At 68.6% G+C, this 55,336-nt stretch carries 57 protein-coding genes (1 of these 57 cut by a window edge); 31 read left to right on the plus strand and 26 right to left on the minus strand.

Annotated features, from left to right (window positions below):
• The first annotated feature begins 126 nt into the window (after positions 1–126).
• From VHS75_RS02710 to VHS75_RS02725, 4 genes are all read left to right on the plus strand, one after another.
• Positions 127–1,113, plus strand: coding sequence for a hypothetical protein (locus VHS75_RS02710; RefSeq protein ID WP_329637066.1), 987 nt, complete (start codon positions 127–129; stop codon positions 1,111–1,113).
• Between the two features lie 74 nt (positions 1,114–1,187).
• Positions 1,188–1,535: a helix-turn-helix transcriptional regulator gene (locus VHS75_RS02715; RefSeq protein WP_329637067.1), complete on the plus strand. Its 348-nt coding sequence runs from the start codon at positions 1,188–1,190 to the stop codon at positions 1,533–1,535.
• Positions 1,532–2,068: a hypothetical protein gene (locus tag VHS75_RS02720; protein WP_329637068.1), complete on the plus strand. Its 537-nt coding sequence runs from the start codon at positions 1,532–1,534 to the stop codon at positions 2,066–2,068. The genes VHS75_RS02715 and VHS75_RS02720 overlap by 4 nt, the downstream gene beginning before the upstream one ends.
• 275 nt (positions 2,069–2,343) lie before the next feature.
• A complete protein-coding gene (locus VHS75_RS02725; RefSeq protein WP_329637069.1) occupies positions 2,344–3,012 on the plus strand; it encodes a hypothetical protein in 669 nt (222 codons plus the stop codon).
• A 123-nt stretch (positions 3,013–3,135) separates the two neighbouring features.
• Here the strand turns inward: VHS75_RS02725 and VHS75_RS02730 are convergent, their stop codons facing one another.
• Entirely contained in the window at positions 3,136–3,318 is a 183-nt protein-coding gene (locus VHS75_RS02730; RefSeq protein ID WP_329637070.1) for a hypothetical protein, read from the minus strand.
• A gap of 116 nt (positions 3,319–3,434) precedes the next feature.
• On the opposite strand from VHS75_RS02730, the gene VHS75_RS02735 reads away from it, so the two are divergent.
• From VHS75_RS02735 to folP, 4 genes are all read left to right on the plus strand, one after another.
• Positions 3,435–4,928: a recombinase family protein gene (locus VHS75_RS02735; protein WP_329637071.1), complete on the plus strand. Its 1,494-nt coding sequence runs from the start codon at positions 3,435–3,437 to the stop codon at positions 4,926–4,928.
• 143 nt (positions 4,929–5,071) lie between these two features.
• Positions 5,072–5,308, plus strand: a complete 237-nt coding sequence (rpsU, locus tag VHS75_RS02740; RefSeq protein WP_199622309.1) for a 30S ribosomal protein S21 — start codon at positions 5,072–5,074, stop codon at positions 5,306–5,308.
• A 213-nt stretch (positions 5,309–5,521) separates the two neighbouring features.
• Complete coding sequence (gene ftsH / locus VHS75_RS02745; RefSeq protein ID WP_329637072.1) at positions 5,522–7,402, plus strand: ATP-dependent zinc metalloprotease FtsH; 1,881 nt, start codon at positions 5,522–5,524, stop codon at positions 7,400–7,402.
• A 275-nt stretch (positions 7,403–7,677) separates the two neighbouring features.
• A complete protein-coding gene (gene folP / locus VHS75_RS02750) occupies positions 7,678–8,475 on the plus strand; it encodes a dihydropteroate synthase (protein ID WP_329637073.1) in 798 nt (265 codons plus the stop codon).
• Here folP and VHS75_RS02755 read toward each other — a convergent pair.
• Together VHS75_RS02755 and VHS75_RS02760 are read right to left on the minus strand one after the other, a co-directional pair.
• Entirely contained in the window at positions 8,454–8,972 is a 519-nt protein-coding gene (locus VHS75_RS02755) for an SRPBCC family protein (RefSeq protein WP_329637074.1), read from the minus strand. The genes folP and VHS75_RS02755 overlap by 22 nt on opposite strands.
• Complete coding sequence (locus VHS75_RS02760; RefSeq protein ID WP_329637075.1) at positions 8,969–9,271, minus strand: metalloregulator ArsR/SmtB family transcription factor; 303 nt, start codon at positions 9,269–9,271, stop codon at positions 8,969–8,971. Before VHS75_RS02760 ends, VHS75_RS02755 begins: the two co-directional genes overlap by 4 nt.
• A gap of 85 nt (positions 9,272–9,356) precedes the next feature.
• On the opposite strand from VHS75_RS02760, the gene thiD reads away from it, so the two are divergent.
• The 3 genes from thiD (at position 9,357) to VHS75_RS02775 (ending at position 11,623) form a co-directional block, all read left to right on the plus strand.
• Positions 9,357–10,160, plus strand: a complete 804-nt coding sequence (thiD, locus tag VHS75_RS02765) for a bifunctional hydroxymethylpyrimidine kinase/phosphomethylpyrimidine kinase (RefSeq protein WP_329637076.1) — start codon at positions 9,357–9,359, stop codon at positions 10,158–10,160.
• Positions 10,157–10,729, plus strand: a complete 573-nt coding sequence (locus VHS75_RS02770; RefSeq protein WP_329637077.1) for a nucleotidyltransferase family protein — start codon at positions 10,157–10,159, stop codon at positions 10,727–10,729. Before thiD ends, VHS75_RS02770 begins: the two co-directional genes overlap by 4 nt.
• A gap of 75 nt (positions 10,730–10,804) precedes the next feature.
• The gene (locus VHS75_RS02775; RefSeq protein ID WP_329637078.1) at positions 10,805–11,623 is read left to right on the plus strand and encodes a PhzF family phenazine biosynthesis protein; all 819 of its coding nucleotides are present in this window, start codon (positions 10,805–10,807) and stop codon (positions 11,621–11,623) included.
• A gap of 193 nt (positions 11,624–11,816) precedes the next feature.
• On the opposite strand, the gene VHS75_RS02780 is transcribed toward VHS75_RS02775, so the two are convergent.
• Positions 11,817–13,781: an ATP-binding protein gene (locus VHS75_RS02780; RefSeq protein ID WP_329637079.1), complete on the minus strand. Its 1,965-nt coding sequence runs from the start codon at positions 13,779–13,781 to the stop codon at positions 11,817–11,819.
• Between the two features lie 221 nt (positions 13,782–14,002).
• Between VHS75_RS02780 and VHS75_RS02785 the strand changes: the two genes are divergently transcribed.
• From VHS75_RS02785 to serA, 4 genes are all read left to right on the plus strand, one after another.
• Positions 14,003–14,335, plus strand: a complete 333-nt coding sequence (locus tag VHS75_RS02785; protein ID WP_329637080.1) for a hypothetical protein — start codon at positions 14,003–14,005, stop codon at positions 14,333–14,335.
• A 90-nt stretch (positions 14,336–14,425) separates the two neighbouring features.
• Positions 14,426–14,866, plus strand: coding sequence for a hypothetical protein (locus tag VHS75_RS02790; protein WP_329637081.1), 441 nt, complete (start codon positions 14,426–14,428; stop codon positions 14,864–14,866).
• 122 nt (positions 14,867–14,988) lie between these two features.
• A complete protein-coding gene (locus VHS75_RS02795; protein ID WP_329637082.1) occupies positions 14,989–16,170 on the plus strand; it encodes a phosphoserine transaminase in 1,182 nt (393 codons plus the stop codon).
• 127 nt (positions 16,171–16,297) lie between these two features.
• On the plus strand, positions 16,298–17,872 hold the full coding sequence (serA, locus tag VHS75_RS02800) for a phosphoglycerate dehydrogenase (protein WP_329637083.1): 1,575 nt from the start codon (positions 16,298–16,300) through the stop codon (positions 17,870–17,872).
• 627 nt (positions 17,873–18,499) lie between these two features.
• On the opposite strand, the gene VHS75_RS02805 is transcribed toward serA, so the two are convergent.
• Positions 18,500–21,289: a DUF3857 domain-containing protein gene (locus tag VHS75_RS02805; protein WP_329637084.1), complete on the minus strand. Its 2,790-nt coding sequence runs from the start codon at positions 21,287–21,289 to the stop codon at positions 18,500–18,502.
• A gap of 548 nt (positions 21,290–21,837) precedes the next feature.
• On the opposite strand from VHS75_RS02805, the gene VHS75_RS02810 reads away from it, so the two are divergent.
• Together VHS75_RS02810 and VHS75_RS02815 are read left to right on the plus strand one after the other, a co-directional pair.
• Positions 21,838–23,103: an MFS transporter gene (locus VHS75_RS02810; protein WP_329637085.1), complete on the plus strand. Its 1,266-nt coding sequence runs from the start codon at positions 21,838–21,840 to the stop codon at positions 23,101–23,103.
• A gap of 189 nt (positions 23,104–23,292) precedes the next feature.
• The gene (locus VHS75_RS02815) at positions 23,293–23,895 is read left to right on the plus strand and encodes a hypothetical protein (RefSeq protein WP_329637086.1); all 603 of its coding nucleotides are present in this window, start codon (positions 23,293–23,295) and stop codon (positions 23,893–23,895) included.
• A 40-nt stretch (positions 23,896–23,935) separates the two neighbouring features.
• Here VHS75_RS02815 and VHS75_RS02820 read toward each other — a convergent pair whose 3' ends face one another.
• The 8 genes from VHS75_RS02820 to VHS75_RS02855 form a co-directional block, all read right to left on the minus strand.
• The gene (locus VHS75_RS02820; RefSeq protein ID WP_329637087.1) at positions 23,936–24,199 is read right to left on the minus strand and encodes a MoaD/ThiS family protein; all 264 of its coding nucleotides are present in this window, start codon (positions 24,197–24,199) and stop codon (positions 23,936–23,938) included.
• 5 nt (positions 24,200–24,204) lie between these two features.
• Positions 24,205–25,326 carry a glycosyl hydrolase gene (locus VHS75_RS02825; RefSeq protein WP_329637088.1) on the minus strand — a complete coding sequence of 374 codons (1,122 nt, stop codon included), beginning with the start codon at positions 25,324–25,326 and terminating at the stop codon, positions 24,205–24,207.
• Positions 25,327–25,392: 66 nt separating this feature from the next.
• Complete coding sequence (locus VHS75_RS02830; RefSeq protein WP_329637089.1) at positions 25,393–27,081, minus strand: carboxylesterase/lipase family protein; 1,689 nt, start codon at positions 27,079–27,081, stop codon at positions 25,393–25,395.
• 15 nt (positions 27,082–27,096) lie between these two features.
• Entirely contained in the window at positions 27,097–28,755 is a 1,659-nt protein-coding gene (locus VHS75_RS02835; RefSeq protein WP_329637090.1) for a carboxylesterase/lipase family protein, read from the minus strand.
• A gap of 116 nt (positions 28,756–28,871) precedes the next feature.
• Positions 28,872–29,507 carry a TetR/AcrR family transcriptional regulator gene (locus tag VHS75_RS02840; protein WP_329637091.1) on the minus strand — a complete coding sequence of 212 codons (636 nt, stop codon included), beginning with the start codon at positions 29,505–29,507 and terminating at the stop codon, positions 28,872–28,874.
• 62 nt (positions 29,508–29,569) lie between these two features.
• A complete protein-coding gene (locus tag VHS75_RS02845) occupies positions 29,570–32,800 on the minus strand; it encodes an error-prone DNA polymerase (RefSeq protein WP_329637134.1) in 3,231 nt (1,076 codons plus the stop codon).
• Complete coding sequence (locus tag VHS75_RS02850; RefSeq protein WP_329637092.1) at positions 32,791–34,344, minus strand: DUF6504 family protein; 1,554 nt, start codon at positions 34,342–34,344, stop codon at positions 32,791–32,793. Before VHS75_RS02850 ends, VHS75_RS02845 begins: the two co-directional genes overlap by 10 nt.
• On the minus strand, positions 34,262–35,044 hold the full coding sequence (locus VHS75_RS02855; protein WP_329637093.1) for a protein imuA: 783 nt from the start codon (positions 35,042–35,044) through the stop codon (positions 34,262–34,264). The genes VHS75_RS02850 and VHS75_RS02855 overlap by 83 nt, the downstream gene beginning before the upstream one ends.
• Positions 35,045–35,207: 163 nt before the next feature.
• On the opposite strand from VHS75_RS02855, the gene VHS75_RS02860 reads away from it, so the two are divergent.
• The 3 genes from VHS75_RS02860 (at position 35,208) to VHS75_RS02870 (ending at position 37,591) form a co-directional block, all read left to right on the plus strand.
• Entirely contained in the window at positions 35,208–36,713 is a 1,506-nt protein-coding gene (locus VHS75_RS02860; protein WP_329637094.1) for a carboxylesterase/lipase family protein, read from the plus strand.
• A 38-nt stretch (positions 36,714–36,751) separates the two neighbouring features.
• Positions 36,752–37,129, plus strand: coding sequence for a hypothetical protein (locus VHS75_RS02865; RefSeq protein ID WP_329637095.1), 378 nt, complete (start codon positions 36,752–36,754; stop codon positions 37,127–37,129).
• A gap of 75 nt (positions 37,130–37,204) precedes the next feature.
• Entirely contained in the window at positions 37,205–37,591 is a 387-nt protein-coding gene (locus VHS75_RS02870; protein WP_329637096.1) for a hypothetical protein, read from the plus strand.
• On the opposite strand, the gene VHS75_RS02875 is transcribed toward VHS75_RS02870, so the two are convergent.
• Both VHS75_RS02875 and VHS75_RS02880 read right to left on the minus strand, forming a co-directional pair.
• Complete coding sequence (locus VHS75_RS02875) at positions 37,588–38,778, minus strand: serine hydrolase (RefSeq protein WP_329637097.1); 1,191 nt, start codon at positions 38,776–38,778, stop codon at positions 37,588–37,590. The two genes, VHS75_RS02870 and VHS75_RS02875, sit on opposite strands and share 4 nt — an antisense overlap.
• Positions 38,779–38,788: 10 nt before the next feature.
• Positions 38,789–39,703 carry a cation diffusion facilitator family transporter gene (locus VHS75_RS02880; protein ID WP_329637098.1) on the minus strand — a complete coding sequence of 305 codons (915 nt, stop codon included), beginning with the start codon at positions 39,701–39,703 and terminating at the stop codon, positions 38,789–38,791.
• Between the two features lie 116 nt (positions 39,704–39,819).
• Here VHS75_RS02880 and VHS75_RS02885 point away from each other — a divergent pair, with 116 nt between their 5' ends.
• From VHS75_RS02885 to VHS75_RS02895, 3 genes are read left to right on the plus strand one after another with little or no spacing between them, the layout of a single operon-like run.
• Positions 39,820–40,302, plus strand: a complete 483-nt coding sequence (locus VHS75_RS02885; protein ID WP_329637099.1) for a (2Fe-2S)-binding protein — start codon at positions 39,820–39,822, stop codon at positions 40,300–40,302.
• Positions 40,299–42,398, plus strand: coding sequence for a xanthine dehydrogenase family protein molybdopterin-binding subunit (locus VHS75_RS02890; protein WP_329637100.1), 2,100 nt, complete (start codon positions 40,299–40,301; stop codon positions 42,396–42,398). The genes VHS75_RS02885 and VHS75_RS02890 overlap by 4 nt, the downstream gene beginning before the upstream one ends.
• 20 nt (positions 42,399–42,418) lie before the next feature.
• Positions 42,419–43,453 (plus strand): GTP-binding protein, encoded by a 1,035-nt coding sequence (locus VHS75_RS02895; protein ID WP_329637101.1) that lies wholly within the window; start codon positions 42,419–42,421, stop codon positions 43,451–43,453.
• Here VHS75_RS02895 and VHS75_RS02900 read toward each other — a convergent pair whose 3' ends face one another.
• From VHS75_RS02900 to VHS75_RS02910, 3 genes are all read right to left on the minus strand, one after another.
• Complete coding sequence (locus VHS75_RS02900) at positions 43,454–43,642, minus strand: hypothetical protein (RefSeq protein WP_329637102.1); 189 nt, start codon at positions 43,640–43,642, stop codon at positions 43,454–43,456. It lies immediately after the preceding gene.
• A 119-nt stretch (positions 43,643–43,761) separates the two neighbouring features.
• The gene (locus tag VHS75_RS02905; RefSeq protein ID WP_329637103.1) at positions 43,762–44,205 is read right to left on the minus strand and encodes a biopolymer transporter ExbD; all 444 of its coding nucleotides are present in this window, start codon (positions 44,203–44,205) and stop codon (positions 43,762–43,764) included.
• A 165-nt stretch (positions 44,206–44,370) separates the two neighbouring features.
• Positions 44,371–44,814, minus strand: a complete 444-nt coding sequence (locus VHS75_RS02910; RefSeq protein WP_329637104.1) for a biopolymer transporter ExbD — start codon at positions 44,812–44,814, stop codon at positions 44,371–44,373.
• A gap of 112 nt (positions 44,815–44,926) precedes the next feature.
• Between VHS75_RS02910 and VHS75_RS02915 the strand changes: the two genes are divergently transcribed.
• Positions 44,927–45,895 (plus strand): WD40 repeat domain-containing protein, encoded by a 969-nt coding sequence (locus tag VHS75_RS02915; RefSeq protein ID WP_329637105.1) that lies wholly within the window; start codon positions 44,927–44,929, stop codon positions 45,893–45,895.
• Between the two features lie 18 nt (positions 45,896–45,913).
• On the opposite strand, the gene VHS75_RS02920 is transcribed toward VHS75_RS02915, so the two are convergent.
• Entirely contained in the window at positions 45,914–46,192 is a 279-nt protein-coding gene (locus VHS75_RS02920) for an RcnB family protein (protein ID WP_329637106.1), read from the minus strand.
• Between the two features lie 174 nt (positions 46,193–46,366).
• On the opposite strand from VHS75_RS02920, the gene VHS75_RS02925 reads away from it, so the two are divergent.
• Complete coding sequence (locus VHS75_RS02925) at positions 46,367–47,197, plus strand: enoyl-CoA hydratase/isomerase family protein (protein ID WP_329637107.1); 831 nt, start codon at positions 46,367–46,369, stop codon at positions 47,195–47,197.
• Here VHS75_RS02925 and VHS75_RS02930 read toward each other — a convergent pair.
• Positions 47,194–48,063: a sulfotransferase gene (locus VHS75_RS02930; RefSeq protein WP_329637108.1), complete on the minus strand. Its 870-nt coding sequence runs from the start codon at positions 48,061–48,063 to the stop codon at positions 47,194–47,196. The two genes, VHS75_RS02925 and VHS75_RS02930, sit on opposite strands and share 4 nt — an antisense overlap.
• Before the next feature lie 101 nt (positions 48,064–48,164).
• Positions 48,165–48,827, minus strand: coding sequence for a nitroreductase (locus tag VHS75_RS02935; RefSeq protein WP_329637109.1), 663 nt, complete (start codon positions 48,825–48,827; stop codon positions 48,165–48,167).
• 146 nt (positions 48,828–48,973) lie between these two features.
• Here VHS75_RS02935 and mtgA point away from each other — a divergent pair, with 146 nt between their 5' ends.
• The 4 genes from mtgA to ald all read left to right on the plus strand — a co-directional run bounded on the left by mtgA (position 48,974) and on the right by ald (position 51,626).
• Positions 48,974–49,657, plus strand: coding sequence for a monofunctional biosynthetic peptidoglycan transglycosylase (gene mtgA / locus VHS75_RS02940; RefSeq protein ID WP_414694240.1), 684 nt, complete (start codon positions 48,974–48,976; stop codon positions 49,655–49,657).
• A 118-nt stretch (positions 49,658–49,775) separates the two neighbouring features.
• Entirely contained in the window at positions 49,776–49,937 is a 162-nt protein-coding gene (locus tag VHS75_RS02945; RefSeq protein WP_329637110.1) for a hypothetical protein, read from the plus strand.
• 128 nt (positions 49,938–50,065) lie between these two features.
• Positions 50,066–50,413, plus strand: coding sequence for a hypothetical protein (locus VHS75_RS02950; RefSeq protein ID WP_329637111.1), 348 nt, complete (start codon positions 50,066–50,068; stop codon positions 50,411–50,413).
• A 100-nt stretch (positions 50,414–50,513) separates the two neighbouring features.
• Positions 50,514–51,626: an alanine dehydrogenase gene (gene ald, locus VHS75_RS02955; RefSeq protein ID WP_329637112.1), complete on the plus strand. Its 1,113-nt coding sequence runs from the start codon at positions 50,514–50,516 to the stop codon at positions 51,624–51,626.
• 3 nt (positions 51,627–51,629) lie between these two features.
• Here ald and VHS75_RS02960 read toward each other — a convergent pair whose 3' ends face one another.
• Together VHS75_RS02960 and VHS75_RS02965 are read right to left on the minus strand one after the other, a co-directional pair.
• On the minus strand, positions 51,630–51,992 hold the full coding sequence (locus tag VHS75_RS02960) for a hypothetical protein (protein WP_329637113.1): 363 nt from the start codon (positions 51,990–51,992) through the stop codon (positions 51,630–51,632).
• On the minus strand, positions 51,989–52,258 hold the full coding sequence (locus VHS75_RS02965) for a DUF2312 domain-containing protein (RefSeq protein WP_329637114.1): 270 nt from the start codon (positions 52,256–52,258) through the stop codon (positions 51,989–51,991). Before VHS75_RS02965 ends, VHS75_RS02960 begins: the two co-directional genes overlap by 4 nt.
• Positions 52,259–52,389: 131 nt before the next feature.
• Between VHS75_RS02965 and folE the strand changes: the two genes are divergently transcribed.
• Complete coding sequence (folE, locus tag VHS75_RS02970) at positions 52,390–52,977, plus strand: GTP cyclohydrolase I FolE (protein WP_329637115.1); 588 nt, start codon at positions 52,390–52,392, stop codon at positions 52,975–52,977.
• On the opposite strand, the gene VHS75_RS02975 is transcribed toward folE, so the two are convergent.
• Complete coding sequence (locus VHS75_RS02975) at positions 52,974–53,600, minus strand: HAD family phosphatase (RefSeq protein ID WP_329637116.1); 627 nt, start codon at positions 53,598–53,600, stop codon at positions 52,974–52,976. The genes folE and VHS75_RS02975 overlap by 4 nt on opposite strands.
• A gap of 10 nt (positions 53,601–53,610) precedes the next feature.
• Positions 53,611–53,736: a type B 50S ribosomal protein L36 gene (ykgO, locus tag VHS75_RS02980; RefSeq protein ID WP_111456358.1), complete on the minus strand. Its 126-nt coding sequence runs from the start codon at positions 53,734–53,736 to the stop codon at positions 53,611–53,613.
• Between the two features lie 153 nt (positions 53,737–53,889).
• Here ykgO and VHS75_RS02985 point away from each other — a divergent pair, with 153 nt between their 5' ends.
• Complete coding sequence (locus VHS75_RS02985) at positions 53,890–55,302, plus strand: lytic murein transglycosylase (RefSeq protein WP_329637117.1); 1,413 nt, start codon at positions 53,890–53,892, stop codon at positions 55,300–55,302.
• Positions 55,303–55,313: 11 nt separating this feature from the next.
• Here the strand turns inward: VHS75_RS02985 and VHS75_RS02990 are convergent, their stop codons facing one another.
• On the minus strand, positions 55,314–55,336 hold the 3' end of the coding sequence (locus tag VHS75_RS02990; protein WP_329637118.1) for an MFS transporter. The gene runs 1,303 nt beyond the window's last position; only the last 23 of its 1,326 coding nucleotides appear in the window; its start codon lies beyond the right edge, outside the window; its stop codon occupies positions 55,314–55,316.

Here is a 55,336-nt window from a genome sequence, read left to right on the forward strand (position 1 = left end):
AACGCCTCAACCTGATCGCCGCGCCGCGTCACACAAGGCCCCTTGCGCTCGTGTCGCGGCGCGTCAATCATCACTCCGCCGCGACTGTCATGTCTCATCCTGATTGACGCGCGAGTCTCATCCGGTTTGTCGCGCCACACCTTCACCGACCTGCCGTATCTCCGCCTGCGTGGCGACTACGGAAGCGGCAAGACCCGCGCCCTCCAGACCATCGGCTCCCTTTGCTACAAGCCGTTCTTCGCGAGCGGCGCCTCTACCGTCTCGCCGATCTTCCACATTCAAGACGCCTTCCAGGGCACGCTCATTCTGGACGAGGCGGACTTCCGCTTCTCGGACGCGAGCAGCGAACTGATCAAGGTGCTGAACAACGGCACCACGCGCGGCATGCCGGTGCTTCGGACGATGACCAACCGGAACCGGGAGCTGAACCCCCAAGCCTTCCGCGTCTTCGGGCCGAAGATCGTCGCCATGCGCGAGCACTACTCGGACCTGGCGCTTGAGAGCCGCTTCCTGACGTACGAGACCAGCGGCCGAAGCCTCCGCCCCGATGTCCCGGCGCACCTCCCCGAAGTCTTCACGTCCGAGGCTCGCGAGCTGCGGAACTCGCTCCTGGCTTGGCGATTCCGCTCGCGCTTCTCCGTCGGTCCCGATCCCTCGCGCCAGGCGCGCGGCGTAGCGCCGCGCTATCGTCAGTCCTCGCTCGCGCTTCTGTCGCTCGTTGACGACGAGGCCCTGCGCGGACGCATCACCCGCGAGCTTGCGGGCGAGGAGGCGCGCGTCCTCCAAGAGCGCGCCGACACCCTCGAAGCCGCAATGCTTCGCGCCATCGTCGAGACGTTCGAGCGCACCACCGGCCCACACGCATCCATCAACGACATCGCGACGCGCTTCAATGCGGCCGGCGGCGACGAGCCCGCTCGCGCCATGACGAACAAGTGGGTCGGGGGGTTCATCAGGCGAAAGCTGCGCCTTCCGACGCAGAAGAGCCGCGGTGTGTACGTTGTGTCCGCGACCGAGCGCGCGAAGGTCGTCGCGCTGGCTGAGCGCTTCGGCGTTGGTGCTCGTCGCAATCCCCAGAGTTATGAACAAGAACCGGGGCGGCAGGACGCATAGTCAGAAGCGGACGCCGTGCGCGTTTTGCGCGCGGCGTCGAAAATTGGAGTGTTATCAACTAATTACACGTTCATATGAAAGACTGTTCGTTCAACTATGTGCGGACTCATCGCGAGCGACATGCGCTTACCGTCGACGAGCTGGGCCACCTCACGGGCCATGCGTCGAGCGGCATAACGAAGATCGAAAGCGGGGATCGCCTCCCGTCGCTTGCGGTCGCCCTCGGGCTGCAAGTGATCTTCGGGCTCGCGCCGCGCGAGATGTTCCCGGACGTGTTCGGCTGCATCGAGGAGGCGGTGATGCGGCGCGCCAAATCGCTCTACGATGAGATGGAGGGGCGCGACGATCGCCGTTCCATTGCCAAGCGCGCGCTGTTTGACGAAATGGCGGCCCGAGCAGGCACTAGCGACATCGACCTATGACGGGAACGCCACTTGGTCGTTCACTGGTGCTGGCCATCCACCTTTCGGCGCGCGGCTTCGGCTGGGCGGTCTTCGAAAATCCGCTGTCGCATGTCGCCGCTGGCGTCTTTACCCCGACCCGGTGCAAGGACGACCGCTGCATCCAAAAGATCGACCGCCTCCTCGGGCGCTATCAGCCCGAGACGGTGATCTTGGAAGCGTTCGATCCTAAACGGTCGCGGCAGCAGGTGCGAAAGCAGGACCTCGGCCACCGGCTGGTTTCGCTGGTTAGGGGCCGCGCGCACGACCTGGCGATCCTCACCCATTCAGAGGTCCAGGCCGCGTTCGCCGATGTTGGCGCGCGGACGCGTGAAGAGATCGCGGACGCCATCCACCGAAGCGTGCCGGCCCTTGCGTACCGGTTGCCGAAGCCTCGGACGCCGGGCGACAGCGAGCGGAAGGCGCTCCCGATGTTCTCGGCCGCCGCGCTCGTGTTCACGCACTACCGAAACGGAGCGACCGCGCTCCTCGATGATTTGAGGGACGCGGCCTAGCTCCGAGACCTTGTGAAGTCTACGCCCCGCAGGTTAGCCTGCGGGGCGTCGGCTACTCTACCACAGTCCACTTAAATATTCACGGAAGCCACGTCTTGCGCTATTCTATGGTTCTGAAGTGGAGTGCAGCTACGTCCGGTGAAGCGGTTAGGTCTGTCGGGATTTGGATCAAGGGTTCAACCGGAGGCCAGGCGAGGGGAGAGAGCTCTGAGCACCACGCGGCGCGCGCCCGTGCATAAGCGCGTACCAACACAATCGCGAGGCTGTGGAGTCTGATGGAGAAATTCGCCGCTGGAAACCTCATGCCGGTCATCGCAAGCATGATGCAGCTTTCACAAGTAGCATCGACAGATCGGGCAAATCGCGAACTACCCGCCGATGCCAAGGCGCGAGCGGACGGTATCCTCTTTCAGGCCAGTTATATCTGTACTCAGGCCGGTCTTGCCGAGTCACTGGCGATGATTGTGCGCCTAAACGAGCAATTCCAGACGGCGGTGACGTGCGCCGAGCTTCAGCATACCTTCCACCAGCTCATGCGCCTGATCGAGAGCGAAATGGACAAAAAGCTGTTCCTCGTCGTTCAGCCCGACACTGCAGAGTATTTTGATCAAGAAGCGCTATTTGGGCCGGAGGTCTATGAAGCCTTCGTCACCCCGCGAGAGGACATCAGGGAAGCGGGAAGCTGCTACGCGCTTGGTCGATACACGGCTTGTGTTCACCACTGCATGCGCGCGCTTGAGCCCGCGCTTGAGGTCATGGCGTCCGACCTCAATGTGCCTTTCGGCGTGGATCACTGGAATGCGCTCATTGAGCAAATCGAGTCCCGGATTCGAGAGGCCGGAAAGGCCCTGCCACGGGCGTCGAGAAGAATGATCGCCTACAATTCCTCGCCGAAGCGGCGAAGGAATTCGTCTACTTCAAGGACGGCTGGCGCAACTACGTAGCTCACGCCAAGGCGTCCTATAGTGGGGATCAGGCATTGACCGGCATCACCCACACTCGCGCCTTCATGAAGGTGCTGGCGACGCGCCTTGTCGAGTGGACGGCACCGCCCGCTACCGCCTGAGCTAAGACCGGCGGCCGTCCTTTTCCTTCGCCACGCCCTTGAAGATTCCGCCGCTCGTCTTCACGGCCATGAACTTGCCGTCGCCATCGTTACGCTTCGTGTAGAGCCCGGTCTTCGGGTTCTGCACCTGGCTGCGGCCCGACACCGAGCCCTTACGGTAGTTGTCGTTCGTGTTCTTCGCCATGGCGGTTCCTTCCTAAGCTCAATCTCAGATGGGATTTCCGTCGCCAAAGCGCCAGTGTGGATTCACCAGTTAGTCACGTTGGTGTATCCTTTTTGTTCCAAAAGCGGAGCGCGCCCATGTCCGGTGAAGCGGTTAGGTCGGTCGGGATTTGGATCAGGGTTTCAACGGAAGACCAGGCGAAGGGCGAGAGCCCGGAACACCACGAGAAGCGCGCACGCGCATACTGCGAAGCCAAAGGCTGGCACGTCGCGGAGGTCTACCACCTCGAAGGGACGTCCGGAAAAACCGTCATGGGCCATCCAGAGGCCGCGCGCATGCTCGTGGACATTCGCCGCGGGACCATTTCCGCGCTCGTCTTCTCGAAGCTCGCGCGGCTGGCGCGCAACACCAAGGAGCTTCTCGAATTCGCGGAAATCTTCCGCACCTGTAGCGCGGACCTTGTGTCGCTTCAGGAAGCCATCGACACCTCGACGCCCGCGGGCCGCCTGTTCTTCACGATGATCGCCGCGATGGCGCAGTGGGAACGCGAGGAGATCGCGGACCGAGTGTCCGCTTCGGTGGCGATTCGCGCGAAGCTCGGTAAATCCACCGGCGGCGCAGCCCCTTACGGATACCGCTGGGTCGACAAGAAGCTAGAGCCGGATCCGGAGGAAGCTCCCGTGCGGGTCCTCATGCACGAGCTGTTTGCCGAGCACGGCAAGATCAAGCGTGTGGCCCGCATCCTCACGGAGCGTGGCTACCGCACCCGCAAAGGCGCGGCATTCACGGACAGCACCATCGCGCGGCTGCTCGAAGACCCGACCGCCAAAGGCCTTCACCGGGTGAACTACACGCGCACCGACGACAACCGGAAGGCCTGGGTCCGCAAGCCAGAGGAGGAGTGGCTGTACCACCCGGTGCCGGCCATCATTTCCGAAGAGCTGTGGGAGCGCTGCGCGAGCCGCCAGCGCAACACCGCGCCGGGGCGCGGCGCGGTGCATCTCTTCGCCGGCTTCGCGTACTGCGCCTGCGGGACGAAGATGTATGTCTGGACCCACTCGCCGAAATACATCTGCGCGGGCTGCCGCAATAAGATGCCGATCGACGACCTCGAAGAGGTCTTCCGCGCGCAGCTCACGCAGTTCCTCATCTCGCCGGACGAAGTCGCCGCGCACACCGAAGCGGCGAGCGAGGCGGTGAAGAGCAAGGAGGGGCTCGTCGCGAGCGCAGAGAGCGAGCTGCGCAAGATCGCCGCGGAGAGCGATAAGCTCTATCAGCTCTATCTTGCGGCCAGCCTCACGAAGGAAGACTTCGGACGCCTGCACCGACCGCTTGCGGCCCGCCGCAGCCAGCTCGAAGACGAACTGCCCCGTCTCCAGGCGGACCTTGCCGTGCTCCGGATCGGCATCGTGTCGCGTGAGGCAGCGCTCTCGGATGCACGAGACTTAGCCAGCCGCTGGGGAGCCATGCCGTTCCCCGAACGCCGGCAGATCGTGGAGACGATCACGGACCGGATCGTGATCGGAAAAGGCGAAGTCGAAATCACTTTACTCTACTCGCCTTCGCGAAATGACGGCGGAAAAGCAACGCACGCACTCAGCTGCGGCGTGGACATCTCGGGCCTCTTCTGATATCTCGCCGCGCTCAATCCCGAAGGCCACAAGCCTTGGGGACCCCAAATCGTTCTAAAATAGGCCTTTTTGTTCGCTCGCCGCCGCCCCCAAGCTAGGGAGCCAGGGGGCCGGGCGGATAGCGATCAACAGGAGAGAGAACCCTGGTTCAGATTTTCGTCCGCGACAACAACGTCGACCAAGCCTTGAAGGCGCTGAAGAAGAAGATGCAGCGCGAAGGCTCGTTCCGCGAAATGAAGCGGCACGTCCATTACGAAAAGCCCTCGGAAAAGCGCGCTCGCCAGAAGGCGGAAGCCGTGCGCCGGGCGCGCAAGCTGGCCCGCAAGCGCGCTCAGCGCGAAGGCCTGATCGCCGCGCCGAAGAAGCCGGCGCCGCGGTAGGCTTTCTTAAGGGCTTTCGGTAGCGCTTAATTCAGTAAATTCATGCCTATCTAGGGGCCGCGTCCATCAGGCGCGGCCCTTCGTATTTGGGATCGTAGTCACGGTTGAGGCGCGGTCTTAGGTCGCGCTTCGTCCGGCCAACTGGTGAAACCGGGTCAAGGCTCCTATCTTGGGAGTTTCGGCGCCAAGCCCTTTTTGAGGCGGTCCATACCTATGAACCTGCGCAATCTAGCCATCTGGGGCGTTATCGTCGTCGTCCTGATCGGCCTCTACTCGATGGTCACCGGCGGTGGCCAAAAGGGCGCCAACGCCGGCGAGATCACCTATTCGCAGCTGCTGCAGAAGGTGAACGCGGGCCAGGTGAAGGCCGCGGACATCCAGGGCGCGAAGGTGACCGTCACCGACGGGACCAACAAATCCTTTAGCGCGATGACGCCGAACAACCAGGATGACCTGGTGCGCCGCCTCGAAAGCCAGGGCGCGAACATCTCGGTGAAGTCGGCCGGCGGCTCGCCGCTGCTGAACTTCGTGCTGAGCAGCCTTCCGATCCTGCTGCTGGTGGGCGTGTGGATCTTCTTCATGCGCCAGATGCAGGGCGGCGCGCGCGGCGCGATGGGCTTCGGCAAGTCCAAGGCCCGCCTGCTGACCGAGAACAAGAACCGCGTCACCTTCGACGACGTGGCCGGCGTGGAAGAGGCCAAGGAAGAGGTCGTCGAGATCGTCGACTTCCTGAAGGACCCGCAGAAGTTCCAGCGCCTGGGCGGCAAGATCCCGAAGGGCGCCCTGCTGATCGGCCCTCCGGGCACCGGCAAGACCCTGCTGGCCCGCGCTATCGCCGGCGAGGCTGGCGTGCCGTTCTTCACGATCTCCGGTTCGGACTTCGTGGAAATGTTCGTGGGCGTCGGCGCGAGCCGCGTGCGCGACATGTTCGAGCAGGCCAAGAAGAACGCCCCCTGCATCATCTTCATCGACGAAATCGACGCCGTCGGCCGCCACCGTGGCGCGGGCCTGGGCGGCGGCAACGACGAGCGCGAGCAGACGCTGAACCAGCTGCTGGTCGAGATGGACGGCTTCGAGGCGAACGAAGGCATCATCCTGATCGCCGCCACCAACCGCCCCGACGTGCTGGATCCGGCGCTGCTGCGTCCCGGCCGCTTCGACCGCCAGGTCGTGGTGCCGAACCCCGACGTGAACGGCCGCGAGCGCATCCTGCGCGTGCACATGAAGAACGTGCCCCTGGCCGCCGACGTCGAGACCAAGGTCATCGCCCGCGGGACCCCCGGTTTCTCCGGCGCGGACCTGTCCAACCTGGTCAACGAAGCCGCGCTGATGGCCGCGCGGAAGAACCGCCGCATGGTGACCATGCGCGACTTCGAAGAGGCCAAGGACAAGGTCATGATGGGCGCCGAGCGCCGCTCGATGGTCATGACCGAGGACGAGAAGAAGAACACCGCCTACCACGAAGGCGGCCACGCCCTGGTGGCGCTGACGGTCCCCTCGGCGGACCCGGTGCACAAGGCGACGATCATCCCGCGCGGCCGGGCTCTGGGCATGGTGATGCAGCTGCCGGAAGGCGACCGCTACTCCATGAACTACGAGCAGATGACCTCGCGCCTGGCGATCATGATGGGTGGCCGCGTCGCCGAAGAGCTGATCTTCGGCAAGGACAAGGTGACCTCCGGCGCCTCCAGCGACATCCAGGCGGCCACGGGCCTGGCCCGCAACATGGTCACGCGCTGGGGCTACTCCGACAAGCTGGGCCTAGTGTCCTATGGCGACAACCAGGAAGAGGTCTTCCTCGGCCACTCGGTGTCCCGCACCCAGAACGTCTCCGAAGAGACCGCCAACATCATCGACGCCGAAGTGAAGCGCCTGGTGCAGAACGGCTATGACGAGGCCAAGCGGATCCTCACCGAAAAGCTCGAGGACCTGCACATCCTGGCCAAGGCCCTGCTCGAGTACGAGACGCTCAGCGGCGACGAGATCATCGGCGCGCTGAAGGGCGTGGCCCCGAACCGCGAAGACGCCGACGCCAAGCGGCCGATGGGTCCCGCCGTGGCGGTGCCGATCTCGCCCAAGCCCGAGCCGGCGTGAGCCGAGCGCAACTGAACTGACGACGAAGGGCGGCCACCGGCGACGGGGCCGCCCTTTTTCCTGGGCAACGTCCCGGAGGTTCCCCTCCCCCTTGCGGGGAGGGGTCAGGGGTGGGGATGCAAGCTGTGAGTCTGCCGCCCTGGCCCCGAAAAGCTAAGCCGATACCCCCATACCCAACCCTCTCCCCGCAAGGGGGAGAGGGCTCTGGCTCCAACCTGACGCGTGTTATCACCGGCCCAATGACCTCGATCTCCACCCTCCGGCCTGTGAAAGTCATGGGCGTGATCAACGTCACGCCAGACAGCTTCTCCGACGGCGGCCGGTTCGCTGCGCCTGAGGCGGCCCTGGCGCAGGCCCGGCGGCTGATCGCCGAGGGCGCCGACATCCTCGATATCGGCGGTGAGTCCACCCGACCGGGCGCCGCGCCGGTCGCGGAGGCGCAGGAAATCGACCGGATCGTCCCGCTGATCCGCGCCATCCGCGCCGAGAGCGCCGTCCCAATCTCCGTCGACACCATGAAGCCGGCGGTGGCCCGCGCGGCGGCCGAGGCCGGCGCCACGATGTGGAACGACGTCACCGCCCTGCGTCATTCGCCCGACAGTCTGGCCGTCGCGGCGGAGCTCGGCTGCGAGGTCGTGCTGATGCACATGCAGGGCGAGCCGGGGACCATGCAGGCCGAGCCGCACTACGACGACGTGGTGGAGGAGGTCGCGGCCTTCCTCGCCAAGCGCGCGGCCGAGGCCATGGCCGCCGGGGTGGCGCAGGACCGCATCTGGCTCGACCCCGGCGTGGGCTTTGGCAAGCACCGCATCCGGCACAACCTGCCGCTGATCGCGGGCCTCGACCGGATCGTGGCCCTGGGCTTTCCGGTCCTGCTGGGCGTCAGCCGCAAGAGCTTCATCGGCGCCCTCGACGAGGGCGCTGACGCCGATCACCGACTGGGCGGCTCCATCGCCGCCGCCCTGGCCGGGGCGGCGGCCGGCGTCGTGGCGGTGCGGGTCCACGACGTGCGAGAGACCGTGCAGGCCCTGCGCGTCTGGCGCGCCATCGCTCAGGCCGGCAGTTTGGGATAGGCGCCGGCCAGGGCGTCCTCGCGGGCGGTCTTGGTCTCCCAGGACGTGGCGCGGCCCTCGATGGCGTCGGGCAGGGCCTCCAGATGGGCGTGCCAGCCGGCGCGCACCCCAGCGCCGGGACCGGCGCGGGGGCTGAGGCCGGAGTGGGTGAGGGTCAGCGCGCAGCCGTCGCCGTCCGGTTCCAGATCGAAGCGCACCAGGGTGTCGCGCCCGCCGATCTCCCAGGTCCAGGCCAGGGCATAGGGCGGATCGCAGACCACGATCTTCATCTCGGCCCCGTGCACATCGTTCCAGTTGAGATGGATCGTCCCGCCGACCCGCAGGTCGACCTTTGCGGTGGCGAACCAGTCGGCGAGGCGCTCGGGGGTGGTGAGGGCGGCCCAGACCTTTTCGATGGGCTTTCGGTAGTAGCGGCGGAAGATCACCTGCAGGGTGTCGTCGCTGGCGGTGACCTCGCCCAAGGGGGCGTCGCTCAGCAGGGTCTGGGTCTCGCTCATTGTTCTTTCTCCAGATGGTCTTCCAGGGCGTCGAGGCGGTCGGCCCAGAAGGTGCGGAAGGGTTTCAGCCAGGCATCGAGCTCGGCCAGTTCGTCGGGTTCGAGGCGGTAGAGGCGGCGTTGGCCGTCCGGCCGCACGCTCACCAGGCCCGCCTCGCGCAGCAGTTTCAGGTGCTTGGAGACCCCGGGCTGGCTGAGGCCGGTGGCCTCCACCAGGTCGCCGGCCGGCCGCTCGCCGGTCCGCAGCAGGTCGAGGATGCGGCGTCGGCTGGGTTCGGCGATGGCTTCAAACGGCGTCATGAAGATATATTCCAAATTAGATATATAACTGTCAAGAGATATCTTTGGGCGGTGCAAATTCGCCGGCGTCGCGCTATCCGGAGCCATGACCTCCCTGGGCCGAGTCCTGATCATCGCCGGTTCGGACTCCGGCGGCGGGGCCGGAATCCAGGCGGACATCAAGACGGTCACCGCGCTGGGCGGCTATGCGGCGACGGCGATCACCGCCGTCACAGTGCAGAACACGCTCGGCGTCAGCGCGGTCCATCCGATCCCGGCGGAGGTCGTCGAGGCGCAGGGCCGCGCGGTGCTGGACGATATCGGCGCCGACGCCATCAAGACCGGCATGCTGGGCGACCTGGCGGTGGTTGAGGCGGTGGCCCGGCTGCTGGACTCCGCGCGTGGCGTTCCCGCCGTCATCGATCCGGTGATGATCGCCAAGGGCGGCGCGGCGCTGCTGTCCCCGGCCGCGACGGGCGCGGTGCGGGCGCTGCTGATCCCCCGCGCCGCCCTGCTCACGCCCAACGCGCCGGAGGCGCAGGTCCTGACCGGCGAGACGGTCGCCACGGCCGACGACCTGCGCCGCGCCGGCGAGGCGCTGCTGATGGCCGGCGCCAGGGCGGTGCTGATGAAGGGCGGCCACGTGCCGGGCAAGCGGGTGATCGACCTCCTGCTGACCCCTGACGGCGAAACGGTCTTCGAGGCCGAGCGCCAGGACACCCGCCACACCCACGGCACCGGCTGCACCCTGGCCTCGGCCTGCGCTACCGGCCTGGCCCAGGGCCTGTCCCTCACCGAGGCGGTCGCCCGCGCCTGGGCCTATGTGCAGGAGGCCATCGCCCGCGCGCCAGGCCTGGGCGCCGGCCACGGCCCGCTCGACCACGGCTGGCCGCTCCGGGGTAAGGCGTGAGCGAAAGCCTCGAACGGCGCCTGGAGGCCATCGTCCGCAGCGGGCCGCGCCTGATGCAGGTGCTCGAGTCGGCGCGCGACCTCGACCTGCCGGACTGGCTGATCTTCTCCGGCGCGGTCTACCAGCGGGTGCTGAACCACCTGACCGGCCGCGACCTGGACTACGGGATCAAGGACTACGACCTCGGCTACTATGACGCCGCCGACATCTCCTACGAGGCCGAGGACGCGGTGATCCGCCGCGCGGCGGCGGCCTTCGCGCCGCCGCTGAGCGAGCTCGTCGAAGTGCGCAACCAGGCCCGCGTGCACCTGTGGTTCGAGGCCAAGTTCGGCGAGGCCTACACGCCGTTGACCAATTCGGCCGAGGCGCTCAGCCGCTTCGTCAGTCCGCTGTTTGCGGTGGCCGTCCGGCTGGAAGGCGACGGACGCCTGACCGTCCTGGCCCCGTTCGGCCTGGACGATCTGTTCGCGCTGCGGCTACGGCCGAATCCCACGCGCCGGACCCATGGCTTCGCCCGCACCGCGGCCTCCGTGACCGCGCGATGGCCGGAGCTTAGCGTAGAGGCTTAGTCAACTGGCTAATTACCCCTTGCCAATCCCAACGCGGCCGCTATCTGCAAACTCCGCCTTTCAAGGGAGTCTCCCATGCGCCAGTGGACCATCGACGCCTTCGCCGCCGCCGCCTTCCGCGGCAACCAGGCCTGCGTGCTCGAGCCCATGGCCGCCTGGCCCGACGCGGCCTGGATGCAGGCCCTGGCCGCGGAGAACAACCAGGCCGAGACCGCCTTCCTGCTCCGCACCAACGACCCCGCCCGCTTCGGCCTGCGCTGGTTCACGCCGGCGCTGGAGGTGCCGCTCTGCGGCCACGCGACCCTGGCCTCGGGCCATGTGCTGTTCTCCGAGCTGGGCGCAGCCGCCGACAAGCTCACCTTCGACACCCAATCGGGCCCGCTCACCGTGCGCCGCGCGGGCGAGGGCTATGAGATGGATTTCCCCGCCCAGCCGCCGACCAAGGTCGCGATACCCACCGGCCTCGCCGACGCCCTGGGCGTCGAGCCCGTCGAGGTCTGGGCCTCGACCTATCTGGTCGCCGTCTTGAAGGACGAGGCCGCCGTCCACGCCTGCGCGCCGGATCTAGCGGCCCTGGAGGCGGTCTCCAGCGGCGCCACCGGCGGCCGCGGCAATGTCGGGATCGCCGCCCTGGCCGATCCGGGCCGGCCCTACGACGTAGTCGACCGCTTCTTCGCCCCCGGCTCCGGCATCCCGGAGGACCCGGCCACCGGCTCCCTGCACACCATCCTCACGCCCCTCTTCGCCGACAAACTCGGTCGCGCGTGGGTCAGGTTCCTGCAGGCCTACCCCGGCCGCGGCGGCGACCTCGACTGCGAACTGGCCGGCGACCGCGTCCTGCTCCGCGGCCAGGCGGTGACGGTGCTGGATGGGACGCTGCGGGTGGCGAGCTGACCGCACCCGAGAAAACGCCCCGAGGCCTCTATCCGACCCCGGGGCGCTCCCGCACTCCGGACCCGGTTCGGCGGTCGCATCGCGTGCGCCCGCCGGAGCCTTGGGCCGGGTATGGCGCTCCAGTCGCCATGGGGCCGATAAGATCATGCGGCGTCTGACGCGGACCTGAGGCCCGCGTTATCCGGCGTTCAGGTTAGGAGCCGACTCCGGCGGCCTGGCTCTCGGCCGCGGCCGGGGTGCGGCCGGAGGCGCCGGTGGCCGCGGCGGTCAGCGCGGCGCTGATCGCTTCATAGAGCTTGGCGATCTCGATCGGCTTGGCCACGTGGCCGTCCATGCCGGCGGCGATGTATTCCTCGACCTGATGGGTCAGGGCGTTGGCGGTGAGCGCCACGATCGGGGTGCGCTTGCGCTGTTCGGCGAGCTCGACGGCGCGGATCTGGCGGGCGGCCTCGATGCCGTCCATCACCGGCATCTGGATGTCCATCAGCACCAGGTCGTAGCCGCCGACCCTCCAGGCGTCGATCGCCTGCTTTCCATCGGCCACGATGTCGATGTCGATGCCCAGGGACTCCATCACCGCGGCCAGCACCTGCTGGTTGGTGGGATTGTCCTCGGCGGCCAGCAGCCGGATGTTGCGGTCGCCGTCGCTGTGCGCGGCGTCGACCGGGATCGCGCCGGCGGCCTCGCCGCGGGTCAGCGGCAATTCGACGGTGAAGGTCGAGCCATGGCCCTCGCGGCTTTCCACGTCGATCGAGCCGCCCATCATCTGGGTCAGCTCGCGGCAGATCGCCAGGCCCAGGCCCGTGCCGCCAAAGCGGCGGGTGGCGGAGTTGTCGGCCTGGGTGAATTTCTCGAACAGCGCCGGCAGCTTCTCGGCGGCGATGCCAACGCCGGTGTCGCGGACCACTAGGCGCAGGCTGTCGCCTCCCGGGCTGACGCCGACGGCGGCCTCTACCGAACCCTGCGGCGTGAACTTGACGGCGTTGGAGAGCAGGTTGCCGACGATCTGGCGCATGCGATCGGCGTCGCCGCGCCACCAGCCCTGGGCCTCGTCGCTGATGGTGAAGCCGAATTCCAGCCCCTTGCCCTGCGCCAGGACCTGGAAGGTCTCCGCCGTCGGCCTCAGGGTGTCGGCGATATCGAAGTCTTCCTTCACCAGGCTGAGCTTGCCGGCTTCGATCTTCGAAAGGTCGAGCACGTCGTTCAGCACAGCCAGCAGCAGGCTGCCGGACTGGCGGATGATGCCCAGGCGTTCGCGCTGGACGTCGGCTAGGTCGCCCAGGGACATCACCTCGGCCATCGCCAGCACCCCGTTCAGCGGCGTGCGGATCTCGTGGCTCATATTGGCCAGGAACTGGGTCTTCAGCACATTGGCGGCGTTGGCCGCGTCGCGGGCGCTCTCCAGGTCGCGCATCGCGGCCTTGAGGTCTTCCTCGCGCTCGCCGAGTTTGCCCAGCAGGTGGTTGAAGCTGGTCGTCAGGCCACGGAACAGCTCGTCCGGCGCCCTCACCTCGATGGGTTCGAAATTGCCGCCGGCGGCGACCTCATGCATGGCGTCCGACAGCCGCTGCACCGGGGCGATCACCCGATGCGCCATGCCGCGCGCCAGGAACAGCGCCACGCCGACGCCGCCGAACAGCAGGGCCGCGGTGAGTGCGATGAATTGCGGGAGCAGGGCGCCCAGCGTGGGCCGGTGGACGCTGAGCGACAGGCGGCCGACCTTGTGGCCGTTGGACACGACGTCGGTCTCGATGACCTCCAGGGGCCCGGGCGCGGCGGGTCCGCTTATCGGGATCGCCGGATTGGGCGGCCGCTGGAAGGTGGCCAAGGGCTTGCCGAGCGGGTCGGTCAGGCGCGCGGACTCGATGTTCTTGCCACCCGCCAGCGCCTGCAGCGCCGCCTGGATGGAGGGCCGGTCGCGGCTGGCGATGGCCGGAGCCTCGGTGGTGGCGGTGATCGCCGCCAGGCCGGCGTACATCTGGTGCGACTGGGTGCGCGCCACGGCCCACTGCTGCAGCATGAACGTCAGGCAGGCCGCAACCAGCACGACGAGCGTCGTGACGAGGCCCACGCCGGCGACGCGGGCGTGAAAGGTGGCGGTCGGCGCTGTGCCGGAAGGGCCGGTCGTCGGGGTCATGGCGCTCGCGTAGGGCCGCACGGGGACCTTCGCTTTAGGCCAACAATCCTAACGTTTCGCTTCCCTGGCGAGCGGTTGTCGAAGGCCGATTGGCCCTCCGAACCGCGAACACTGTTACTCCAAAGCCACAGATACAACTCCCCGGGGAGGAATTTATGGTTAACAACCCATGAATCGATTGCGCGAACCTTAATAATCTATTTACCGTGAATTGTGGTTGTTCACCTAGTTGGGGAATCCTAATGGAAAAAGCGTTTGTGGCTCAGCGAGTGGCCAAGAAGCTGTTCGTCACCGAAGCCGCCGTCGACGGCGCTCTGTCGGAAGCTGCTGAATTGATGAGCGAAGTGCTCACGGCGCGCAAGGAAGTGAACACCTCGCTGGTGTTCGCCGACGACGTGCAAGTGAAGCTGCTGGACGCCATGAAGGCGCTCAGCGAAGCCCGCACGGCTATGGTCGCCGTGCACAACGAACTTAACGAAGCTCAGCTTCGTCTGGGCGTCCGTACGAAGATGGACTTCCAGAAGCCGCAGTCCCTGCAGACTGTTGAGCAAGTCACCGCCCGCAAGGCCGGCTGACCGAAAAGCGCCTCGGTCGGACGATCGAGGCCTTGGTTGCGATAGTTTAACTGGTTCCGCGTCCCTAATGTACGTTAGGGACGCGGAATCATGTCGCCATTCTTAACCTACATACTCCTGTCGCTCCTCCTGGTGACGACCTGCCTGTTCGCCATTTGGAAGGGCGGGCCGGCGGAGCGCGCGGGCGCGGCTGTCGTGCTCGTCATGGTTATCTTCGAGCGCCTCGCCCAGACGGCCATGCCGCAGGGATGGTGGGTGATCCTCGGCCTCTCGTGTGACGCGCTCACGGCGCTCGGTCTTCTGGCCGTGACGTTGCGGTACGCCAGCCTCTGGCTGGGCGGGGCGATGCTGTTCTACGCCGCCCAGTTCACCCTCCACTCGTTCTACTTCGTCACTGGCCGCCCGGACGCCGACCTGCTGCATATGGTCCTGACGGACTTCAACTTCGGGGCGATCCTGGTCTGTCTGGTGGTGGGCACGGTGTTGGCGTGGCGGACCCGGCTGCGCGTCGCCGCTGCCTCTGCGCCATAGCGTCGCTTAAGGGCGCTTCCAGAAACTTTCACTTGCTCCCAGGCCCGAAGCCGGGTTTTTGGCCCGCGGGCCACGCCCTCCCAACGGGGCGCAGTCCATCTGTAAGGATGGGAGACATTGCTATGACGACCCCCGCGAAGCCGGCCATGCGGCCGGCGCGCCCTGAATTTTCATCCGGCCCCTGCGCCAAGCGACCCGGATGGACCCCCGAAAATCTTCGCAACGCCGTCCTGGGACGCTCGCATCGTTCCAAGCTCGGCAAGGCGCGCCTGAAGGAAGCGATCGACCGCACCCGCGAGGTGCTGGAGGTCCCCGACGACTTCCTGATCGGCATCGTGCCGGGGTCTGACACCGGCGCCGTCGAGATGGCCATGTGGTCGATGCTGGGCGCGCGGCCCGTGCAGCTGCTGGCCTTCGAGAGCTTCGGCAAGGATTGGGTGACCGACGTCACCAAGCAGCTGAAGATCGACGCCGAGGTGCTGGACGCCCCCTATGGCGAGCTGCCGGACCTGACCAAGGTCCGCAAGGACGCCGACCTGGTGTTCACCTGGAACGGCACCACCTCCGGCGTGCGCGTGCCGAACGGCGACTTCATCGCCACCGACCGCGAAGGGATCACCATCTGCGACGCCACCAGCGCCGCCTTCGCCCAGGACCTGGCCTGGGACAAGCTCGATGTGGTGACCTTCTCCTGGCAGAAGGCGCTGGGCGGCGAGGCCGCGCACGGGGTCCTGATCCTGTCGCCCCGCGCCGTCGCCCGCCTGGAAAGCTACACGCCCGCCTGGCCCATGCCGAAGCTCTTCCGCATGACCTCCAAGAAGGACGGGGCGAACAAGGTCACCCTCGACATCTTCGAAGGCGCGACCATCAACACGCCCTCGATGCTGGCCGTCGAAGACGCCGTCGACGCGCTCAAGTGGGCCGCCTCGATCGGCGGTCTGGCGGAGATGAAGCGCCGGGCGGACGCCAACCTCGGCGTGCTGGAAGCCTGGGCGCAGAAGACCGCCTGGGTCGCGTTCCTGGCGGCGGATCCCGCGACCCGCTCCAACACCTCGGTGTGCCTGAAGGTCATCGACCCGGCCGTCACCTCGCTCTCGGAGGACGCCCAGGCCGAGTTCGCCAAGAAGCTGGCGGCGCTCCTGGAAAAGGAAGGCGTGGCCCTCGACGTCGGCGGCTACCGCGACGCCCCTCCGGGTCTTCGGATCTGGTGCGGCGCCACGGTGGATGCGTCCGACCTGGAGGCGCTCACCCCCTGGCTCGACTGGGCCTTCGCGTCCGTCTCGGCCGAGCTCCAAGCCGCCTGATCCAAGCCTCCCTTCCCCCTTGCGGGGAAGGGTCGGGGATGGGGGTGAAACACCACCCTCGCCCCGCTTGCACCCCACCCCAACCCCTCCCCGCAAGGGGGAGGGGCTCAAGCACAGAGACCTTCCCATGCCCCGCGTTCTCATCGCCGATTCCCTCAGCCCCGCCGCCCTCGACATCTTCAAGCAGCGCGGCGTCGACGCTGACGTGAAGACCGGCCTTTCCAAGGACGATTTGATCAAGATCATCGGCGACTATGACGGCCTGGTCGTCCGCTCCGACACCAAGCCCAACAAGGACGTCATCGCCGCGGCTGCGCGGCTCAAGGTCATCGGCCGCGCCGGCATCGGCGTCGACAACATCGACATCCCCGCCGCCACCGCCGCCGGGATCGTGGTGATGAACACCCCCTTCGGCAACTCGATCACCACCGCCGAGCACGCCATCGCCATGATGTTTGCGCTCGCCCGCCAGATGCCGGCCGCCGACGTCTCCACCCAGGCCGGCAAGTGGGAAAAGAGCCGCTTCATGGGCGTCGAGCTCTACGCCAAGACGCTCGGCCTGATCGGCGCGGGCAATATCGGCGGCATCGTCGCCGACCGGGCGCTGGGTCTGAAGATGAAGGTCGTGGCCTACGATCCCTTCCTGTCGCCCGAACGCGCGGTGGAGATGGGCGTCGAGAAGGTCGAGCTCGACGAGCTCCTGGCCCGGGCCGACATCATCACCCTGCACACCCCGCTCACCGACAAGACCCGCAACATCCTGTCGGCCGAGAACCTCGCCAAGACCAAAAAGGGCGTGATGATCGTCAACTGCGCCCGCGGCGGGCTGGTGGACGAAGCGGCGCTCCGCGCGGCCCTCGAAAGCGGTCATGTCGGCGGCGCGGGCTTTGATGTCTTCACGACCGAGCCGGCCAGGGAAAACGTCCTGTTCGGCGCGCCCAACTTCGTCGCCACGCCGCACCTGGGCGCCTCCACCAACGAGGCGCAGGAGAACGTCGCCCTGCAGGTGGCCGAACAGATCAGCGACTACCTCCTGACCGGCGCGGTCACCAACGCCCTGAACAGCCCCTCGGTCACCGCCGAAGAGGCGCCGCGCCTGAAGCCCTTCATCGCGCTCGCCGAAAAGCTCGGCGCCTTCGCGGGGCAAATGGTCGACTTCGGGATCAAGGCCATCGACATCGCCTACGAGGGCGATGTGGCGCAGCTCAACGCCAAGCCGCTGACGGCGGCGGCGCTGGCCGGCGTCATGCGGCCCATGCTGGCGGAGATCAACATGGTCTCGGCGCCCGCGGTGGCCAAGGAGCGCGGCATCACCGTCTCGGAAAGCCGCCAGGACGACAGCCCGATCTACGAGAGCCTGATCCGCATCACCGTCACCACGGAGAAGGGCAAGCGCTCCTTCGCGGGCTCCGTTCTGGCCGGCACCCCGCGCGTCGTGGAGGTCAAGGGCATGGACCTCGACAGCCCGTTCAGCCCGACCATGCTCTACGTCAACAACCTCGATAAGCCGGGCTTCATCGGCAACCTCGGCCGCCTGCTGGCCGAGGCCGACGTCAACATCGCCACCTTCAATCTGGGCCGCGTCTCCGCCGGCGACGACGCCATCGCGCTAGTGGGCGTCGACCAGGCGCCGAGCGAAGAGCTGCTGGGCAAGATCCAGGCCCTGCCGCACGTGAAGGAAGCGCGGGCGTTGAGGTTCTGATGGCTGAAGTTTCCTCCTCCCCTTGTGGGAGGAGGTGGCCTGCCCCCGGGCTCGGCCAAAGGCCGACCCGAGGATAAACTCCGCAGGTCGGAGGAGGGGTCTCGCCTGCCTCTCAGCCCAGGTCGTCTAGCGGATCGTCTCCTTCTCCCTGGGGGCCGAAACGCGCCGCGTCCTGGCCTGGGCCTTGGGCTTTGGCAGGAGCCGGAACCGCGTCTGGCACCATGCGAAATCAACGCCCACGTCGAGCAAGGCGTCGGACCGTCCGCACGGGCAGGCAAATTCCATGACCGAAATGACCCGGTAGGTCTCTCCGGCTCGCAGAGGAACGGGCCGTCCCGTGGCATGGTTTGGGGCCGCGTTGACGCACAGAACCAGATCGCCGGGGCCGACAGCGTCGCTCATCGCTCTCATCCACTATCCGTGGCGGAAGACTAGACTAGACCCTGACCGGCAGGGGGCAACGGCTTCCACACCGACGGACCTCGGGAAGTCCACCCGGCGTGTGCTCCGAACCTGCGTCCGGTCCGCCCGGACCCACGCTGCCATGAGATGAAATCTCTCCAGCGGTCTGGAAGATGGCTCGTTGGGCGGGCGCCTTAAACGGCGCATCCCTGGCTGAGCGCCTCGCTACGCCTTGATCTTCCAACGGGCGTATTCTTCGTCGATGCGCGGCGAGAGCAGGCGGGCGGAGGCGGCGTCGGCGTCGGCGTTTGCGGCCTTGCCCATCTTCCGTTCGATGGCCGCGCGCAGGTACAGCGAACCCGACAGCATCGGATTGCGGTCCAAGGCGGCGTTCAGGTCGGCCAAGGCCTCGCTCATCCGATTCAGCCGGAAATAGACCATGGCGCGGCTGTCGAGCGCGTCGATGTTGTTTTCCGTGAGCTCAATCGCGCGCGTGCAGTCCTGCAGGGCGCTATCGAGCTGCACGGCCAGGGTCCCCTTGATCCAGCAGCGTTGGTTCAGGAACTGGGCGTTGGCGGACTTGACGGCGATCGCCTTGTCGATCGCGGCGATAGCCCCATCGGAATCGCCAGCCCTGGCCAGGAGTTCAGACTTGGCCGACTCCCAATCGGGCTTGTCCTCGTCCGCGCTTTCCAGATGCTGGTCGATAGGCGCCAGGGCGTCGTCCTTGTGCCCCGCGTCGATCTGCAAGAGGCCCAAGCGGGTGAACGCGACCTTGGACGAGGGGTCGAGGCCGAGCACGGCCTGGTAGTCCGCCGCGGCCTTGTCCTTCTGCCCCATGGCCTCCAGCAGGACGGCGCGGCGCAGCAGCGTGGCCGCATTGCCGTCCAGCGACACCGCCTTGTCGAGATCGGCCAGCGCCAATTCGCGTTGGAAGCTGTTTTCGTAGAAGACCGCGCGATTGACATACCGCGCCGCCTCATCGGGTTTGACGGCGATGATCGCGGCGTGGAGCGCGGCAAGCCGGTCGAGCTTGTGGGCGCGCACCGCGTCCGAGACCTGTTGATAGGGCGGCGCATAGTCAGGTCCGGTCGCGAGACGCAACGTCCGGCCCTGGGAAGCGGCGAGCTTCGCCCGTGTCGCGGGCAGCTGTGCCGCGGGCAGCTCCTCGCCGGCGCTGGTGCTGCGTTCTTCGATGGTCAACAGATCCCCGACCAGCGTCGCCTTGCGGACGTAGCGCCGGCCGGCGATATCGAGGTCCATGGCGCCGTCGCCCTCAAGGGCGACCCCGCGGCCGCTATCGGGCAGGCGAAGATGTGTGGTGACCAACGTATGGCTCGCCTCGCCCAAGGCGACGGGGATATCCTTCCACGCCGGCCGCGCGCGATCGGCATTGAGGTTGAGGCTCGCGAGCGCGCTGGCGGGCCGCAGGCGATAGGCATGGTCCTGGCGTCGCCAGGCCGGCCGCGCGATCCCGGTGGCCGAGATGGTGACGGTTCCGGCTTCGGGGTCGAAGTCGAACTTCTGCGTGGCGATGATGGCGTTCGGTCCCGCGGCGCCCCCCAAGCTCACCTGCGCAAGCGTCAGAAGCTTCTCGTTGTCCAACTGCGAGACCACGGCACGCAGCGCGTCTGCCTCGCCGCCATGTAGGACGACGGTTGCGGTGAATGGGGCGCCGACCCCGAGCGCCGCGCTCTGGTCTATATCGACGGTCGTGACTCGCGTCGGCCTCGCCGGCGCCTTGGCCGGGAGCTGGAGCAGCGGCGCGCCGCCTTCCCGCAACGGCAGGACAGAGTGGAACGGGGGTGAATCGCCCATGTCCTCCTGACGGGCGCCGCGGCCGGTGCCGTCGAGCCAGAGGTCCTCTTCGCCGACCTTGGCGTGGACGAAGATGTGATTGAAGGCTTCCGGCGCGGGCAGGCGCACTGCGACGAGATCGCCCTGGCCAATGTTGGCCAGGACCGGCTCAGCCTCGATGTCGAGCCCGTGCAATATGGCCAGCAACAGCAGCGTCTTGGCCTTGCAGTCGCCATAGCCGGCCGACCAGGTCCGCTCCGGCGCCTGGGGCACATAGTTGCCGCCGTTCATGCCGTCGGCGAAGTAGCGGACGCGATCCTGGACCAGGGAAAGCGCGGCGGCGACCCGCTTTCGGGGATCGCTCTCGCGCGCGCTGATCTTCGCCACTTCCTGCGCCAGCGGCGTCCCCGGCTTGATCAGCCCTTGTGTCTGATAGAGCGGGAGGAACACCGCGGACACGGCGGGCCAGTCGGCGAAACTGGCCGCCTCGATCGCGGGGATCGGCCGATAGCGTCGCGGCGCGTCGTTCGGCATGTCGGGCTGCTTCGGCGCGGGAAGCGTGAAATTCACCTCGTGCCAGCCGGCGGCGTCGCTTTCCGTGGCCTTCAATCCGGTCGGATAGGCCTTCCACTGGATCGGCGCGCCCGTGGGCCACATCATCCGAGCGCGCGCGTAGTCGACCTTGAACGGCTCGACCAGAGCCGCGGCGGCGGCCTGAACGCCGCCCTTCAAGGCCGGATCCTTCACCGACTCCGAATAGGCGATGTCCAGCACGTCGCCGACTCGAAGACCCTCGACCTGCAGCGTGGCCGTAAGCACGCCGTTCATCTCCAGCCGCTCGAGACCCTGCTCGCGCCGGATGACATCGAACTTCTGGCCGGCCTTCAGGACGTCGATGCGCTGGCCGTCGCGGACGATGTCGACGCGGTGGACGATCAGATCGCCGTGGAAGGGCTGCCAGTTCAGTGTCACCGTGCCCATGCGCGCCAGCGCGTCCGCCGAGATTGCGCGCGTGCCGAGTTCGCGATAGCTCCACACCGTGCCGTCGGCGATGCGCGTTTGCTGATCGAGTAGCGCGTACAGGGGTAGTCCTGCGCCCTGCTTGATCGGCGGCGCGGGCAAGACCCAGGCCGGCGCCGGTTCATAGCGCGGCGTCTCAGAAGCCCATGCGGGCGCCGCCGCGCCCATCAGCAGCAAAAGTCCAAACCCAAGACGCAACGCCCACCTCCCCCGATAAGCCCGCCGCAAGCCATCGCCTGCGGTGCGCATCCTTACCCACTATGACGCAACCATGACTGGAGAATTGCGGCGCTGTCGCCCGTTCGTCTGGGCGCGGGCGCTGGTATTCCAGGGCGGCCCAATCGTGTCCGCGCCGACTTGCCACGCACTGTCGTCATTCCGGGGACAGACCCGGGAATGACGACGCGGAATGGGAAAGGTCGTTCACGGCCGTTCCACCCTCCGCCGGGCATGCGTTCGGCCTGTCCGAACCCACCGTGGCATTGATCTCATGGTCGGCAGTTTGCCTTGGCATCTCGGCTTCTCAGCATGAGATGAAGGCCTCTCCAACAGTCTGGAAGGACGCCTGTTGGACTGACATTGCTTCCAAGCGAGAGGCGAACGTCGGGAAAGCGCCGGAGCCGGACGGCCGCCTTCGACCCATTGCGGTCGTTGGGAGGGGCCGGTTCGCTGACGTTCGAGCACCGATGTGAAATTGAGAAATCCGTGTTACGCAAGCTCCAGCAGTCGTGAACGCCGGGGGGCGGATGGACATCCACAAACCCAAGCTATGGCAAGGCAGGCGTGGGCTTGTACTTGGCCTGGTTAGCCTTGGCATTCTGCTCAACTACGCCGACCGCCAGATCATCGCCGTCCTGAAGCCTATGCTGCAGCAGGACCTTCACTGGACCGACGGCGACTACGGCCGGATGACCTCGGCTTTCCAATTCGCCACCGCCTTCTCCTTCCTTGGCGCAGGCTGGCTCGTCGACCGCATTGGATGGCGGCGCGCCAACCCGCTTGGGGCGGCGCTCTGGAGCGTGGCGGCAATCGGCCACGCTTTCGCCCGCACGGTCGGGCAGTTCACGGTCGCGCGGGCAGCCCTCGGGGTCACGGAGGCCCTGAACTCGCCGACCGCGATCAAGACAGCCGCGGCCCTTTACCCCAACGAACTGCGGGCGATGGCGTACGGCATCATCTCGGCCGCGAGCACCCTGGGCGCCGTCGTGACCCCGCTGGTCATCCCGCTGGTCGCCTTGAAAATCGGTTGGGCCAACGCGTTCCTGGTCACCGGCGGTCTCGGCCTCCTCTGGGTCGTGGCGTGGCTAGGTTCACGAGCAGGGCAGGTCGTCACGGCTGAGATGGACATGCCGACGCCGGCCTTCGTGGAGACGTCCCGCCTCACGGACGTTCTGACCGACCGGCGCACCTGGGCCGTGGCCGGAGCTCGCGCGTGTTCGGACAGCGTCTGGTGGTTGCTGCTCTACTGGATGCCTGACCTGTTCAACCGCGTATTCCATCTCGGCATGAGCGCCTTCGGCCTGCCGCTCGCGGCAATCTACGCCGCCTCCGGCGGGGGCGCCCTGCTCGCGGGCTTCGCTTCGACGCGTCTGCTCTCAGCGGGCGTCAGCCTCAACGCCGCGCGCAAAGGGATGATGCTGACGGCCGCCCTGCTGGTGATGCCCGTCTGGTACGCGGCATCGGCGGGGAACTACTGGCTGGCGACGGCGATCCTCGGCCTGACGCTCGCGGCCCACCAATGCTTCTCGATCAACATTTTTGCGCTGGCCACCGACATCTCCCCGCCCGGACGCGTCGCGACCGTGATCGCGATCCAGGCCTTCAGCGGGAACATCTCCGGCATGGCGATGCTGTCCATCGCGGGCTGGACTCTCGACCATGGATATGGCTACGCGCCCCTTCTCACCTGGGCCTCGGTTGCGTATCTGCTGGGCGTCGGATGGGTGCAGTTGCTGCTCCGGCGTATTGAAGGCGTCGCGCCGGGGCCGGAGGTTGCGCCCGCCGTGGCCTGAGGCGTCCGCATCGACCTGGATCGGCCGCGTCCGCACTTTGGACCTGCCCTTATTTCCGGGCTCCACCCTTCGTGGACCTACGGAACGTCCGCTCAGCGCGTTACATCGAACGGGCGAGGCTAGGGCTTCCGCGAGCCCTCGGCGCGAAAAACCTTGACTTCCTTCTTCCCATATGTTCCCCTTTTGTTCATGTCCGATGCAACGAGACGGGAACGGCAGGACGCGGTGCTGTCGGAGCTTTCGGAGCTCGGCCTGACACTGGCGCGTGAGCTGCACGCCCGGGCGCTGGCGGCGGAGACGCCGCAGGAGGCCGACAAACTGGCCCTGGCCTTCCAGCGCGTCTCGCGTGGCGTGCGTCAGACCTTCGCCCTGGAACTGAAGATCGAGCGCGCCCGCGCCGAGGACGATCGCGAGGCCGCCCGGCAGGTTCGGCTGGCCGCCGTTGACCCGGGTGGCGAAGCTGCGACCCCCCTCGACCCGGAGGCGGCCGAACGTCAGGCCCAGGTCGGCGAGCGGTTCCGCCGCGTGCGCGGCGCGCTCAACCGCCTCATGTGGGACGAAGCCGAGCGCGACGAGGAGGAGTTCGAGATCCTCTCCGAGGACCTGGAGAACCGCCTGGACGAAGCGGCCCGCCGCGAGGACTTCCTCGATATCCCCATCGACACCCTGATCCGCCAGCTCAAGTCGGACATGGGCCTTTCCGGCGACCTCCGCCTCACCGCCAGCGAGGCGCCGCGCTCGCCACCTCCGGCGGCCGACCTCGCCTACGCCGCGCCGCCCAACACGGGCTAGTCCCGCGCCCTACCTCCGCCGCTCCGCGGGGAAGGTACGCTCAGCCCCCGCTCAACGCCCCGAAGATCAACAGCTCGTCGCCCTCGCCCAGCGCCTTGGCGACGCTGCGGGTCTCGGCCTGGCCGATGAACAGGCGCATGTGCCTGCGCACCCGATCCTGCTCGTCGATCACCCGGAACTTCAGGCCGGGGAAGCGGCTGTCGAGGTCGTCCAGCACCGCGCCCACCGTCGCGCCGGCCGCCTCCACCCGCGTCGCGCCGGCGGTGTAGGCGGTGAGCTGGGAGGGGATCAGCACGCGGGCCATGGCGCTTAGGCGATCGGCGCCGCGACGACCGAATAGATCTCCGGCAGGTGCGCGGCGATCTGGCGCCAGCCCTCGCCTTCCTCGCTCATCCAGATCTCCCCGTTGGTGGCGCCGAAGTAGAGCCCCATGGGATCGCAGCGGTCGCCGCAGAAGGCCTGGCGCTTGACGGTGATCCAGGCCTGGTCGGTCGGCAGGCCATTGTCCTGCCGCTCCCAGCTCTTGCCCGCGTCGCGGGTGCGGTAGGCGGCGGGCCGCCCGCCCGGGCTGGTGCGCGGCCAGACGTCCGTGCCGTCCATCGGCCAGACCCAGGCCGTGTCGGCTGATCGGGGGTGCGGCACGACCGTGAAGCCGATGTCGCCCACCTCCTTGGGCATGGCCTCGCCGATGCGTTCCCAGCGTTCGCCGGGCCGGTCGAGGCGGTAGATGCCGCAGTGGTTCTGCTGCCAGAGCCGGTCGGGATCGGTGGGCGACAGCGCGATGTAGTGGGCGTCCTGGCCGTATTCCGGATAGGGGTCCGGCAGGAAGTCGCAGCGGACGTTCTGGTTCAGCGGCCGCCAGCTCGCGCCGCGGTCGGTGGTCTCGAACACCCCACCGCTGGACGTGGCCACATACATGTGGGCGGCGTCGCGCGGGTCGATCACCACCTGGTTCAAGAGCGCGCCGTCTGGCGTGCCGGCCTCCGGGGGCGCCCAGTTCCAATAGTTCGGATGGTCGTTGAAGCCGGCGACGCTGGCCCAGGTTTCGCCCCCATCGCGGCTTTCGAAGAGGCCCGGCGGCGAGACGCCGGCCCACCAGACGCCGGGTTCGCTGGCGTGGCCGGGCTCCAGCCAGAAGCTGTGGTCGACCGACCGGGCCTTGGGGTCGTCGGACTTGGGGAAGGCCGGCGGCGTCTTGGCCTCCGCCCAGGTGGCGCCGCTGTCGGTGGAGCGGAAGATTGTCGGGCCCAGGTGGCCGGTGGATGCAGCCATCAGCAGCGTCTTGCCGTCGCGGGGATCGAGCACCAAGTGATTGACGATGCTGCCCAGGAACATCGGGCCCTGGACGCTCCAGGTCCGGCGCTGGGCGTCGCTACGATAGATCCAGGCCCCCTTGCGGGTGCCGACCAGCAGTTGAATGGCCTCGGTCATGGGGTCCTCCCACTCCAAGGACGCACGATAACACGCCGATCCGACACCCGGCGCCCGGGCAATTCATCAGGCCTTGCGGGGATCGGGCGTCGCAGGCGCGGCGTCGGCGATTATCCGCACGAAGTCGCCGCGGTAGTCGTCGACGACCTTCATCTCGTTGTTGAAGACCATGGTCGCGCGGCGGCCCTTCTCGTAGGCGGGCCAGTGCGGGATCAGGCTGTTGTTCGGGTCGCCCGATGTGGCGAACGCCACCCAGGTCGCCGACAGCCGGTCCGACATCTGCCGTCCGGGCTTCATGCCGGCGCCGCCGATCGGATTGCGCGACAGGTGGAAGCTTGCCTCCACGTCATGGCCGTGCACCGCGCCGAACTTGCCGTCGAAGGCCGGGGTCTCCCAGTCCCAGACGTACATGTAGGTCGCAGCCTTCCCGAGCGCGGCCTTGCGCAGCGCCTGGATCTGCGAATTGCCGCGGGTGGCGTCGGTGAAGGCCTCGGCCTGCGTCAGGTACGGTGTCTGGCGGGAATTCTCCTGGCGATAGGCCGCCAGGATGTCGCCGCCCTTGGCCCCGAACCGCTGACGCATCAGCGCCGCCAGCCCGGACTCGGTGAGGTCGAAGTTGGTCAGCCGCAGGGCCGCGTCGTGCAGGGTGGTGGAGATGATCACCGGCACGTCGGCCGACTCCGGCGGCGCGGCGGGATCGAACGGATGGTGCGGCAGGGTCTTGTCGCCGATCACCGGGCGGAAGTTGGCGTTGGAGGCGACCTGGGCCTCCAGCAGCTTCTGCCACGGGACCTTCTGGATCGCCGCCGCATTGCCCTTGGCGATGCCGAGAGTCTTCAGCAGCTTGGCGGCCTCGGCCGTCGCTTCCTCTGGCGTCGCCTGCTTCAGCGTCGAGCCCGATTGCACCGCGGCGCGGTGGAACAGGCCCTTGGCGGACGGCACGGCCAGCAGGGTCGAGGTCTTCGAGCCGCCGCCGGACTGGCCGAAGATCATCACCCGGCCGGGATCGCCGCCGAAGCGCTCGATGTTGTCGCGCACCCAGCGCAGGGAGGCCACCATGTCCATGACGCCGCAGTTGCCGGCGTTGGCGAACTCCGCCGGCGCGCCGAGGCCCGCCAGATGCAGATAGCCGTTGGCCGCCAGGCGGTGGTTGACGGTCACCACCACCACGTCGCCCAGCCTCGCCATCTGGGCCCCGTCGTACATCGGCCCGTTGCCCGAGCCGGTGGCCCAGCCGCCGCCGTGGAACGAGACCAGCACCGGGCGCTTGGCGTGGTCGTTCACGCTCGGCGTCCAGACGTTGAGGTTCAGGCAGTCCTCGCCCATGCCGCCGGGGCCGACGTGGCGGTCCCAGGCGATCATCATCGAGTAGTCGGACTCCAGCGAGGCCGGGGTCTGCGGCGAGATCGGGCCGTAGCCGATGCAGTTGCGGATCCCCGCCCAGGACGTCGGCTTCTTCGGCGCCATGTAGCGGTTCTTGCCGCCGGTGGAGGCGCCATAGGGAATGCCCTTGAACTCCTTCACCTGCCCGTTGGCGATGCCCTGCACCTTCCCGGCCGTGGTCTCCACGGTCCAGAAGATCCCACCCGGCGCCGCGGCGTTGCCGAGGATGCGCTCCGAGGCCGGGGCTGGCGGCTGGCCGAGCGCCGGTTGCGCCTTGGCGGCGGAGACGCCTGTCGCGCCCGCGACCGTGGCGGCGACCGAGGCGACCTGGATCAGGTCGCGGCGGCTGAGTTTGTCGGTGGTCTTGGTCATCGGTTGGTCCTCCCCTTATCCGCGCGCGCCGGGCGCCGGCGGATTGGCGTCCCAATAGGCGCGGATTTCGGCGCGGGGTCCGACCTCCTGGCGGGTGTCGTTGTCGAACAGCATCACATTGCGCTGGGCGTCGCTATAGGGCTTCCACGGCGGGATATGGCTGTTGTTCGGATCGCCCGTCTTGGCGAAGGCCGAGAAGCTCGAGGCCAGCCGGTCGGCCATCTTCTTGCCGCTCGTCGAGCCGGCCAAGAAGCCGTCGCGGTAGGAGTGGAACGAGGCCGACACGTCGATCCCGTGCACCGCCCCGAACTGGCCGTCGTAGGCGGAGGTGCGCCAGTTCCACTGATAGACGTAGGCCGGCGCGCCACCGGCCGCGGCCTTGCGCGCGGCTTGCGTGTAAGCCGCCCTGCGCCCGCCGGAATCCGTGAAGGCCTGGGCCTGGATGAGGAAGGGCGTGGCGATCGGATCGTACCGGCGATAGAGCGCCATCAGCTCCTTGCCCTTGCCGGGCCAGCGCTGGTCGAAGAGGGCGCGCAGGCCGTCTTCGGTGAGGGTGAAGTTGGTCAGGCCCAGCGCGGCGTCCTCCAGCGTCGTGGAGATGATCACCGGCACATTGGCCGATTCTGGTGGCGCGCCCGGATCGAAGGGGTGGTGCGGCAGGGCGTCAGTCCCGATCACCGGCGAGAAGTTGCCGCCCGCGGCCGTCTGGGCCTCCAGGATCTGCTGCCAGGAAACCTTCTGCAGGTCGCCCATGTTGGCCTTGGAGACGCCCAGCCGCTTCAGGAATTTCTCGGCGGTCGCCGCCCCGGCCTCGGGCGTCACCAGCCGCAGCGCCGAGCCGGACTGGACCGCGGCGCGATGGAAGAGGCCCTTGCCCGGAGGCATGGCCAGGACAGTCGAGGTCTTCGCCCCGCCGCCCGATTGGCCAAAGATCATCACCCGGCCAGGATCGCCCCCGAAATTCTCGATGTTGTCGCGCACCCACTGAAGGGAGGCGACCAGGTCCATGACCCCGGTGACGCCGGCGTATTTGAAGGCGTCGGGCGCGCCGGCGCCGACCAGATTGGTGTAGCCAAAGCTCGCCAGCCGGTGGTTCACGGTCACCACCACCACGTCGCCGTAGTAGGCGAGGTCCTTTCCGTCGAAGCCCGGCGCGTTGCCCGAGCCGGTGGCGAAGCCACCGCCGTGGAAGGACACCATCACCGCCTTCTTGGCGCCCCGGTCGACGTTGGGGGTCCAGACGTTCAGCGACAGGCAGTCCTCGCCCATGCCGCCCACCTGGCGGTCCCACATGATCAGCTGGCCGTATTCGCCGCGAATGTCGGCCTGGGTCTGCGGACAGACCGAGGTGAAGGCGAAGCACTCGCGCACGCCCTTCCAGGGCGCCGGCTTCTGCGGCGGCATGAAGCGGTTTTTGCCGCCGGTGGGCGCGCCGTAGGGGATGCCGCGGAATTCCCACACCGGGCCGTTGGCGATGCCCTGCACCTTGCCGGTAGCCGTGTCGGTGACCTGGAAGATCTTCGACGAGCCGCCGCCGGCCGCGAGGCCGGCCGGGGCGGCGGCGGGCGGGCTCGGCGCCTGGGCCGCGGCCTTGCCGGCGACCGCCGCCGTGGCGAGCGCCGCGCCGGCGATCAGCACATGCCTGCGATTGGAATCCGTTTGGCCCGTGGTCATTCGCCCGCTCCCCGCCAGCTTTTGGATTTGGGAGGGCGCACGCCTGGCTCATGAACGCCCCCGTTCATCGCGCAGCTTAGGCCGCGGGCCATCCTGTGGTCAACGGAGACTACAAATCAGCGGGCAGGCGGCTTGGGGTGGGCGACCAATCCGTCGATCACCTGCTGGCGCATCTGTTTGAGCAGCGCCACGACCCTGGCGGCGTCATCCGTCTGACGCCCGATGAACACCGAACTCATGGCCAGGCCTTCGAGCGCGACGCGGGTCAGGTGCGCCAGGGTTTCGATCTCCTCGCGCCGATCGGGAATGCCCAGGTTCTCGGCCATGCGGACCCGAGCGCGATGCAGGAGAGCGTCGAGATCGACGGCGAATTCCGGATAGCGGCCGGCCAGCTCCTTGTCGCTGCGCGCCGCGACGGTGACCTCCATCAGCGCGATGGCCTCGACTCGCTGCAAGGAAGCCCAGACCGCGTCCACGCCTTGCAGGAAACGCTCGGGCCCCTCCGGATAGGGCGTTAGATACTCACGCACGGTTGCGCCGCGGACCCGCGAGGCGTGCTCGGCCACGGCCAGCATCAGGTCGATCTTGGTGGGGAACTGGTGCAGCAGGGAGCCGCGGCTGACCTTGGCGATCTTGGCCACCAGTGGCGTCGAGGTGGCCGCATAGCCGAACTCGGCCAGGCAACGGACCGTCGCGTCCATGATCTTGGCCCGTGTCGCGGCCCGGCGCTCGGCATTGGGGCCGCGCGGCACTCGAGGCTTCTTCGCCGTCGTCATGGCTTGAGCATGGCGGTGTAAATCTTTCCCGCCAAGCCTCAATGGAAATCGCGGCTGCGGACCAGGCGGTTATCGGGCCGCGCGTGGGGCGGTGCGGGCTTGGCGCCGGGGGCGTCTTCGTGGTCGCGCATCTCGCCCAGCTTGCCGGAAAGGTCGGTGAAGTCTTCGGCGACCACGTGGATCACGTCACTCGCCTCCTGCACCTGGCCGTGGACCACCAGGAAGGCGGCGCCCATCACCAGGCGACGGTTGGCGTCGAAGACATCCTTCCAGCAGACGATGTTGGCGATGCCGCTCTCGTCCTCCAGGGTCAGGAACACCACGCCCTTGGCGGTGCCGGGCCGCTGGCGCACCAGCACCAGGCCACCCACCGAAACGCGGCGGCCGTTCTTCATCCCTCTCAGGCTCGCGCAGGGTACGGCGTGCATCGCCGCCAGGTCGTCGCGGTAGAACTCCACCGGGTGCCGCTTCAGCGACAGGCTGGTGGTGCGGTAGTCCTCGGCCACCTCCTTGGGCAGGCTCATGAACGGCAGGAGGACCTGGGCCTCCTTGACGCTCTGGCGCGCGATGATCGGGGCGGTCTTCTCGGCGCCCACCTCGTCGGCCATGCCCTTCACCGTCCACAGCGCCTCGCGGCGGCTGAGGTCTAAGGATCGGAAGGCGTCGGCCTCGGCCAGCAGTTCAAGGCTGCGGCGCGTAAGGCCTGAGCGCAGGACATAGTCTTCCATCGTCACGAGGCCGCCGTCGCGAACCTTCATGAACTCCAGCGCCTCTTCCTTCCTGAACCCCTTGATCTGGCGCAGGCCCAGCCGCAGCGCCCGGCGGGGCGTGCGCGGATCGTCCGGCGGCTCCAGAGTGCAGTCCCAGTCGCTGGCGACGATGTCGGGCGCGCGCACCTCGACGCCGTGCTCCTTGGCGTCGCGGACCAGCTGGGCCGGCTGGTAGAAGCCCATGGGCTGGCTGTTCAGCAGGGCGGCGCAGAACACTTCCGGATAGTGGCATTTCACCCAGGCCGAGACGTAGACCAGGATCGCGAAGCTGATCGCGTGGCTCTCCGGGAAGCCATAGGAGCCGAAGCCCTCGATCTGTTTGAAGCAGCGTTCGGCGAAATCGCGCTGATAACCGCGCCGGACCATGCCCTCGATGAACTTGTCCCGGTAGGTCCAGAGCCTTCCGTCGGCGCGGAAGGTGGCCATCGATCGGCGCAGACCGTCGGCTTCGTCGTCGGTGAAGTGTGCAGCGTCAATAGCGAGCCGCATGGCCTGTTCCTGGAAAAGCGGCACGCCGAAGGTCTTTTCGAGCACATGTTTCAGCTCGTCTCGCGAACCGTGCTCAGGCGACGGTGCGGGATATTCTGGCTCCTCCAGCTTATCGCGCCGCCGCAGATAGGGGTGCACCATGTCGCCCTGGATCGGGCCCGGACGCACGATCGCCACCTCGATCACCAAGTCGTAGAATTTTCGAGGCTTGAGGCGCGGTAGCATCGACATCTGAGCGCGGCTCTCCACCTGGAAGACACCCACCGAGTCGGCCTTGCAGAGCATGTCGTAGACCGCGGCGTCCTCCTGCGGAATGTGGCTGATATCAGTGATGCGGCGCCCGTCCGGCAAAGGCGGCAGCATGTCGAAGGACCGTTTCAGCGCCGTCAGCATGCCCAGCGCCAGGACGTCGACCTTCATCAGGCCGATGGCGTCGATGTCATCCTTGTCCCACTCGATGAAGGTGCGGTCCTTCATGGCGGCGTTGCCGATCGGCACGGTCTCGTCCAGGCGGCGCTTGGTCAGCACATAGCCGCCCACGTGCTGCGACAGGTGGCGTGGGAAGCCGATCAGCTGTTCGGCGATGGCGGTGGCGCGGCGGATCTGCGGGTTTTCCGGGTCGAGCCCCACCTGGCGGATGTGGTCGTCGGCGACGCTGTCGCCCCAGCTACCCCAGACCGTGTTGGCGAGCGCGGCGGTGATGTCCTCTGTCAGGCCCAGCGCCTTGCCCACCTGGCGGATCGCCATGCGTGGACGATAGTGGATCACGGTGGCGACGATCGCCGCGCGGTCGCGGGTATAGCGCTGATAGACGTACTGCATCACCTCCTCGCGGCGCTCGTGCTCGAAGTCGACGTCGATATCCGGCGGCTCGCCGCGCTCCTCGGAAAGGAAGCGGGAAAACAGCAGGTCCTGGTCGTCCTTGGTCGGATCGACCGCGGTGACCTCCAAGCAATAGCAGACACAGGAATTGGCCGCCGAACCCCGGCCCTGACACAGGATTTCCTGGCTGCGCGCCCAGGCGACGATGTCGTGGACTGTCAGGAAGTAATTGGCGAAGCCTAGCTTCTCGATGAGGTCGAGCTCGCGCTTGACGGTGCGCCGCTCCTTTTGGCGCAGGCCTTTCTCGAACCGATGCTGCGCCCCGCGCCAGGCCAGGCGGCGCAGATGGTGGATAGCCGTATCGCCCGGCGGCACCGGCTCGTCAGGGTATTCGTAACGCAGCTGGCCGAGGTCAAAGGTGACGCGATCGGCGATCTCGACGCTGCGCTCCACCGCCCCGGGGAACTTGGCGAACAGCCGCGCCATCTCGTCTGGCGATTTCAGGTGGCGCTCGGCGTTGGCCTGCAGCCGCAGCCCGGCTTCGGTGACGGTGCAGGTTTCGCGGATGCAGGTCAGGACGTCCTGCAGAGCCTGGCGTTCGGGGCAGTGATAGAGGACGTCGTTTGTGGCGACCATCGGCGCGCCCGACTGGCGGGCCAGATCGGCCAGGTGCGACAGCCGGTGCAGGTCGCGCGGGCCATAGCGCCGCGCGGCGGCCAGCCAGACATTGCCCGACAGTTCCCCGGCGATGCGCCGCAAGTCCCCCGCGAAGGCCTCATCCAGGCGATCCGGCGGCGCGACCAGCACGAGCTGGCCCTCGGCGTGGTCGAGGAAGTCGGCCCAGTGGAGCTCGCATCCGGCCTTCTTGGTGCGGCGCTGGCCGACGGTGAGCAGGCGGGTCAGCCGACCATAGGCCTCGCGGTCTGAAGGGTAGACCAAAAGGCTCGGCGTCCCGTCGGCGAAGTCCAGGCGGCAGCCGGTCAGGTCGCGGGTCTTCGAGCCCGCCGGCAGCTCCTTCTTCGCCGACCATGCGCGGACCACGCCCGCCAGCGAATTGCGGTCGCAGACGCCCACCGCCTCCAGGCCTAGGGCGTCGGCGCCGGTCATCAGCTCCCATGGATGCGAGGCGCCGCGCAGGAACGAGAAGTTGGTCGCCGCCTGCAGCTCGGCATAACGGGTCATCCGAATACCCCGTGCATCCACCAGTTCGGGGGCGCGTCCGGGTCGCCGTAGAGGCCGGCGCGGAACAGCCAGAAACGGCCGCCGTCCATGTCCTCTACGCGGTAATAGTCGCGCACGTGATCGACGCGGACATCCTCGATCTGGCCTCGCCACCATTCCTCGCCGATCCGCTCGGGCCCCTCGGCGCGGCGCACGCGGTGCACCTGGCCGCGCCAGCGGAACTGGCTGGGTGGATCGTCGGGGGTGATGGCCATGACCGCCTCCACCGGCTCGGGGCGGCGGAACAGGCGGGTCGGGCGCGGGGTCTCGCGGTTCCAGGGTTGGACTTCGGCTGGCTTGCCGCCGGCAACTGAGGCGAAGGGACGGGTGCGGCCCACGGCCAGCTCCGGCACGTGGCTTTCCGCCGGGGCGGCGCGCCAGACGCGTTCGGCGCCCAGGCGGTTCACCAGCCGGTCGACCAGGGGCGCCAGACCCTCCTCGACGGTGGCCTCGCGCGCCGTATCCAGCCGCGCCTGGCGGCCGGAGATCGGCTCCACGTCCTGGGCGGTCAGGGTCACCACCTCGATCCCGAAGCCCGGGTCGACGGTGTCCAGCCGGGGTGTGAACAGCTTGGCGATGCGCGTGGGGTCGCGGCCGGGCAGGGACAGGCCGATGGCCAGCGGCAGGGCCTTGCCGTCGACGCGGTGGAAGGCGATCTCGAAGCGCCGGGCGCCGTGGCTCTGGCTCTCCAGCCGCGCGCAGAGCTTGGCGATCACATCGGCGGTGACGCGGGCCATGTCCTCCGGGGCGCTGATCGGCTCGGCGAAGGCCAGGCGGGCGAACCAGGGCGTCGGCGGGCGGCGGAACGTGAGCGCCTCGCGTTCGCGGCCCAGCGCCTGGTCGAGGCGGCTCAGCGCCACGCGGCCGAACCGCCGGGCGAAGGGCCCGCGCGGGATCGACATCAGTTGATCCAGCCGGCGCAGGCCCAGCCGTTCCACCTGAGCCCAGGTCTCGGTCTCGAACCGCAGCGCCGCCGGCGGCAGCGGAGCGAGCAAGGCGGCTTGACCGCCCGGCGGGGCGATGGTTCCATCCGCACCGAAATGTGCGAACGCCCAGGCGGCGCCTGGCGTGTCGGCGATGGCGCAGCGGAACGGCAGGCCGTTGGCATCGAGGCGGGCGCTGAAATCGTCCAGCATCCGGGCCTCGCCGCCCCACAGGTGGTCGACCCCGGTCACGTCGAGGAAGAGGCCGTCCGGGGCGTCGATGGCGACTGCGGGTGAAAACCGGACGCACCAGTCGGCGAGCGCGGTGAGGGCGTCGGCGTCGGCCTCCGGTTCAGCCTGGGCGCTGACCAGGTCGGGAACCAGGGCGGCCGCGTCCGTGGCCTTCTGGCCTATGCGCAGGCCCAGCCGGGCGGCCTCGACGCTGATGGCGGACAGCCGGCGCACGGCGCGCACCGTCTCCAGCAGGGCGAAGGGCGGCGGCGGCTCAGGCGGCGATGGTTCGGGGTAGCGCCGGCGCCAGTTGGCGATCGCCCAGGTCGGCGACCAGGCGCAGAGGATGCGCGACATCCGTGGTCTCCCAGCTATAGGCGCCGGCCGCTTCCATCAGCCAGGCGCCGGTCCGGCCGCCCCGGCAGCGTTCCAGCTCCACCCGAAAGCGCGGGTTTCCCAGGCCGAACTCCCCGGCCGGTGGCTCGGAGGGCGCCGAGGCGACCCGCCAGCGGGTCGAGGCGGCCGAGCCGGTGGCTTCCCGCCGGGCCGTTCCGCCATAGGGCCGACGGCGGATCAGGAAGCCGGTGGCCTGGCGTTTCTCGCAGGCGAGCTGCAGGCGGCGGCCCGCGGTCAGGTCGGCGGCTTCGACCTCGCCCACTACGGCGGCGACGCCGACGGTCCCTAGCGCATCCTCCATCACCGACAGAGCCTCAGCCTCGTCGCGGGCGCAGACCTGGATCAACCGCTCCGATGGAAAGCCCAGGCCGGAAAGCCCCGGCGCCCACAGGTCGTCGCGGCGCAGCACCCAGACCACCTCGCCCCGCCTCGCCAGCGGCGCGGCCAGGAGCGCGGTGAAGGCGGTCGGTGCTGCGGCCGTCTCCACCTCCATGCCGTCGCCGCAAACCTCGTGCCAGCGGCCCAGCGGCAGGCCGCCGCCCGGCAGGCAGCCGTCGATCCGCGCCTCGCCGAACGGCAGGACGCCGCGGTCCGGGCGTGCGGCCGTCTCGATGGCGGCGATCTTCGCCCGGACGGCGTCGAGTCCGCGAAAATCGGACATGGCTTTGCGGACTCCTTTCGTTCCACTTTTGTTCTAGAACCGGCGCGCGGAGAGTCAAGTTCCGAAAACCGCCGCCTTGACCCTCGCGTCTTGACCCTTCGTCCGCCGGACCGGAAGGTCCGCGTCATCAGACCGGCTCACGCCGGCGGGGAGGATTTCGACGATGCGCATCGCAGCCGTTCTGAGCGCCGCCGCGGTGCTGGCCGCCGGCGCCGCCAGCGCCCAATCGGTCACTGTGAAGATCGACTCAGGCCCGGTGGTCGGCGTGGCCACGGAGAAGGCCGACGTCTTCCGCAACATCCCCTTCGCCGCAGCCCCGGTGGGCGACCTGCGCTGGGCGCCGCCGCAGGCTGTGAAGCCCTGGACCGCGCCGCGTCCCGCCGCCGAGGCCGGGCCGTCCTGCCCGCAGCCGATGAACGCCGACGGCTCGCCCAACTCCGGCGGCGCCAACGGACCCACCTCCGAGGACTGCCTGCAGCTCAACGTCTTCGCGCCCCCGCATGCGAAGGACGCGCCGGTGATGGTCTGGATCCACGGCGGCGGCCACCGCACGGGCGCAGGCTGGATCTACGGCGGCGAGAACTTCGCGCGCGACGGCGTGGTGGTGGTGAGCATCAACTACCGCCTGGGCGCGCTCGGCTACTTCGCGCACCCGGCGCTGACCAAGGCCGCCAGGCCCGGCGATCCGGTCGGCAACTATGGCCTGATGGACCAGATCGCGGCGCTCAAATGGGTGCAGCGGAACATCGCCGCTTTTGGAGGCGACCCGAAGAACGTCACCGTCTTCGGCGAGAGCGCCGGGGGGATGAGCACCTTGGCCATCCTGGCCACGCCCTCGGCCAAGGGGCTCTACCAGAAGGCTATCGTCGAGAGCGGCCTGGGCTGGACTACGCCCTCGACCCTGGCCGACCAGGAGAAGATCGGCGTGGCTGCACTCGCCAAGGCCGGCGTGCCGGAGACCGCGAGGGCCGCGGACCTGCGCGCGCTTCCCGCCGACAAGCTGGCGGCGGTGAACGGCGCCTACGGCCCGTTCATCGACGGCAAGCTGATGACCGAGACCGACAGCCAGGCCATCGCCCGCGGCCACATCCCCGATGTGCCGCTGATCATCGGCTCCAACTCCGGCGAGGACTCGCTGATGGGCCCCGCGACGCTGCCTGCCGCGGCGCTCGCGCGCATCCCTGAGGCCGTGAAGCCCGCCTACACGGCCGAGGCCGCCGCCGGGCCCGACACCTTCGCCCGCGCGGTGTTCACCGACCGGGTGATGGGCGGCCCGGCCCGCTGGGTGGCGGCCGAGACTTCCGGCGGCAAGCCGAGCTGGCTCTACTACTTCTCCTATGTCGGCTCGCGCTTCCCGGCGACCAAGACGCGCGCCGGCCACGCCGACGAGATCCAGTACGTCTGGGAATATTGGGGCCGGCGCACGCCGATGAGCATGGTCAGCGCCAAGGACCAGGAGGTGGCGAGCCTGATGCACGCCTGCTGGGTCAGTTTCGCCAAGACCAGCGTCCCGAAATGCGGGAGCGGGACCTGGCCCGCCTATACGCCGGCCGCCGACCAGCTGATGGAATTCGGCAAGGACAGTGGCGTGCGCGCCCACTTCCGCAGGACCCAGCTGGACGCGGAGCAGGCTTCGGTCCTGCCGACCCTGGCCATCGGCGAAAAATAGCCGCGTTTCGATTCCAAGGTTCGCGCGTTGATGCCCGCATGACCCGGATACCGCTCCTCATCTCCTTGCTGGCGCTCGCGACGGCGGCGACGGCGGCGGAGCCCACGGCCAAGGTCGACGCGACCTTCGGCAACACCGTCATGTCGGTCTATCCCGACGGCCGCTCCCAGAAGATCTGGCTGCAGCCGGACGGGACCTGGACAGGCCTCAGCCGGCGCGGCAACTCGCTGGCCGGTAAGTGGTCGGTAAAGGGCGACAAGGTCTGCCTGCGACAATCCAAGCCGCCCACCTTGCCGATCAGCTTCTGCCGGACCTTCCCCGCCGATCCTGCCAAGGGGATCGACTCTGAGGACCTCACCGGCACGCCGATCCACATCAAGCTGGTGAAGGGCCATGTGGAGAAGTCCGAGGGCTAGAGGCCCGGCCCGCGCTGCAAACCAGGCGCCCTTCAGCTCGTGGCGCCGAATCCGCGGTTCACGCGTTCAGCGGACATGAAAACCCTCGTTCTCCTGATTCCCGCCGTCCTGGCGCTCGCGCCGCCCGCACTCGCGGCCAGCGCCTCGCCAGGCGCCGCCAACGTCGCCTCCGCGTTCGGCAACACGATCGTCTCTGTCGATCCGGACGGACGCTCGCGGAAGATCTGGCTGCAACCGGACGGCAGCTGGACGGGCAAGAGCCGCCGAGGCCTGGCGCTCGCCGGCAAGTGGACCGTGAAGGGCGACAAGGTCTGCATGAGCCAGTCGAAGCCGCGCCTGTTCGGCAGCCTCTGTCAGGTCTTCCCCACCGATCCGAAGACCGGCATCGACACCACCGATCCGACCGGAACCAAGGTCCACCTGAAGCTGGTGAAGGGCCACGTGGAAAATTCCGGAGACTAGAGGCCCGGTCCGCCCTGCAGCGGCGCGCTGGTGGCGATCTGTTGTGTCGGCGCGGCGGGCTCGCCGGAGGCGGCCCAATAGCTTTCCACTGCGCGGGCGACCCCGATCATCAGGCGATGGCGCGCCGAGGGCGGCTGCTTGGTCTCGCGCACCATGACCGCCACGGAATAGGTGTGGCCGTCTGGCGCGGTCAACAGGCCCACGTCGTTGATGCCGACCGAGGCCCCGCGCCAGTCGGGCCCGGTGCCGGTCTTGTGCGCCAAGCTCCAGCCCGGCTGGACACCGGCGCGCAGGCGCATGGCCCCGGTGCGCGCCTCGCCCATCAGGTCGAGCATGAAGTCTGTGGAGGCGCGGCTTAAGAGTTCGCCGCGCTTCAGGGCCGCCAGCGCGGCGGCGATCCCGTCCGGCGTCGCCCCGTCCGGCGGATTGGCCAGATAGTTGGCCAGCGCCTGGTCGCGAACGTCGTCCGGGAGGGCGGCGCGGGCCTGCTTGAAGATCCAGGTCTGGCCATACTCCGGCCGCCACTCGAGGCCCGCGGTCTTGGTCTGGACATCGCGCTCGGTGCCGCCCAGCGCCAGGCCTGCGAGACGCTTGTCGGCGATCACCCGGGCGACGACGCCGGGGCCGCCTACCTGGCGGATCAGCATGTCGTTGGCGGCGTTGTCGCTCTCGATTAGCGCGTGGCGCATCAGGTCGGCGAGCGTGATGGTCAGCCCGTTCGGCCCGCGGATCCGCGAGGCCAGGGGCTGGTAGAAGACCGAGCGGTCTTCGGCGTGCATCGTCACGGTCTGGTCCAGCGACAGGCGCTTGTCGTCCACCGCCTGCATCACGGCCAGCGCCACCCAGAGCTTGGAGACACTCTGCTGCGGGAAGGTCTGCTGGCCGTCCACCGAGGCGGTCCAGCCTGAGGTGACGTCGCTGACGGCGATCCCCACCGGCTCGCCATAACCCTGGGCGATGCGCTCCAGGGTCGCCTGTAGCGCCGCCGGCGCGGGCCGGGCCGCGGCCTTCGACGCGCGCAGCGCCGGCGCCGGGCCCTTGGTGTAGGCGATCTTCTGCGGGGTTATCCGCTGCGCCGCCCACCAGCCGCCGGCGAAGGTCGCCGCCAACAGGACCGTGGCCGTGGCCAAAAGGATCGCTGGCCGCGCACGTGTGCGCCGCCGGTTCCGGGTACGAAAGCTACTCATCTTGGACAATCTAGCGCGGATTCGCCGCGCGCACCTCAACAGTCACGTGACTGAGGCCCACAAGGCCCTTCAGGCGCAGATGATAGGCTTCCGCCGGCCTTGGATCGGGCGCGCTGACCACCGCCACGGCGGCATTGTGGCCGGGGCCAAGGTTCCAGATGTGCAGGTCGGTCACCTGTTCGCCCTCGGCTTCCAGGCGCGAGCGGACCTCGGCGGTCAGCTCCGGCGAGGGGTTCATGTCCAGGAGCGTCGCGCCGGCCCGGCGGACCAGGCTGACCGCGAACTGCGCCACCAGGGCCGCGCCGGCCAGACCGGCGACTGGGTCGGCCCAGCGCCAGCCCAGCCGCTGCCCGGCGAAGAGGCCGGCGATCGCCAATACGCCGACCATGGCGTCGGCGGACAGATGCAGATGGGCGGCCGAAATGTTGAGGTCGTGGCGGCCGTGCTCGGTGGGCTTCAGCAGCCACACGCAGACCAGGGTCACGACCAGGCCGCCGGCCGCCAGCGGCAGGGCCGAGCCGTAGTCCACCACCTCGGGTGCGAACAGCCGCTGGACGCTCTCGACGGCGATCAGCACGGCGGTGATGCCGAGGACCACCGCATTGGCGAAGCCCGCCAGATAGCCGATCTTGCCGGTCCCGAAGGCGAAGCGCGGGCTCGCCGCGTGCCGCCGCGCCAGGGCGTAGGCGCCGGAGGCCACCAGCAGCGCCGCCACGTGGGCGGCCATGTGCAGGCCGCTGGCGGTCAACGCCATGGAGTGGAAGACCAGGCCGCCCGCCACCTGGGCGATCAGGGTGGCGATGCAGATGCCCATGACGATCCGCGTGCGCCGCTCGTTGCGACTGTGGTCTGCGCCTAGATAGGTGCGGTCGGCCTGATAGCCGTCCAGGGCGGAATGGGCGCAGGTGGGATCGGTCGCGGTCATGATGTGTTATACTGTAACATCGACGGCCTGTCGAGCCGAGCCGCCGCCTCGCGATGCGTCGAGGTTGCCACCCGAGCTCCGGAACGATGTACTTGCGCAGGCAAGCGGAGACTGACGTGCGGCGAACCATCGAATTCACGCTCAACGGCCGTGCGACCTCGGTGGAGGCCGAGGAAACCGAGCTTCTCTTGGACGTGCTGCGCGGCCGACTGGACCTGTTCGGCGCGCGGTTCGGCTGCGGCGCCGGGCAGTGCGGCGCCTGCGCGGTGCTGGTGGACGGGGCCTCGACCGCGGCCTGCCAGGCTGAGATCGGTAACCTGGCCGGCAAACAGGTCCTGACCGTCGAGGGCCTCGGCGCGCCGGACAGGCCACATCCGCTGCAGACTGCCTTCCTGGAGCTGCAGGCCGGCCAATGCGGCTACTGCCTGTCGGGCATCCTGATCGGCGCCAAGGCGCTCCTGGACCGCAATCCCGACCCGAGCCGCGCGGAGATCGCCGACGCGCTGGATTGGCACCTTTGCCGCTGTGGCGTCCACAATCGGGTGATGGACGCCGTGGCCCTGGCGGCGAAGCGGATGCGCCAAGGAGCCGCCGCATGATCCCGCCCATGCTCGCCGCCAACCCCAGACTCGACCGCTGGGTCAGCTTCGAGCCGGACGGCCGCGCCCGCATCGCGTTCGGCCGGATGGAGTACGGCCAGGGGATCTTCACCGCCCTGGCTCAGATGGCCGCCGACGAGCTCGATGTGCCGTTCGACCGGCTAAACGTCGTCGCCTCCGCCACCGGCGCCGTTCCCGACGAGGGTCTGACCGTCGGCTCGATGTCGATCGAGTTCTCGGGCCCGGCGATCCGCATGGCGTGCGCCGAGACCCGCGCGCTCTTCACCGCGGCGGCGGCGGCGCGGCTGGGCTGCGGTCCGGCTGAACTGGACGTCCGCGACGGGGCCTTCGTTCGCGGGGGCGCGCCCACGGGCCTCGACTACTGGAGCCTGGCGGGCGACGTGGACCTGGCCCGCGAGGCGACCGGCGAGGCGACCCTGAAGACACCGGACCGCATGGGCGTCGTGGGGGAAAGCTGGCCGCGCCTGGACCTGCCGCCCAAGCTGTTCGGAGCCGCCTTTCTGCACGACCTGGTCCTGCCGGGGATGCGCCACGCCCGCGTGCTGCGCCAGCCTAGCCCTGACGCGAGACTGAAGAGTCTCGACGAGGACGCCGTCCGGAGCGCGGTCGCCGACGTCGACATCCTGATCGAACGGGCCTTTGTCGCCCTGATCTGCGACACCGAGGCCAAGGCCGCCCGCGCCCACGCCGCCGCCGAGGCCGCCGCCCGCTGGGAGGGCGTCCGCGCCCTGGACCCGGCGCTCAGCGAGCCCGCCGCCATCAAGACCCTGCCACACGAGGACTTCGCCGCCGGGGCCGAGCCGGCCGGGCCGTCCAATCGTCGCCGGATCAGCGCGACCTACGGCAAACCCTTCCTCAGCCACGGCTCGCTCGGTCCGTCGATGGGGCTGGCCCAGTACCAGAACGGCAAGCTGACGATCTGGACCCACAACCAGGGCGTCTATTGGATGCGGGGGATCGCCGCCCGGATCACCGGTCTCGCGCCCGAGGCCATCGAGGTGATCCACGGCCAGGGGCCCGGCTGCTACGGCCACAACGGCGCCGACGATCCGCCCATCGACGCGGCCCTGATCGCGATCCGCCGCCCGGGCCCGCCGATCCGCGTGCAGTGGCGGCGCGAGGACGAGTTCGGCCATGCGCCGGTGGGGACGGCCATGGTGATGGAGCTGGCCGCTGAACTCGACGCCTCCGGCCGGCTCGTGGACTACACCGCCGAGATATGGAACACGCCGCACACCGGCGCGCGCGGCACCGCCGTCGCCGAGAGCGCGCTCCCGGGCTATGTGGCGCCGCCGCGCCGTGCGCCGCAGCGCCTGATGCCGGACGGCAGCCGCTTCTCCGGCGGCCTGCTGAACGCCACGCCCTCCTACGAGATCGCCGCGACCCGCACTCTGGAGCATGTAATCGAGACGCCGATCCGCTCCTCCTCGCTGCGCAGCCTGGGCGGCGCGCCCAATACCTTCGCCAGTGAAAGCTTCGTGGACGAATTGGCCGAGGCGGCTGGCCAGGAACCGCTGGCCTACCGCCTGGCCATGCTGAACGAGCCGCGCGGCCGTGCGGTCCTGACCCGGCTCGCCGAGATGTGCGGCTGGGCGAAGCGCTGGGAGGCCGGGACCGGCCGCGGCCTCGGCCTGGCCTATGACCGCCACCGCGGCCGTGGCGCGATGGTGGCCTGCGCCGCCGAGCTAGAGGTCGAAGCCGAGGTGAAGCTGGTCAAGCTATGGTGCGCCTGCGACGGCGGCCTGATCATCAATCCGGACGGGGCCAGGAACCAGATCGAGGGCGGCATGATCATGGCCGCCAGCTGGGCCCTCAAGGAGCAGGTGAAGCTGGGCGGCGCGGGGATCGTCTCCACCACCTGGGACGATTATCCGATCCTGCGCTTCTCGGAGGTCCCGCCCATCGAGATTGAGCTGATCGACACCCGCGACCAGCGGCCCTGCGGCCTGGGCGAAGTCAGCCAGGGGCCGGTGATGGCGGCCATCGGCAACGCCGTCGCCCACGCTCTCGGCGCCCGCATCCGCGAGCTGCCCATGACGGGTGAGAAGATCGCCTCGGCATTGCTCAAGGGCTGAGCGGCCCCTAGATGACGGCCATGAACGACATCGCCGCGCACAAGAAGACGCCTGTCACCGTGCTCACCGGTTATCTGGGCGCCGGGAAGACCACGCTCCTGAACCGCATCCTCTCCGAGGACCACGGCAAGCGCTACGCCGTGATCGTCAATGAGTTCGGCGAGGTCGGCATCGACAACGACCTGATCGTGGGGGCCGACGAAGAGGTCTTCGAGATGAACAACGGCTGCGTCTGCTGCACCGTGCGCGGCGACCTGATCCGGGTGGTCTCGGGCCTAATGAAGAGGAAGGGCGGCTTCGACGCCATCATCGTGGAGACCACGGGCCTGGCCGATCCCGGCCCGGTGGCCCAGACCTTTTTCGTCGACGACGACGTGCGCGCCAAGACCCAGCTCGACAGCGTCACCACGGTGGTCGACGCCAAGCATCTGCTGCTGCGCCTGGCCGACTCGAAGGAAGCCGCCGAGCAGGTGGCGTTCGCCGACCAGATCATCCTCAACAAGACCGACCTAGTGACCGAGGCCGAGCTGGTCGAGGTCGAGCGCGCGATCCGCAAGCTGAACCCGCTGGCGCCGATCCACCGCGCGCAGCGGTCAAACGTGCCGCTGGACCTGGTGCTGGGCCGCGGGTCCTTCGACCTGGCGCGGATCGAGGAAATCGAGCCGGACTTCCTGAACCCCGCCCATGGCGAGGCGGGACACGTGCACGACGAGCACTGCGACCACGATCATGACCACCACGGCCACGATATCGAGGCGAGCGGTATCCGCGGGATTTCGCTGACGGCCCACAAGCCACTGAACGCCAACCGGGTCACGGCCTGGCTGAACGAGGTGCTGCAGGCGCAGGGACCGGACATCCTGCGGGCCAAGGGCATCCTCGACGTGGCCGGCGAGGACCGGCGCCTGGTGTTCCAGGCCGTGCACATGATCCTCGAGGGCGATTTCCAGGGCCCCTGGCGCGACGGGGCCGACCGCTATTCGCGGCTGGTGTTCATCGGGCGCAACCTGGACGAGGCCAAGCTGCGCGAGGGCTTTGAAGCGACGATCGCGTAGCTAGGCTGCGAGCGGCTGGCTGGCGGCCAGTTGTTTGAGCCTGGCGGTGGCGACGTACTCGGGCTTCAACAGCCCACAGCGCTCGGCCACCCGGCCGTTACGCCATTCCAGAACCAGCTGGTCGCCTTCCATCCGGTAGCGGCCGCGAACCGTCCCGGACCCAACCGACACCTGCACCGAATTCCACATCTTGCGCCTCGCGCTTATCAGCGGCCGTTCTGGCCGCGCCTTGGACGCCAGCCTAGAGCGAACGAGGTTACGCCGCGATTAATGCTGAACGCGCCGGTAGGCTTAATGGCGGCGGCGCGTCAAAGCTCCTCGTTGATCAGGGCGACCTGGTAGAAGCCGTTGCCCTGCAGGGTGTTCATGACCGACATGAAGTCGCCGTAGCGGACGTGCTTGTCGGCGCGGATGTAGACCCGTTGCTGCGTGGGTGGCAGGGTCGGGTCCTGCGCGGCCAGGATCTTCGACAGATCGGCGGACAGGGTCGCCAACGCGCTTACATTCTCGCCGATGAACAGCAGGCCACCGGCCTGCAGATTGATGACGACGGGCTCCTTCGGCTTGTCGCTGTTCTTCGGCGGCTGGGCGGGCGGCAGGTCGAGCTTGATCGACTCTGTCGCCGGCGGCAGCGCCACCATGAAGATGATCAGGAGCACCAGCATCACGTCGACGAAGGGCGTGACGTTGATGTCGCTGTTTTGGCCGAGGTTGAAGCGGCCGCCGCCGCCCGAAGACAGTTTGGCTCCCATGTCGCCGGCTCCCCGAAGATCACGACTCGCCGCCGCGCACGTCCGAGGAAACGCCGGAATATTACATTCGTAAAGTCATAAAATTACGGATGTCAAAATGAGACCCGCGAAAAAGCCCGCCGAGTCGCCCCGGCGGGCTGATTTCGCAACGAACGATCGGAGCGATCAGATCTCTTCGTTGATCAGGGCGACCTGGTAGAAGCCGTTGCCCTGCAGGGTGTTCATGACCGACATGAAGTCGCCGTAGCGGACCTGCTTGTCGGCGCGGATGTAGACGCGCTGTTGCGTCGGCGGCAGCGTCGGGTCGTCCGCGGAGAGCGTCCGCGACAGGTCCGCCGGCAAGGTCGCCAGGCTGGTAGGCTTTTCGCCGATGTAGACGCCACCACCGGCCTGGATGTTGATGAGGATCGGTTCCTTCACCTTGGTCCCGGGCGGCGGTGGAATGGCCGGCGGCAGGTCGAGCTTGATCGACACCGTCGCGGCCGGAATGGCCACCATGAAGATAATGAGGAGCACCAGCATCACGTCCACGAAAGGCGTGACGTTGATGTCGCTGTTCTGGCCGAGGTCGAAGCGTCCCCCGCCGCCGCCGCCAAGCTTGGCGCCCATGCACTAATTCCCTTCCCTGGGGCGGTTCCGCCGCCCGGTCATTAAGAGTCCGTGGACCATTGGCAAGCCGCCGCGACGTTGTAAAGCCCGAAGCTGCCGTCTAGGGGGAGGCATGCAGTACGCCTATGACGCCTACGTAACGGCGGTCTCATTCGACTCGGCCGGGAAGGCCGTCTTCGCTCTCGGCGACGGCAGCGTCCGCTTCGAGGGCGGAGAGGCTGTGACGGCGCATGATGGGGCCATCCTGGCCGCCGCGCCGCACCCCTCCGGCCAGGGCCTGATCACCGGCGGCGACGATGGGCGGCTGGTCTGGTCGCAGGCATCGGGCGCCCTGGAAATCGCCAGCCAGCCTGGCCGCTGGATCGATGCGGTGGCGTCCAGCGCCGCCTCAGGCCTGATCGCCTTCGCCGCCGGGCGCGACGTCCATGTCCGCGACGTGGCCGACGCGGCGTTTTCCCGCAGCTTCATCCATGAGAAATCCGTGGCGGACCTGGCCTTCGAGCCGAAGGGCCGCCGGCTGGCCGCCGCGACCTACGGCGGCGCGTGGCTCTGGTACGCCCGCATCGAGGCCCAGAAACCCGCCAAGCTCGCCTGGGCCGGCAGCCACGTGGCCTGTGTCTGGAGCCCCGACGGCAAGTTCCTGATCAGCGCCATGCAGGAAAACCAGCTGCACGGCTGGCGGGTGGCCGACGAGAAGAACATGCGCATGGGCGGCTATCCGGCCAAGCCGAAGAGCCTGGCCTTCCTCAACAAGGGAAGCCTGATGGCCACCTCCGGCGCCAACGGCGTGGTGGTCTGGCCGTTCGCCGGCGCTACGGGCCCGATGGGCAAACAGGCCGCCGAGATCGGCTATGACGAGGCCGCGATGGTGGTCAGGGTGGCTGGGACGCCGGCGCTGAACTGGGTCGCCGCCGGCCTCGATGACGGCCGCGTCTGGACCTGCGATCTGGCCGGCCAAAAGATCACGCCTCTGAAGGCGGAGAAGGGCGGCCCGGTCACCGCGCTGGCTATCACGCCGGACGCCAGACGCGTGGCCTGGGGGTGCGAGGACGGCGCGGCGGGCGTGGCGGAGGTCGCCTAAGCGGCCCCCGCCGCCGCCTCAGTGGTTGTTGGCGATCAGTGAGGCGATCACGCCCGTCGCGGCGGCCGCCAGGACGTAGTTGCCGTCCACTTCGCGCCATTCATAGCCGCGCGGCGGATGGCGCAGGTGGTGGGCGCGCCAGTCGAGGCGAGCGCCCCGATCCCAGTCCTCGTGGCGCATTTGATAGCCGTGCTTCCATTCGTCGTGGCGGACGTAGCCGGGCGGCTGAGCCAGGGCGGCGCCGGCGGCGGTCAGGGTGACGACGGCGGCCAGGGCGGCTGTAAGCACGCGTTTCATCTCGAACTCCCTTTGGTGGACACAGCAAAAGGCTGGGCCTTCTCCCCAGATGGCGACCTGAACGCCCACGGCCCGCCTTCGTTCATCCTCGGCCGGCGGCGCGACAGGTCCGAAGGCGCTTGCCTGCCCCGGCGGCGGGGGCGTTAGCTGCTGGCCACCCTTACGGAGGATGCCATGAGCGAGACCCTGGAACGGCCCGCGGCCGAAACGGCGGCCGAGGTGCTCTATGAGGCGGCGGACGGGATCGCCACCATCACCCTGAACCGGCCCGAGCGGATGAACGCCATCTCCGGCCCGATGCTGGCGCGCCTCAGCGAGCTGCTGCTCAAGGCCAACGCCGACCCGAAGGTCCGCGTGGTGATCCTCACCGGCGCCGGCCGCGCCTTCTGCGTCGGCCTCGACCTGGTGGACGCCACCCAGGGCTCCGGCATCGGCTCGGAACAGTCAGCCGCCGCCCCGTCGGTGAACCTCGATCTCAAGACCGCCCCGCCGACGGTGCTGTTCGCCATGGACAAGCCGACCATCTGCGCCCTGAACGGGGCTGCGGCCGGCTACGGCATGGACACCGCGCTCGGTTGCGACATCCGCATCATGGGTGAGAGCTCGAAGCTGGCCGCCGCGTTCGTGAAGCGGGGCGTCGTGCCGGAGAGCGGCGGCACCTGGATCCTGCCGCGCCTGCTGGGCTGGGCGAAGGCCGCCGAGGTGATCTTCACCGGCCGCACGCTCTCGGCCGCCGAAAGCCTGGCGCTGGGCCTGGCCAATGAGGTGGTCCCCGACGCCGAGCTGATGGCCCGCGCCCGCGCCGTGGCCGCCGAGATTGCCGCCAACGCGCCGCTGGCGGTGCAGTCGGCCAAGCGGCTGATGCGCATGGGGATGGCCGAGGGCTTTAACGACCACGTCCACCACGTCTATCTGCAGTTCCTGCAGCTGGTGCGCACTCAAGACTTCCGCGAGGGGATGACCTCGTTCCTGGAAAAGCGCCCGGCGGACTTCCAGGGCCGCTAGGCGACGGCCTGTTCGCGGTCGCGCGCCGGGGTGAGCGTGCGCGGTTCGGCCTCGCGGATCTCGCTGTAGCCGAAGGCGTGCTGCAGATGTTGCGCCAGCCTGCGCTGCACCACGGCCCGATCCGGCTCGGCGTACTGCACGGCCTGGCGCGCGGCGCGCTCTGGGGCGATATCTTCGCCGTACTCGGGGTCCAGGTTCGCCTGCAGAGCCGCCCGCGAAGAGACCGCCATGGCCGCGGCCAGGTCGGCCTCGCTGAGGTCCTCGCCCCAGTGGGCCCAGATGCGGCGCACCCAGGTCTGCGGGTCGCGTTCGACGTCTTCGTAGCGGACCACCAGCACCTGTTGCGGAAACGCCCGCTTGAGCGCGCCCCAGCGGTTGAAGAAGCGGATGAACCACCAGAGGTCGACGCCCTGGGCGCGGGGCTGGCGGGCCACGTACTCGTCCAGCGGGCCCAGCGCCTTGGCGTCCTGCCACTTGAAGAAATAGGAGAGCAGCGAGTCCGGTATCCGCCGCACCAGCAGGACCACAGGCGGCAGGCGGATCAGGTTCCTCGCGCCCAGCCAGGCGATCAGGCGCGAGGGCATATGGTGCGAGCTGCCGATCTTCGGCGCCTGGGGGAACCGGCGGCGGTGGCGGGCGTGGCCGATGTAGACGTCGCTGTGCGGGCCGCTGGAGTAGGCGGGTGGCGGCAGACCCAGCTTGTGGGCGATCGCCGCGCTGAGCATGAAGCGCAGCCAGTGGGTGCCGGAATTGTGGCCGCTGATCAGGAAACCGTCGACCCGGGCGCCATAGTGCAGGAGGTGGAAGCGGGAGAGGTCGTCGCGCACGTCGGCGGCCAGCAGCGACAGCCCAAATCCGTCCGACATTCCAGCACCCCAGTCCTAGCCGCGAGGACACTGGAAATCATCATTATAACTTTCTTATAACCAAACTGTGCCAGTGCATCTCAAAGTTGTCACAGACGCCGTTATCCGAAACCGCGCAGATCGGCCCAAACCTCGAAGGCGTCCCGGCTGGCCTTGAGCGTGTTGATCGGGTGATCGGCGTCGCGATAGCCCAGGGCCATGCCGGCGAAGAGCATGTGATCGTCGGGGAGGCCCAGGAACCCCGCGACGGCCTTCGGATAGCGCGCCCAATATTCCTGCGGGCAGGTGTCGAGACCGCGCTCCACCGCCAACAGCATGACGTTCTGCATGAACATGCCGAGATCCGCCCACTGCGGCGGTCCCAGCTTGCGGTCGAGGCAGAAGAACAGGCCCACCGGCGCGCCGAAGAACTCGCCGTTCTTCGCCAGCTGACGCAGGCGCGCGGGCTTGTCCTCCCGCGGGATGCCGAGGGTGGCGTAGAGGTCCTCGGCGTTCTGGAAGCGCCGGGTGCGGAAGGGCTCCCAGAGGTTCGGCGGATAGACGTCGTACTCCGGTTCCTCCCCGAACGGATTGGCCGCCGCCAGCGCCTTGAACTCGGCCAGCGGCGCGCCCGCCAGGCCATAGACCCGCCAGGGCTGCAGGTTCCCGCCCGACGGCGCCTGGGCGGCGCGGCCCAGAATCTCGGCGACCACCTCGCCCGGCACCGGGTCCGGTTTGAAGGCGCGGATCGAGATCCGGCGGGCGACGGCTTCCGACACGTCCATAGGGCGAGGGCTCCGGCTTGACGCGCCCGCGCGGCGCGGCTCAGCTATCCACCACCCCGCCCCAATAAGCCAAGAGGGGTCAAGGCAAGGATCCCAGCTTGGCCACGCAGGCAATATCCGGGAGACGACCTCGCGCTCGCCGCGGCGTGATCGGTCGCCTGCTGCGCTGGGCGCTCGTCCTGGGCCTGATCTTTGTTGTCGCCGGTCCCGTCCTGGTGGTCGCTATCTACCGCATCGTGCCGCCGCCGATGACCTGGCTGATGGTCGAGCGGATGGTTCAGGGCCACGGCTTCGACCGCCGCTGGGTCCCGCTGAACCGCATCTCGCCGCAGCTCGTGCGAAGCGTGATCGGCGCTGAGGACAGCCGCTTTTGCGAACACCACGGCTTCGACTGGAACGCTATCCAGAAGGCCATGGCGCACAATGCCGACGGCAAGAAGCTGCGCGGCGGCTCGACCATCAGCCAACAGACCGCCAAGAACATCTTTCTCTGGCCCGGCCGCGACTGGGTGCGCAAGGGCCTGGAGACCTGGTTCACCGCCCTGATCGAGACGATCTGGGGCAAGCCGCGGATCATGGAGGTCTATCTGAACTCCATCGAATGGGGCCCGGGCGTCTATGGCGCCGAGGCCGCGGCCCGGGCCAACTTCCACGAGAGCGCCGCCCAACTGAACCCAGCGCAGGCCGCGCGCCTGGCGGCGATCATCCCTAAGCCTCTGGCCTGGAAGGCGGCCCGGCCCGGCCCGTACATCCAGAGGCGTCAGGGCCACATTACCGCCGCCGCCGGGACCATCCGCCGCGACGGCCTGGCCGACTGTGTCCTGAGGTAGGCGCGGCCCCTGCGCCCGCGAACGCTGGCGCCCCCATTGCAGCGTCCTGCAGCAACCGGCGGACCTGTCCTGGAATGGGCCAGCCCGCCATCCGCGCTGAGATTTAGGGGCCTTACCCGTGAAGACACTCTTCGCTGCCGCCGCGATCGCCGCCGCCCTCGTCGCCGCCGGTTCGGCCTCCGCCCCGGCGACCACCAGCTGGGCCCTGATGCTGCTGGGCTTCGCCGGCATGGGCGCCATGTTGCGCGACCGCCGTCGCCTGGTCACGGTCGCCGCCTAGTCTACCGAGCTCTCCAGCTCTGTGGCGTAAGAGCGCCGTCGGGTCCGCCCGGCGGCGCTTTTCGTTGGGACCCATGGCCGCCCCCGGCGGGTTTCACGACCTCGGCACACCGTTTCGAGGAGAGCCGCATGATCCCCGCAAGGTCCATCCTGGCCGCCCTGCCGCTGCTGGCGCTCTACGCTTGCAACAAGACCGACACCGCGCCGATCCCCGAGCACAACGACGTCGCCACCTCCATGCCGGACGCGGCCTCGACGCCCGGCGCCCAAGGCCTCGCGGCCAGCGCGCCGCACGCCACGCCGCCGCCGGACGCTAAGCTGACCGACCCCACCCCGCCGCCAACCGGGCCTTCGCCCACCGCCAACCCGGCCGACCACCCGAGCCAAGCGCGCTCTCAGGCCAGGCTCGCCGCCGCCGCCAGCGCCAGCTGCATCGCCCAGACCTTCAGGGTCATGTCATCGCCGGTCGCCCCGTGACGCCAGACTAGGCGCGAGCCGGCGGACGCCACTTGACGAAAGAAGCTCCTGCCCTCAAACCCTCGCCCATCCGCAAAAACCTCCCCCGAAGGAGCCGATCATGCGCGTAGGCGTGCCCCGCGAAATCAAGCCTGACGAGTACCGCGTCGGCCTCACCCCGACCGCCGTGCGCGAGTACGTCAGCCGCGGCCACGAGGTGATCGTGGAGAAGGGCGCCGGCGCCGGCGCGGGCTATCCCGACGAGGCCTATACGCGAGCCGGCGCCAAGATCGTCGCCGACGCCGAGGCGGTGTTCTCCGGCGCCGAGCTGATCGTCAAGGTGAAGGAGCCGCAGGCCGTCGAATGGGCGCGCCTCACCGACCAGCACATCCTCTTCACCTACCTGCACCTGGCGCCCGATCCGGCCCAGGCCGACGGCCTCCTGGCGTCGGGCTGCGCGGCCATCGCCTATGAGACCGTGACCGACTCAGCCGGCGGTCTGCCGCTGCTGGCGCCGATGTCGGAGGTCGCCGGCCGCATCGCTGTGTTTTCCGCCGGCGAGACCCTGCTGAAGCACAACGGCGGCATGGGCCTGCTGCTCTCCGGCGTCCCAGGCGTGCCGCCGGCGCGCATCGTGGTGCTGGGCGGCGGCGTCGTCGGCATGAACGCCGCGCGCATGGCCGCGGGCCTGGGAGCCGAGGTGGTGATCGTCGAGCGCTCGATCCCGCGCATGCGCGAACTCGACAACATGTTCCAGGGCCGCATCCTCACCCGCTACTCGACACAGGACGCCGTGGAAGAAGAGATCCTCAAGGCCGACGTGGTGGTGGGCGCGGTGCTGACCGCCGGCGCCAGCGCGCCGAAGATGATCCGCAGGGCCGATCTGAAGAAGATGAAGCCGGGCTCGGTGCTGGTGGACGTCTCCATCGACCAGGGCGGCTGTTTCGAGACCAGCCGGCCCACGACCCACGCCGACCCGACCTACACCGTCGACGGCGTCGTCCACTACTGCGTGGCCAACATGCCCGGCGCGGCCCCGCGCACCTCGTCTGAGGCCCTCGTCCACGCCACGCTCTCCTTCGGCCTGGAACTCGCCGACAAGGGCCTGGACGCGCTGAAGAAGAACAAGCACCTGGCCAAGGGCCTGAATGTGCTCAAGGGCCAGGTCACCCACCCGGCCGTCGCCGAGGCGCTCGGCAAGCCGTTCGTGGACGCCTACGGAGCGTGGAAGTAGCGGCTATTCGGGCGGGGCGCCGCGCCGCTTGAACGGCTTGCGCTTCAACTCCTTCTTCTCGCCCTTGGCCTTGGCCGTGATCTCCTTGAGCTTCACCGTCTGCAGGGCGGAGAGCGCCTGGCCGGGCGCGCCCTTCTCCGGGTCGCCGAAAGCGCGGCCGTAGGTCTTCAGGCGGTCGGAGACGGAGCCCAGAAATTCGCCCTCCCACTCGGAGAGCTTCACGCCGGCCCGGTCGGCCTGGCGTTGCGCGCGTTTCAGAGCATTGAGCGCAGCGCGCTTGGCCGCGGCCTTGGGATCGGGCGGCTTGCGGTTGGACCCGAAGCCTCCCGGCTTCCGGCCCTTCGAATCTGGCGGCTTTCGGTTCAAATCTCCCCGATCGCCGAGAGGTAGAGGTCGAGGATGGCGTCCTCTTCCAGGCGCTTGGCGCGGTCCTGTTTGCGGATGCGCACCACCTTGCGCAGGATCTTGACATCGAAGCCGTTGCCCTTGGCTTCGGCGAAGACCTCCTTGATCTGCTCGGCCACCTCGGACTTCTCGAGCTCCAGGCGCTCGATGCGCTCGATGATGCTCTTCAGCTGCCCTTGGGCGGCCTGGTTCAGCACGTCGGGGTGGGCGGAGGCGTCGTCGGCCATGGGGAACTCGTAAAGGCAGGAGGGCAGGATCGCCCCGGACCCTATCGGCGCGTTCGCGCGCTGTCATGCTGGCCAGGGCCCTTGCCTGTGGATAAGCCGTTGAGGCGGAACGACGCGGAGATCGTGCAGCCATGCCAGCCAAATCCCCACCGACGCAGGCCGACGCCGAGGCCGCCGTGCGCGTCCTGATCGAGTGGGCCGGTGACGATCCTGACCGGGAAGGTCTGCTGGAGACCCCGGCGCGCGTGGCGCGGTCCTACCGCGAGCTGTTCGCCGGCTACGAGACCGATCCCAGGGACTATCTGGCGCGGACCTTCGAGGAGGTCGGCGGCTACGACGAGCTGGTGATCCTGAAGGACATTCCGGTGGTCAGCTTCTGCGAGCACCACATGCTACCGTTCATCGGCCGCGCGCATGTGGGCTACCTGCCCTCCAACCGCGTGGTGGGTATCTCCAAGCTGGCCCGCGTGGTGCGCGGCTTCGCGCGCCGCCTGCAGATCCAGGAAAAGCTCACCGCCGAGGTGGCGGGCGCCATCCAGGAGATCCTGCAGCCCAAGGGCGTCGGCGTGGTGATCATCTCCGAACACAGCTGCATGACCATGCGCGGGGTGAACACGCCCGGCGCCCGGCTGACCACCAGCCACCTGCTGGGCGAGGTGCGTGACGACCCGCGCACGCGCCAGGAGTTCTTCGACCTGGTGAGGACGCCGGACCGCTAGAGCAGGCCGAACCCCTCCAGGGCGGGCCGCAGCGCCGCCGGGTCGGTGAAGTGGTGGGTCTGGAAGCCCAGCGCCCGGGCGGCGGCGATATTGGTCGCGCTGTCGTCGACGAACAGGGCCTCTTCCGGCGAGAAGCCGAAGCGCGCGCAGGTCAGGCGGAAGATCGCCGCATCCGGCTTCATCATCCCTTCGCGCCCTGAGACGATGCGTCCATCCAGACGGGCGAACGACGGGCTCATGGCGAAGGTCGCGTCTTCCGTCTCATGGCTCATGTTGGTGAGGGCGTACTGGCGCACGCCGCGGGCCTTGAGGGCCGCGATGGCGGCTTCGGTCTCGGGGATCGGGCCGGAGAACATCTCGCTCCAGCGGTGCTTCCAGGCCCAGATGGCGGCCTCGTGCTCGGGATGCCGGGCGCTCAGGGCCGCGCAATTGTCGTCGAAGGTGACGCCGCAGTCGGTCGGCCCGTGCCAGGCCATGGTGCAGACGTCGCGCAAGAACCGGTCGCGCTCGACCGGATCGGGGAAAATCCTGGAATAGAGCGTGCGCGGATCCCAGCGCACGATGACGTTGCCGACGTCCCAAACAACAAGCTCGGGCCAGACGACCGTACTCGGCGTCTGCATCGGCGAGGCGTCAGCCCTGCTTGGCTTTGAAGCGCGGGTTCGTCTTGTTGATGATGTAGACGACGCCCTTGCGGCGCACGAGCTTGCAGTCCCGGTGACGGGTCTTGAGCGACTTAAGCGAGCTTCTGACCTTCATCGGACTTCTCGGGGACCTATCTCGGGCGCGGACGTTGGCGTCCGGGGGGTTTCACAAGAGCGCGCGGATATACGGAAAGGGTCTTGGGAAGTCAATGTCGCGGCGCCGCAGTTGTGATTGAGGCCGGACTCGACGCCCGCTAGACTCCCGACGATGCGCGCTCGCCACCTCACGCTCGTCGCCCTGGCCCTGCTGGCCGCCTGCGCGAGCCCGGCGGCCAAGCCGCCCTTGCCGGCCCGCCTGCCGGTGGCGCCGCCAGCCGCCAATCCGCCGTCTGCGCCACCGGAGGCCGCGCCGCCGGGAGCGCAGGCCCCAACTGTCGGTCCCGTGACGCCGCCGGCGGTGTCCGGCGACATGGTCTTCGACGCCTGGGCCGCGGAGTTCTACGTCAAGGCGGTGAAGGCGGGCATTCCGCGCGACGTGCTGGACCGGGAGATGGCCGGCGTGACGCCCGATCCGCGCGTCACCCAGCGCGACAGCCGCCAGCCCGAGTTCTCCCAGCCGATCTCCACCTACATCAAGGGCGCGGTGACCGAGGGTGCGGCGGCCAAGGGTGGGCATGAGCGGGCCGACGTGCCGCAACTGGCCGACATCGAGCAGCGCTTTGGCGTGCCGCGGGAAATCCTGATCGCCATCTGGGCGCGGGAAAGCGCTTTCGGGGCGATCCAGGGCGACTTCGACGTGGTGCGCTCTATGGCGTCCCTGGCCGCCCAGGGCCGCCGGCGTGATTGGGCGGAGGGCGAGCTGATCGCCGCACTCCGGATCATCGCCACCGGCCAGGCCAGCCGTGCGCAGCTGAAGGGATCCTGGGCCGGCGCCATGGGCCAGACCCAGTTCATCCCCTCGGCCTACCTCTCTACCGCCGTGGATGGCGATGGCGACGGCAAGCGCGACATCTGGAACTCGGCGGCCGATTCCCTGGCCTCGGCGGCGAACCTGCTGGCCAAGGGCGGCTGGACGCGCGGCCAGAGCTGGGCGCGGGAGGTCACCGCGCCCATAGACTTCGACTTCAGCATGACCGAGGGGCCGAAGCTGGCGCCGGACGCCTGGGCCGCGTTGGGCGTCGTGCGCGCCGATGGCCTGCCTTGGTCCGATGCGGACAAAACGGCTGAGGCGCAGCTGGTCGCGCCGGCCGGCGCCTCGGGGCCGCTCTTCCTCTTGTTCCCGAACCACTTCGTGATCCGCAAGTACAACAACTCGGTGGCCTATGCGCTCGCCGTCGGCCTGCTGGCCGACCGGATTGCCGGAGAGGCGTCTCTGGTCAGGCCCTGGCCGGCCGAGACGCCGCTGTCGCTTACGGACCGGATGACGGCGCAGCGGGCGCTGGCGGCGCTGGGCTTCAACGCCGGGCAGCCGGACGGGATCGTCGGCGCCGGCACCCGCACGGCGCTCCGGGCCTGGCAGAAGGCGCGCGGCCTGACGGCGGACGGCTACCTGTCGCTGGCCATGGTTCAGCGGTTGAAGACCGAGGCCGGGGCGACCGACCTGCCGGCGCTGCCCACTCCGGCGGCGCCGCCCACTCCGGCGGCTTCGCCCGCTCAGGCGGCCGAGACGCCCCCGACCTAGGTGTTGGCGACCTAGACGCCGCCTTCGTCGCTGC

Source organism: Phenylobacterium sp. (assembly GCF_036264965.1).
Taxonomy (GTDB): domain Bacteria; phylum Pseudomonadota; class Alphaproteobacteria; order Caulobacterales; family Caulobacteraceae; genus Phenylobacterium.

Bases quoted from the DNA above. Each gene is read 5' to 3' on its own strand.
- VHS75_RS02835 (WP_329637090.1), bottom strand. From the start codon at position 28,755: ATGACCACGGGCCAAACGGATTCCAATCGCAGGCATGTGCTGATCGCC.
- VHS75_RS02730 (WP_329637070.1), bottom strand. From the start codon at position 3,318: ATGGCGAAGAACACGAACGACAACTACCGTAAGGGCTCGGTGTCGGGC.
- VHS75_RS02985 (WP_329637117.1), top strand. From the start codon at position 53,890: ATGCGCGCTCGCCACCTCACGCTCGTCGCCCTGGCCCTGCTGGCCGCC.
- VHS75_RS02875 (WP_329637097.1), bottom strand. From the start codon at position 38,778: ATGAGTAGCTTTCGTACCCGGAACCGGCGGCGCACACGTGCGCGGCCA.
- VHS75_RS02830 (WP_329637089.1), bottom strand. From the start codon at position 27,081: ATGACCAAGACCACCGACAAACTCAGCCGCCGCGACCTGATCCAGGTC.
- VHS75_RS02790 (WP_329637081.1), top strand. From the start codon at position 14,426: ATGTCGCCATTCTTAACCTACATACTCCTGTCGCTCCTCCTGGTGACG.
- VHS75_RS02715 (WP_329637067.1), top strand. From the start codon at position 1,188: ATGAAAGACTGTTCGTTCAACTATGTGCGGACTCATCGCGAGCGACAT.
- folP (WP_329637073.1), top strand. From the start codon at position 7,678: ATGGGCGTGATCAACGTCACGCCAGACAGCTTCTCCGACGGCGGCCGG.
- VHS75_RS02910 (WP_329637104.1), bottom strand. From the start codon at position 44,814: ATGGGCGCCAAGCTTGGCGGCGGCGGCGGGGGACGCTTCGACCTCGGC.
- VHS75_RS02825 (WP_329637088.1), bottom strand. From the start codon at position 25,326: ATGACCGAGGCCATTCAACTGCTGGTCGGCACCCGCAAGGGGGCCTGG.
- VHS75_RS02820 (WP_329637087.1), bottom strand. From the start codon at position 24,199: ATGGCCCGCGTGCTGATCCCCTCCCAGCTCACCGCCTACACCGCCGGC.
- VHS75_RS02795 (WP_329637082.1), top strand. From the start codon at position 14,989: ATGACGACCCCCGCGAAGCCGGCCATGCGGCCGGCGCGCCCTGAATTT.
- VHS75_RS02890 (WP_329637100.1), top strand. From the start codon at position 40,299: ATGATCCCGCCCATGCTCGCCGCCAACCCCAGACTCGACCGCTGGGTC.
- VHS75_RS02735 (WP_329637071.1), top strand. From the start codon at position 3,435: ATGTCCGGTGAAGCGGTTAGGTCGGTCGGGATTTGGATCAGGGTTTCA.
- VHS75_RS02760 (WP_329637075.1), bottom strand. From the start codon at position 9,271: ATGACGCCGTTTGAAGCCATCGCCGAACCCAGCCGACGCCGCATCCTC.
- VHS75_RS02935 (WP_329637109.1), bottom strand. From the start codon at position 48,827: ATGGACGTGTCGGAAGCCGTCGCCCGCCGGATCTCGATCCGCGCCTTC.
- ald (WP_329637112.1), top strand. From the start codon at position 50,514: ATGCGCGTAGGCGTGCCCCGCGAAATCAAGCCTGACGAGTACCGCGTC.
- VHS75_RS02930 (WP_329637108.1), bottom strand. From the start codon at position 48,063: ATGTCGGACGGATTTGGGCTGTCGCTGCTGGCCGCCGACGTGCGCGAC.
- VHS75_RS02815 (WP_329637086.1), top strand. From the start codon at position 23,293: ATGTCCGATGCAACGAGACGGGAACGGCAGGACGCGGTGCTGTCGGAG.
- VHS75_RS02895 (WP_329637101.1), top strand. From the start codon at position 42,419: ATGAACGACATCGCCGCGCACAAGAAGACGCCTGTCACCGTGCTCACC.
- VHS75_RS02785 (WP_329637080.1), top strand. From the start codon at position 14,003: ATGGAAAAAGCGTTTGTGGCTCAGCGAGTGGCCAAGAAGCTGTTCGTC.
- VHS75_RS02720 (WP_329637068.1), top strand. From the start codon at position 1,532: ATGACGGGAACGCCACTTGGTCGTTCACTGGTGCTGGCCATCCACCTT.
- ftsH (WP_329637072.1), top strand. From the start codon at position 5,522: ATGAACCTGCGCAATCTAGCCATCTGGGGCGTTATCGTCGTCGTCCTG.
- VHS75_RS02850 (WP_329637092.1), bottom strand. From the start codon at position 34,344: ATGTCGCGCATCCTCTGCGCCTGGTCGCCGACCTGGGCGATCGCCAAC.
- VHS75_RS02810 (WP_329637085.1), top strand. From the start codon at position 21,838: ATGGACATCCACAAACCCAAGCTATGGCAAGGCAGGCGTGGGCTTGTA.
- VHS75_RS02920 (WP_329637106.1), bottom strand. From the start codon at position 46,192: ATGAAACGCGTGCTTACAGCCGCCCTGGCCGCCGTCGTCACCCTGACC.
- VHS75_RS02905 (WP_329637103.1), bottom strand. From the start codon at position 44,205: ATGGGAGCCAAACTGTCTTCGGGCGGCGGCGGCCGCTTCAACCTCGGC.
- VHS75_RS02755 (WP_329637074.1), bottom strand. From the start codon at position 8,972: ATGAGCGAGACCCAGACCCTGCTGAGCGACGCCCCCTTGGGCGAGGTC.
- VHS75_RS02880 (WP_329637098.1), bottom strand. From the start codon at position 39,703: ATGACCGCGACCGATCCCACCTGCGCCCATTCCGCCCTGGACGGCTAT.
- thiD (WP_329637076.1), top strand. From the start codon at position 9,357: ATGACCTCCCTGGGCCGAGTCCTGATCATCGCCGGTTCGGACTCCGGC.
- serA (WP_329637083.1), top strand. From the start codon at position 16,298: ATGCCCCGCGTTCTCATCGCCGATTCCCTCAGCCCCGCCGCCCTCGAC.
- VHS75_RS02775 (WP_329637078.1), top strand. From the start codon at position 10,805: ATGCGCCAGTGGACCATCGACGCCTTCGCCGCCGCCGCCTTCCGCGGC.
- VHS75_RS02915 (WP_329637105.1), top strand. From the start codon at position 44,927: ATGCAGTACGCCTATGACGCCTACGTAACGGCGGTCTCATTCGACTCG.
- folE (WP_329637115.1), top strand. From the start codon at position 52,390: ATGCCAGCCAAATCCCCACCGACGCAGGCCGACGCCGAGGCCGCCGTG.
- VHS75_RS02865 (WP_329637095.1), top strand. From the start codon at position 36,752: ATGACCCGGATACCGCTCCTCATCTCCTTGCTGGCGCTCGCGACGGCG.
- VHS75_RS02900 (WP_329637102.1), bottom strand. From the start codon at position 43,642: ATGTGGAATTCGGTGCAGGTGTCGGTTGGGTCCGGGACGGTTCGCGGC.
- VHS75_RS02965 (WP_329637114.1), bottom strand. From the start codon at position 52,258: ATGGCCGACGACGCCTCCGCCCACCCCGACGTGCTGAACCAGGCCGCC.
- VHS75_RS02855 (WP_329637093.1), bottom strand. From the start codon at position 35,044: ATGTCCGATTTTCGCGGACTCGACGCCGTCCGGGCGAAGATCGCCGCC.
- VHS75_RS02860 (WP_329637094.1), top strand. From the start codon at position 35,208: ATGCGCATCGCAGCCGTTCTGAGCGCCGCCGCGGTGCTGGCCGCCGGC.
- VHS75_RS02950 (WP_329637111.1), top strand. From the start codon at position 50,066: ATGATCCCCGCAAGGTCCATCCTGGCCGCCCTGCCGCTGCTGGCGCTC.
- VHS75_RS02725 (WP_329637069.1), top strand. From the start codon at position 2,344: ATGGAGAAATTCGCCGCTGGAAACCTCATGCCGGTCATCGCAAGCATG.
- ykgO (WP_111456358.1), bottom strand. From the start codon at position 53,736: ATGAAGGTCAGAAGCTCGCTTAAGTCGCTCAAGACCCGTCACCGGGAC.
- VHS75_RS02975 (WP_329637116.1), bottom strand. From the start codon at position 53,600: ATGCAGACGCCGAGTACGGTCGTCTGGCCCGAGCTTGTTGTTTGGGAC.
- VHS75_RS02870 (WP_329637096.1), top strand. From the start codon at position 37,205: ATGAAAACCCTCGTTCTCCTGATTCCCGCCGTCCTGGCGCTCGCGCCG.
- VHS75_RS02925 (WP_329637107.1), top strand. From the start codon at position 46,367: ATGAGCGAGACCCTGGAACGGCCCGCGGCCGAAACGGCGGCCGAGGTG.